Below are 57,530 nucleotides of genomic sequence, written 5' to 3'. Positions count from 1 at the left end.
GGCGTCCGGCAGCCGGTCGCCGAGATGCATGCGTACCGGCTCCTCGGGCGCACGGCCCGCTGCGGGCGCGCCGGCGGTCATCAGCGCATAGGCCTCGTCGATCAACGCCCTCACCTCCAGGCTTTCGGCATTGCGCGGCCGGGGCAGGCGAATCGGCAGTTCGGCCCGCACGCGGCCAGGGTCGGCAGCGAAGATCAGCACACGGTCGGCCATGAGCACGGCTTCCTCGATGTTGTGCGAGACGATGAGCATTGCCTTCGTCGGCATGGCGCCACCGCCCCACAGGTGGAGGATGTCGTCGCGCAGCCGCTCGCCGGTGAGCACGTCGAGCGCCGAGAAGGCTTCGTCCATCAGCAGCACTTCCGGCTCGACGACCAATGCGCGCGCGATGCCCACGCGCTGGCGCATGCCACCCGACAGCTCTCGCGGCAAGGCGCCTTCGAAGCCCGCGAGGCCGATGAGCTCGATGGCGGCGCTCGCACGGTGTGCCCGCTCGGCTGGCGCAACCCCGCGCGCCTCCAGGCCCAGCTCGACGTTCTGCTGCACCGTGAGCCAAGGGAAAAGCGCGAAGGACTGGAACACCATCGCGATGCCACGCGCCGGTCCGTAGAGCGGCTGGCCGCGATATCCGACGCTGCCGGCGTCGGCGCCGATCAGGCCCGCGAGAATGCGCAGCAGCGTGGACTTGCCCGAGCCCGATTGCCCGAGCAGCGCCACGATCTCGCCCTCGGCAAGGCGGAAGTCCACGCCTTCCAACACCGAACGCGCGGTGCCGTCGGCGGAGCGAAAGGACTTGCCCACGCCCTTGAGTTCAACGATGGCTTCGCCCATGGTCACTCCAAGCTGTTTCGTCATCTGCCTTCGGCCAGCGCGTAGAGTTTGCGCCAGACGAAGTGATTCATGCCCATCACGAAGACGCACATCACGCCGATGCCCAGCGCAATGCGCGGGAAGTCGCCGATGGCCGTCATGTGGGCGATGTAGCTGCCCAAGCCGGCAGCCTGCAGGGTGGTGTCGCCCCAGGTCACGTATTCGGCCACGATGCTTGCGTTCCACGAGCCGCCGCTGGCCGTGATCGCGCCGGTGACGAAACTCGGGAAGATGGCCGGCAGCAGATAACGCCGCCAGCGCAGCCAGCCGGTGAGCCCGAGGTTGTCCGCCGCATAGCGCAACTCGGTCGGCACGCCGGATGCCCCCGCGATCACGTTGAAGAGCAGGTACCACTGCGTGCCCAGCACCATCAACGGCGCCAGCCAGATGTTCGGGTTCAGTTGCCAACGCACGATGAAGAGCACCGCGACGGGGAACATCAGGTTCGCAGGGAAGGCCGCCATGAACTGCGCCACGCCCTGCAGCCGCCCCGCCCAGCGCGGATTCATGCCGATCCACACGCCGATCGGCACCCACACCAGCGCGGCCAGCGCGATCAGCACGACCACGCGCAGCATCGTGTAGAAGCCGAGGACGAACACGTGGCCGACCTCCCCCCAGCCAACTTCGGTGTGGATGAAGCGCACCAGCCACGCGGCAGCCAGGAGCACGGCCGCCGCCAGCGTGGCGTCCCACACGCGCTCCACCGCCGGATTGGGCGGACGCGGCCGCGCCTTGATGGACGTGCCGTCGTGATCGCGCCTGAAGAGCACCAGCGAGCGTTCGAGCAGCCGCGCCGCGCCGATCATGAATCCCTTGAGCCGATCGGTGCGGCGCAGCCAGGTGAGCAGCCACGAGCGCGGCGCATCCTCGCCGCTGCCCTCCTCGAAGCGGAACTTGTCGGCCCAGGCGATCAGCGGCCTGAAGAACAACTGGTCGTAGAGGGTGATTCCGATCAGCATCCCGCCGATGGCCCATCCGATCGCACCCAGGTCGCGCGCCTCGATCGCCAACGCGATGTACGAACCGACGCCCGGCAGCTTGATGTTCTGGTTCGACACCGAGATCGCCTCGGAGGCGACCACGAAGAACCAGCCGCCGGACATCGACATCATCATGTTCCACAGCAATCCGGGCATCGCAAAGGGCAGTTCGAGGCGCCAGAAGCGATGCCAGGCCGAGAGCTGGAACACCGACGATGCCTCGCGCAGCTCCGGCGGTACGGTGCGAAGCGACTGGTACAGGCTGAACGCCATGTTCCATGCCTGCGAGGTGAAGATCGCGAAGATCGCCGCGCATTCGACACCCAGCAGATTGCCGGGGAACAGGGCGATGAACCCGGTCACGGTGATCGACAGGAAGCCCAGGATCGGAATCGACTGCAGGATGTCGAGGGTCGGCAGCAGCACCTTTTCGGCGGCGCGGTAGCGGGTCGCCAGGACGGCGAAGACGCAGCTGAAGATCAGCGACGCGCCCAGCGCGAGAAACATCCGCAGCGTGGTGCGCAGCAGGTAGTACGGCAGCATCCACGGGTCGAGGCTGATCGGCAGTTGCTCACCCAGCTCGTAGGGTCGCGCCATCTGTGCGCCGCCGTAGGCGAGCGCGAACAGGGTAGCCAGCACGAGCGGAAGCAAGGCCCAATCCCAGCGATTGCCGCCTGAGGCGACGGCCAGGCGCGGAAAGAAGCGTTTGTCGAGCATGGGCGGATGCGAAGGGTCGGTTCACGGACCCGGTCCGCGGCGGGCGCCATTGTGCCTCCGCCGGCGGACGCGGGCCTGACCTGCCGCTCGACCCCGTCAGCCCGCTACAACGGAAACGCTTCGAGCCCGCGCTGGCCTTCGGCGCCCTGCACCGGCGTATGCGCCACGTTCATCACCCAGCAGACCATGGTGAAGTAGCCCACCAGGGCGCTGAGATCGACCACCACCCTGGCGCCGAAGCGTTCGACGGCGGCGGCATAAGTCGGCTCGCTCACGCCGTGGTGCTGGAGGAGTTCGCTCGCAAAGTCGAACGCGAGTTGTTCGTCGTCGGCCAATGGCGCGGCGCGGCGTCCGAGGCGCAAGGCCTCGATGGCTTCGGCACTGACACCGGCCTTGACTGCCGCCGCCGCATGCAGCACCCATTCGAACTGGTTGCCGACATGGCGCGCGACCGCGCAAGTCACGAGTTCGCGCACGCGCGCGTCGAGCGCGCTGTCGAAGCGGAGGTATTCGCCCAGGACGCCGATGCGCTCCATCAGCACCGGGCTCTGCAGCAGCGGAATGAACGGCCCGAACACGGCCTTGCGCGGTCCGTCGATGAGCGCCTGTGCTGCGGCTCGCTGCGCATCGGACATCGCGTCTGCGGCCGGCATCGGCAAGCGTTCGGACCAGGGGTCCGTATGGCCTTGTTGGAACAGCATGGAATTCCTCGTCGTTGAATCAGCTTCGGGACGGCGCACGGACCAGCCACGCGGCGCTGCCCAGCAGTGCCACGGCGCCGATGACCAGCGCGATGAAGAGCCCGCCGAAGCCTTGGGCACTGCCGCTCAAGGCCGAGGACAGGACGGGACCGGCCATCTGCCCGATGGCGAAGGCGGCGGTCATGCGGCCGAGCGCGCGCGTCGGATCTCCGACGGCGGTCGCCTTGGCTTCCTGCATGCCGGCCATGGTGGCGACCATGAAGGTTCCGCCGACCAGCAGTGCGGCCGCGAGCACGGTGATGGCGGACAGGTGCAATACCGGCAACAAGCAGCCAATGGCCATCAGCCCATGGCTTCCTGCCAGCACGTGCCGCCGGGAGACATGGCCGAGGACCGCGCCCGCGACCAGCGTCGACACCGCGGCCGCCGCGCCGAACACGGGCCATGCGGCGCCGAAGACGGATGGATCGTCGACCACGGCACGGGCGAGGACGGGGAGAAAGGTCGCAGGCAGGATGTAGCCGAAGCCGAGGACGCCGTAGCAGATGACCAGGCTCCATGGCGTGCCGGCAGACGAAGGCTGGCGGGTTGCAGAGGCATTCGAAGGAGCGGCGCCCGCCGCACCTGCCTCGCCCGGCATCAGCATGGCGACGACGATCAGCCCGACGAGCGCGAGCGCGCCGAGTTGAAGCCACAGGCTGTCGGGCGCCACGCCCGCCGCACCGGCCCGCCAGCAGTAGAGCCCGGCAAGAGCGATGCCGACGCCGACGCCCGCGTAGAGGATGCCGGCGCCGGCGGGCCGCTCGAAGCGCGCGAGCCAGGCCAGGCACCAGACGCTGGTGCTGACGAGCGCCCATGCACTCGCGACGCCGGCGACGAAGCGCAGGACGACCCAGATCGCGACCGATCCGGTCCAGCCCATCGCTGCGGTCGATACGACGATCGCCAGGAGCGAAACCAGTCCGATGCGCTGCGGCGTGAGCGGCAAGCGCGCCGTCGTGAGGGCACCCAGCAGATAGCCCGCATAGTTCGCCGCCGCGAGCCATCCACCCGCAGCCACGTCGGCGCTGCCTGCGCGAATCATCAGCGGCAGCATGGGCGTGAAGGCGAAGCGTCCGATGCCCATCGCGATGGCGAGGGCGACCAGTCCCGCGGCGCAAACGGCGAGGAAGGAGGGCCGTGCCACGGGGATGGAATGGTTCGACATGGGCGCTTATTAGACGCAAAATGCGAGTACGCCACAAATGAATTATTCAGAACAATCATTCTCCTTATGAGAACCATCGACCTGGATTCCCTCGAGATCTTCCGCACTGTCGTGGCCGAGGGCGGCGTGATTCGTGCGGCGGACAAGCTCAATCGCGTGCAGTCGAATGTGACGACGCGCATTCAGCAGTTGGAGGAGCGGCTGGGCCACAAGCTGTTCCATCGCCAAGGCCGTACGCTGGCGCTGGCACCGGCGGGGCACAAGCTGCTGCCCTATGCCGATCGGCTCCTAAGGCTTGCCGATGAAGCCGAGAGCGAGCTGCGCAGCGACCTGCCGCTCGGCACGTTCAAGCTCGGGTCGCTCGAGAGCACGGCGGGTAGCCGGTTGGCGCCGGTGCTGTCGCGATTTCACAGGCTGTATCCGGGCGTGGTCGTGGAGTTGGTGACCGGCACCACGGGCGCGCTGTTGAAGCGGGTGAAGGCGTTCGAGGTGGAGGCCGCGTTCGTGTCGGAGCCGTTTGCGCCGTCAGGGCTGGAGACGATGGCGGTGTTCGAGGAAGAACTGGTGCTGATCACTTCGCGCAGCGTAGCCTCGGTCACGAAACCCGGCGATCTGGCGAACGCGACGCTGATCGCGTTCGCGCAAGGGTGCTCGTATCGACGGCTGCTTGAGCAATGGCTTGGCAAGGGTGGCGTTGCGCCGTCGAGGTCGCTGGAGTTTTCGTCGTATCAGGCCATGATTGCCTGCGTGGCGGCAGGTACAGGGTTCGCGATCGTGCCGGTGTCGGTGCTCAAGGCATTGCGTGCTACGGCGGATGTTCGACAGCATCAGTTGCCGGAACGCATGAGGGCCAATCGGACGCACCTTGTGTGGCAAGGGACTGCTTCTGTGGCGCTTGCTCGGTTGATTGAGATGTTGGGGAAGGGGTAGGTTCTCTTGCTCCTTGTTGAGAGCGCCCGGTAGGCGGTGCGGGCCGGTCGACCCCGCTACGCCGGCCCTTCGGGCTCCCTTCCGGTGCTCGCTTCAGGCGGGGTCCGCGCAAACTCGCTTCGCTCAAACACGCGCGGCCCTTATCCGCCTGAAGCTGCGCTCCTCAGCGGCGCAGAGGGGTCGCCCAACCCGCACCACCTACCGGGCTCCGTGAGAGGGCAACGGTTGTGGGCGTCTCGAACGGCGCAAGCCTGCGCGCATTCACACGCGTGAGGCGGACAGTTCAACCATCCCGTCCCGGCGACGCCACCCCCTCTACTCCCAAACCGGCAAATGACTCCCTGGCGGCATCGAAGGCCGACCCCAGGCAGCAGGCGTACGAGAAAGCCGCGCACTGTGCCGCATCCCGCAAAGCTCCCCGAACCCGGAACTCGAAGTCTCCAGGCAAGCCGACATATCGGGCCGTTCAATCCGAAGCCCATCAGCCACCCGTCCCAGCCCGCGAAGCCACTGCCCAGTCTGTGCCAACGAAACCTGCACGTGCCAACTCCCACCCTCGCGTTGCTGTCGCCATAGCGCGGCCGAAGCACCCATGGCGATGAGGTAGCCCGTGGCTTCATCAAGGATCTGCATAGGCAGCGGCCGCGGCTTTCCGTCACCCGCCGCTTCGCCTTCCGCATGGTTGAAACCCATCGCTGTCTGAACCAACGAATCGAAGCCGCGGCGCTGCGCCCACGGGCCGAGCGTGCCGTAGGCCGTCAACGAGACGTAGACGATTCCCGGACGGATCTCTGCCGCCTGATCTGGCCCGAAACCGAGCCCCGCCAACCCGCCGGGCCGATAGCCCTGGATGAAGACATGCGCGTCCTGGAGCAGCCTCGTCAGGGCACCGCGGCCCGCTTCCGTTTGCAGATCGACATGCGCCGACAGCTTGCCGCGACTGGTGTCCGCGATCGCCTCGATGTTGGGCAGGTTCGGTGAGTTGATCAGCATCACGTCGGCGCCGTATGCCGCGAGCGCGCGGCCGCCCACAGGGCCGGCCAGGATGCGGGTCAGGTCCAGCACGCGCACACCAGACAATGGTCTCTCTTCCTCCGAAAGCGGCGGCAGGTCGAGCGGCGGTGCGTCGCCGATGCGTTCGATCGCGAACAAGGGCTGCGGCGCCAATGCCGCGCCCTGCGGCGTGACGTCCCACTCATCGAAACTCCGCAACGCCGTCGCGACCAGCCCCTTCGCCGCCGCCGCTGATTCGAATTCGATCGCCGTCCACAACTGCATCGCCGCTTCGGCGTCGGCACGCTGCGCGGTCTGCGGATTCAGGCCCAGCAGACGCAGCGCGCCGTCACGGTGATGCGCGAAGTTGGCATGGATGCGCACCCATCCGTCGGCCGTCCGATAGAGCCCGGAGAACGCATCCCACAACTCAGGGACCCTGCCGTCCAGGCTGAACCAAGCCGTGCACTCCAGCGCCGCATGCAGCATCTCGACGCTGACCTGCTGGCGGGATGCTCCGCGCGCATGCCCGAGTTCGCAGGCCGCAAGCGCCGCGGCGGCGATGGTGCTCTGCGCCGCGGTTCCGACGGCAAAGGACGATGGCAACACCGGGTCTGCGCCACTCAGGTTCGCATACCCCAATGCGTCACGTGGCAGACCTGCAAGCCGCCAGATCCGCTCCAGTTCCTCGGTGGCGTTCATGTCCTGCTCTCCAAAGAAAAAAGGCAGGGCGCGTTTACACGGCCCTGCCCTTTGCGCTATGCAATGCGACGCCCTACTGGATCAGCTTCGCGCCCGTCTTCGCCTGCAGCGTCTCGAAGCTCACGCCCGGCGCCATTTCGACGACCTTCAGGCCCTGCGGCACCACGTCCATCACGGCGAGGTCGGTGATGATGCGGTCGACCACGCCCACGCCCGTCAGCGGCAGCGTGCAGTGCTCCAGGATCTTGAGGTCCTCGGTGCCGTCCTTCTTCTTCGCGACGTGCTCCATCAGGATGATCACGCGCTTGACGCCGGCCACCAGGTCCATCGCGCCGCCCATGCCCTTGACCATCTTGCCGGGGATCATCCAGTTGGCGAGGTCGCCCTTGCTGCTCACCTGCATGGCGCCCAGGATCGACAGATTGATCTTGCCGCCGCGAATCATCGCGAAGCTGTCGTGGCTGCCGAAGATGGCGCTGCCGGGCAGCGTCGTCACGGTCTGCTTGCCGGCGTTGATCAGGTCGGCGTCGACCTGGTCCTCGGTCGGGAACGGGCCGATGCCGAGCATGCCGTTCTCGCTCTGCAGCCAGACTTCCTTGTCGCCGACGAAGTTGGCCACCAGAGTGGGGATGCCGATGCCTAGGTTGACGTAGAAGCCGTCTTCGAGTTCTTGCGCCGCACGTGCGGCCATCTGGTCTTGGGTCCAAGGCATCTCAGGCTCCTTTGGTGTTCTTGATAGGGGCCGGCACTTCGCTGCCGGCAGCGGCTTGCGCGATGGCGGCCTGGGCCTCGACCTTGGCGGCCACGGCGTCGACCGGCGCCGCGGCGCTGATGGTGCGCTTCTCGATCCGCTTCTCGGGGTTGCTGTTGAGCACGATGCGGTGCACGTAGATGCCCGGCAAGTGGATGTCGTCCGGCGCGAGTTCGCCGACCTCGACGATCTTCTCGACCTCGACGATGCAGATCTTCCCGGCCATCGCCGCGGCGGGGTTGAAGTTGCGCGCCGTCAGGCGGAAGCGCAGGTTGCCGGACTTGTCGGCCACGTCGGCCTTGACCAGGGCCACGTCGGGCACCAGCGAGCGCTCCATGACGTAGGTCTCGCCATCGAACTCGCGCAGTTCCTTGCCTTCGGCAACCTGGGTGCCGACACCGGTCTTGGTGAAGAAGGCCGGGATGCCGGCGCCGCCGGCGCGCAGCTTCTCGGCCAGCGTGCCCTGGGGCGTGAACTCCAGCTCCAGTTCGCCCGCGAGGTACTGGCGCTCGAACTCCTTGTTCTCGCCCACGTAGCTCGCAACCATCTTCTTGATCTGGCGCGTCTCGAGCAGCTTGCCGAGGCCGAAACCATCGACGCCCGCGTTGTTGGAGATGCAGGTCAGGTTCTTCACGCCCGAATCGTGCAGCGCGTCGATCAGCGCCTCGGGGATGCCGCACAGGCCGAAGCCGCCGACGGCGAGCGTCTGGCCGTCGGCCACGACACCCTTGAGCGCCGCGTCGGCGGAGGGATAGATCTTGTTCGCCATGATTCCTCGCTGGGAGAAGGTTGAGGGTTGAGGGTTGGTTCGCAGCCTGAGACGATACTACGTACAGGCATACGTAGTATTTCGTAATGGAGACACCCGAGACCGAACTGATGGCCATCGACTACCGGCTCGCTTTCGAGCAGTCGCCGGTGGGCATGGTGCTCTCCCGCCATCGCATCATCATGGATTGCAATGCGCGCTTGTGCGAGATGTTCGGCGCCACGCGCGATTCGCTGGTCGGCCAGTCGTTCCAGGTGCTGTACCCGAGCGTCGTCGAATTCGAGCGCATCGGCAAGCGCATGGAGCCGATCCTGAACGCGAGTGGCCGCTATGCGGACAACCGCATGATGAAACGGCTGGGGGACCTGCATGGCGCGTTCGCGGGCGAGACCTTCTGGTGCCACGTCAGCGGGCAAGCGCTCAATCGCGCCGCGCCGCACGAAGCGGGCATCTGGACTTTCGAGGACCTCGGGTCGCGCCGCTCCGTCAAGGCCGAACTCACCCCACGCGAGCGCGAGGTGGCGGCGCAAGTCATGCAGGGGCGCACCTCGAAGGAAATCGGCAAGGCCCTCGCCATCAGCCATCGCACGGTCGAAATACACCGTGCGCGGCTGATGCGCAAATATGCGGCGTCCACCACTGCGGAACTGGTTCAAAAACTGATCGCCGGATAGATTGTGCGAACGATGAACCCCTATCAAGACCCGAAGAAGCCGCACCACCGCGCCCGCGGCTTCCAGAACAACTACACGGAGTTCGAGCCGAAAAGCCTGTCGGACCTCCTGCGCTGGCGAAGGGACGCCATGCGCAACCGCCTGCCTCCGCCGCCCCTGGGGCCGACGCCGAGGGTGACGCCCGATCTCGCCTGGCTCCGCGCCAACGCGCAGGCCGGTGCGCAGATGGTGCCGGCCACGACATACATCGGTCACGCCACGGTCATGGCCCAGCTGGGTGGCATCACGATGCTGACGGATCCGATGTTCTCGCAGCGGGCCTCGCCCGTGCAACTGGTGGGGCCCCGACGGCATTCGCCGCCCGGCGTCGCGCTGGCCGATCTGCCGCACGTGAACCTGGTGCTGGTGTCGCACAACCACTACGACCATCTCGACGGCGCCTCGGTACTAGGGCTCAACCGGCAGGCGGGCGGCCCGCCCCTGTTCGTGGTGCCGCTGGGCCTCAAGCCGTGGCTCGCAGCCAAGGGCATCCAGAACGCCGTGGAGCTGGACTGGTGGGACAGCCACCGCCTGCCGACACCGCGGGGGGATATCGAAGTGACCCTGGTGCCGGCGCAGCACTGGTCCTCGCGCGGCCCCGGCGATGCCATGGCGACCCTGTGGGGCGGCTTCGCCGTCCTCGCGCCGGATTGCCACCTGCTCTTCACCGGCGACACCGGCTATTCGCGCGACTTCACCGACATCCGCCGGCACTTCCGGGATCGCCAGACGCCCGAGCGCGGCGGCGGATTCGACATTGCGCTGGTCCCCATCGGCGCCTACGCACCGCGCTGGTTCATGCGCATGCAGCACGTCGACGTCGAGGAAGCGCTGAAGATCCATGCCGACGTGGGCGCCAAGCGCTCGCTCGGGATCCACTGGGGCGTCTTCACGCTGACCGACGAGGCCCTGGACGAGCCGCCGAGAAAGCTCGCCGAGCTGCGCAGCGCAAAAGGAATGCCGGAAGACGAATTCTTCGTGACGGCCATCGGCGAGACGCGGAAGCTCGAGCGCCGCGTCGGCTGATTCCCCGATCCCTCACTTGGCTGCCGGCACGCCAAAGCTGTCGCTCTCCCGGGTCTTGCACCAGGCCCGGATGCAATTCAGCAATTCGGTGGCGTCCGCCGGTTTCACGAAGTGGTGGCTGAATCCCGCATCGAACGCAGCCTGCCTGTCCTCCTTCTGGCCATAGCCGGTCAGTGCGATCAGGAGCGACTGCTCGGTCTCCCGCATGGAACGCAGTCGCCGGGCCACCTGGTAGCCGTCGAGCACGGGCAATCCGATGTCCAGCAGCACGACGGTCGGACTGCGCGCCGCAGCGATCGTCAGCGCCTCCTCGCCGTCCGAAGCCGTCAGCACGGCGTGCCCGTCGATTTCCAGGATCGCGGCCATCGCATCCGCGGCGTCACGGTTGTCGTCCACGACCAGGACGCACTGCTGCGGGTGGTTCGAAACGACGGGGTGATCCTGATGCCCGGACTTGCTCTCCTGGCGCACCAGCGTGATGCAGGGCAATCGAACCTTGAACTCCGAGCCCTTGTCCTTGCCGAAGCTGGTCGCCTCGATGCGACCGCCGTGCATCTCGGTCAGCCGGCGCGCCAGGGTCAGGCCGACCCCCAGGCCACCCTGCGCGCGATCGAGGCCACGCTTGCCCTGCGCGAACAGGTCGAAGATGCGCGGAAGCAGTTCCTCGTCGATGCCGATGCCCTGGTCGCGCACGGTCACGACGACCTCCAGGTCCTCGATCTCCGCTGCCAGCGAGATGTGCGTCCCTTCGGGGCTGTATTTCGATGCGTTGTGCAGCAGGTTCGCAATGACCTGCGTGAGCCTCGCCGCATCGCCGTGCAGCCAGGCCGGCCGCTCGGGGATGGAGACGCTCAACACCTGGCGACGGCTCTTGACGGCCGGCTGGATGGTCTCCACGCTCTGCGCGATCACCTTGTTGAGGTCCATGGACTCTCGCTTGAGCGTGATCTTGCCCTGGCTGATGCGCGTGACGTCCAGCAACTCCTCGATCAGGCGGGTCATCTGCTGCAACTGCCGGCTGGCGACGTCCAACGCCCAGGACACCTTCGGGCTGGGGGGCGCGATCCGACGAATCACCTCGACCGCCGTGTGAATCGGCGCCAGGGGATTGCGCAATTCGTGCGACATCATGGCGAGGAATTCGTCCTTGCGCTGGTCGGCCTGCTGCAGTTCCTCCTGCGCGGCCTTGCGCTCGGCGATCTCGCGCTGCAGGACGCGGTAGAGCCGCGCGTTCTCGAAGGCCGCCGCGGCGCGCACGGCGACTTCCTCCAGCAGGCCCTGATCGGGGCCGCCCTGCTCCATGGCGTCCTCCCCGGACAGCAGCAGCATCGCGCCGAGCACGCGGCCACCGAAGATCAGTGGCAGCGCCCCGGCCCAGCGAAGCGGCGGCAGCGACACCGCACTGCCCGCGAGGCCCAGCGAGCCGGCGTTCAATGCGCTCAAGGCCACCGGCGCGAGGTCGGTAAAGCGGCGATCCCGGATGGCGCTGTCGAGCGTCGAGGCCAGGCGTTCGTCCAGATGCGCACCGCTGGTCGAGACGATGGGGCGTCCGCCGGCACGCGCCCGTGCGGCGACCACCGTCTTGCACGGGAAGAAATCGGGGTCCGACGGCAGCACGACCGAGGCCGCCGCGACCGTCGGCACCAGCAACTCCGCCAGCTCGCACGCGGCCACCTGCACTTCGAGCGAAACGCTGAGCGCCCGGCTGGCGTGCGCGAGGAAGGCGGAGCGCTTGTCCCGTTGCTCCGCCACCCGGCGCGCAGCCTCGGCGGCCATCATCGCGGCGCGGGCGTCCGCCTGCTGCTGCACCTCGCGCTGCATCAGGTAGAGCGACACGAAGACGCTGACCTTGCTGCGCAGGATCTCCGGCACCAGCGGCGACAGCATGTAGTCGACGGCGCCGAGCGAATAGCCGCGCGCGGTCTGCATCTCGTCGGCGTAGGAGGTGATGAAGATGATCGGCGTATGCGCGCTGCGACGATGCTGACGGATCAGCGCCGCGGTCTCGAAGCCGTCCATGCCGGGCATGTTGACGTCGAGCATGATGACCGCGAACTCCCGCTGGAGCAGTTCCCGGAGCGCCTCCTCGCCCGACCGGACCAGCACCAGGTTCTGCCCGAGATCCTCCAGCACTGTCTGGAACACCAGCAGCTTTTCGGGCAGGTCGTCCACGACCAGGATGTTGGCGCGCTCGGCCGGCCCGGCAACGGCCGGGTTCGCGGCGCCCGGGAGGTTCACTTGCACAGCCAGCCTCGCAACACCACGAGCAGGTAGGCGGTGTCCACCGGCTTGGACAGGTAGTCCCATGCACCGGCCTCGATGCACTTCTCGCGATCGCCCTTCATCGCCTTCGCGGTGACCGCCACCAGGGGCAACTGCTTGCCGCGCGGCAGGCGTCGGAGCTCCCGCATGGTCTCCATGCCGTCCATCTCCGGCATCATGATGTCCATGAGCACGATGTCGATCCCGGCATCCTCCTGCACCCGGCGAACCGCATCGCGGCCGTTCTCGGCCGAGACGATCACCATGCCCTGCTGGTCCAGCACCGTGGCCAGCGCGAAGATGTTCCGAATGTCGTCGTCGACGATCAGCACCTTCTTCCCGGCCAGGCTGCCGGCGACATCGTTCACCGCCTCCACGGCGCGACGCTCGGCTTCCGACATGCTGGCCGTCGAACGATGCAGGAAGAAGGTGCCCGCTTCGATGAGCTGGTCGAGTGTCTGCACGGTTCGCCACGCGCCTTCGCCTTGGCCTTGCCGCCAATCCAGGCCGTGGGTCCCGATGGCCCGCGATCGCTCCGCATCCTCGGGGTCGTAGACGACCACAGGCAGTTGCTGGACAGCCGAACGCTGCTCCAGCGGCTCGACGAGATCCAGCCGGCTGAGTCCCGGCACGCGGCCATCCGTGATCAGGCAGTCGACCTCGCCGCTCGCGAGTTCGCGCCTGACGTCGTCGGCGCCGTCCGCCCAGACGACATCGACGCTGCCGCCGTCGAAGGCCTTCAGGCAGGCTTCGCGCGCCGGCGAGTCACCGGACACCGCCACCAGGAGCCTGCGCACATCGGCGTGCACGTAGCGGTGCAGGCTCGCCATCGCGGCTTCGACCTCATCGATCGACTGAAGCGGCTTAGAGAGGAATCCCAGCGCGCCGGAGCTCAGCGCGCGGGCGCGCGAATCGTCCGTGGAGACCACGCAAACCGGAATGTGGCGCGTCGCCAGGTCGGACTTCAGTCGGTCCAGGATGCGCCACCCGTCCATGTCCGGCAGATGGATGTCGAGCGTAATCAGCCTCGGCCGATGGTCGCGCGCCAGCGCCAGCGCGGCGGCGCCGCTGAGGCTCACGAGCGCCTTGAAGCCGCTGCCGCGCGCGGCCTGCATGAGGACTTTGGCGAAAGCCAGGTCGTTCTCGACGATCAGGGCGACCTGGTCGCCCGGCACCGTCGCGTCGCGATCATCGCCGGCGACGTTCAGCGCCGACAACACATCCTCGGCATCACGGGCGTCTGCCGCTGCATCCGATGCCATGTCCGCCGCGCGCGCATCGACGAGCCGATCGCGCACCGACTTGTGGGCGGCGTCCGCTTCGATGACGTCGGCGCGAACGGGACGTGCGCTGCGCGAAGGGCTGTAGTTCTGGGGCAGGTAGAGCGTGAACGTGCTGCCCATGGCCGGGGTGCTGCTGAGCCGGATTTCGCCACCGAGCAGACGCGCCAGCTCGCGGCTGATGGCCAGGCCCAGCCCGGTGCCGCCGTACTTGCGCGATGTGGAGCCGTCGGCCTGCTGGAAAGCCTCGAAGACGATCTGCTGCTTGTCCGCGGAGATGCCGATGCCCGTGTCCGACACCGCGAAGGCCAGCACATGGCTCGCGCGGCCCAGCTCCTCGACATCGCTCGACCAGCCGGATTCGACCCGCGCGATCGACAGCGAGACCGAGCCTCGGTGCGTGAACTTGAAGGCGTTCGACAACAGGTTCTTGATGATCTGCTGGAGGCGCTTGACGTCGGTCACGATCGTCCCGGACAGCGACTCGGCGACGCTGATGTCGAAGTCCACGTGCTTGGCCTCGGCGACGTGACGGAAGCTGCGCTCCACGGAGCGGCGCAGCTCCTCCAGCCGCACCTCGCTGACTTCGACGGCGACCGTGCCCGATTCGATCTTGGACAGGTCGAGGATGTCGTTGATCAGCATCAGCAGGTCGTTGCCCGACAGGTGGATCGTCTTCGCGAACTCGACCTGGCGAGGCGTCAGGTTGCCGTCGCCGTTCTTGCAGAGCTGGTCGGAAAGGATGAGCAGGCTGTTGAGCGGCGTGCGCAGCTCGTGCGACATGTTGGCGAGGAATTCCGACTTGTACTTGGAAGTCAGCGCCAGTTGCTCAGCCTTCTCCTCCAGCGCCTGCCGGGCCTGCTCGACCTCCTGGTTCTTGCGCTCGACTTCCTGGTTCTGGTGTACGAGCAGTCGCGCCTTCTCCTGCAGCGCCTCGTTGGTCTGCTGCAGTTCCTGCTGCCGGCTCTGGAGCTCCTCCGCGAGCGATTGCGACTGCGTCAGCAGATCCTCGGTCCGCATGTTGGCGGAGATGGTGTTGATGACGATGCCGATCGATTCGGTGAGCTGGTCGAGGAAGGCCTGGTGCGCCGGGTTGAACCGTTCGAGCGAGGCCAGTTCGAGCACGCCGCGCACTTCGCCCTCGAACACGACCGGCAGCACGATGACGTCCATCGCCGCGCCTTCGCTGAGACCTGTCGCGACCTTGAATGCCGTGCTCGGCACGTTCGTGAGCAGGATCTTCGACTTCTCGATCGCGCACTGGCCGACCAGACCCTGCCCGATGTCGATCTCCTTGCCGTGAGAACTCTGGCCGCCCGAAGCGTAGCTGGCGAACAGCTTCAATTTGGCGGTGCCACCGGCGTTCGTGAGCACGTAGAACTCGGCCTGCTGCGCGCCGACCACGGGCGCCAGCTCCGAAAGGATCAGTTGCCCGACGGTCAGCAAGTCCTTCTGGCCCTGGAGCATCCGGCTGAACTTGGCGAGGTTGGTCTTCAGCCAGTCCTGCTCGGTGTTCTTCTGGGTGGTGTCCTTCAGGTTGCGGATCATCTCGTTGATCGTGTCCTTCAGGGCGGCGACTTCACCCTGCGCCTCCACCGTGATCGAACGGGTCAGGTCGCCCTGCGTCACCGCCGTGGCGACTTCGGCGATCGCGCGCACCTGCGTCGTCAGATTGGCCGCGAGTTGGTTGACGTTCTCGGTCAATCCTTTCCAGGTGCCCGACGCGCCGGGCACCTTCGCCTGCCCGCCGAGCTTGCCCTCGACCCCGACCTCGCGCGCCACGGTGGTGACCTGGTCGGCAAAGGTCGCGAGCGTGTCGGTCATGCTGTTGATCGTCTCGGCCAGCGCGGCGATCTCGCCCTTGGCCTCGACGGTCAGCTTCTGCTGGAGGTCGCCGTCGGCCACGGCGGTCACCACCTTGGCGATGCCGCGCACCTGGCCCGTCAGGTTGCCCGCCATGAAGTTGACGTTGTCGGTGAGGTCCTTCCAGGTGCCGGACACGTCGCGCACCTGCGCCTGCCCGCCCAGCCGGCCCTCGGTGCCCACTTCGCGCGCCACGCGCGTCACCTCGGCCGCGAAGGACGAGAGCTGGTCCACCATGGTGTTGATGGTGGCCTTGAGCTCCAGGATCTCGCCTTTCACGTCGACCGTGATCTTCTTCGAGAGGTCTCCCGCCGCGACGGCCTTCGTCACGTCGGCGATGTTGCGCACCTGCGAGGTCAGGTTGGAGGCCATCAGGTTGACCGAGTCCGTGAGGTCCTTCCAGGTCCCTGCGACACCCTGCACGTCGGCCTGGCCGCCCAGGATGCCCTCGGTGCCCACCTCCAGCGCCACACGGGTCACTTCCGCGGCGAAGGAGCGCAACTGGTCCACCATCGTGTTGACCGTGTTCTTGAGCTCGGAGATCTCGCCCTTCACGTCCACCGTGATCTTCTTCGAGAGGTCGCCCGCGGCCACTGCGGTGGTCACCTCCGCGATGTTGCGCACCTGGCTCGTGAGATTGCCGGCCATGAAGTTGACCGACTCCGTCAGGTCCTTCCAGGTGCCGGCCACACCCTGCACGTCAGCCTGGCCGCCCAGGATTCCTTCCGTGCCCACCTCGCGCGCCACGCGCGTCACTTCCGCGGCGAACGAACGCAACTGGTCGACCATGGTGTTCACGGTGTTCTTCAGTTCGAGGATTTCGCCCTTCACGTCGACCGTGATCTTCTTGGAGAGGTCACCCGCCGCGACGGCCTTGGTGACGTCCGCGATGTTGCGCACCTGCGATGTCAGGTTGGACGCCATCGAGTTGACCGACTCAGTGAGGTCCTTCCACGTGCCGGCCACGCCCTGCACATCGGCCTGCCCGCCCAGCTTGCCTTCGGTGCCCACCTCGCGCGCCACCCGCGTCACTTCCGCGGCAAAGGAGGAGAGCTGGTCCACCATGGTGTTGATGGTGTTCGTCAGCTCCAGGATCTCGCCCTTGGTGTCGACCGAGATCTTCTTGGACAGGTCGCCCGCAGCCACGGCCTTCGTCACGTCCGCGATGTTGCGCACCTGACTCGTGAGATTGCCGGCCATGAAGTTGACGGATTCGGTGAGATCCTTCCACGTGCCGGCCACGCCCTGCACGTCGGCCTGGCCGCCGAGCTTGCCTTCGGTGCCCACCTCGCGCGCCACGCGCGTGACCTCGGCGGCGAAGGACCGCAGCTGGTCCACCATCGTGTTGATGGTCGCCTTGAGCTCCAGGATCTCGCCTTTGACGTCGACGGTGATCTTCTTCGAAAGGTCGCCCGCGGCCACGGCCTTGGTCACATCCGCGATGTTGCGCACCTGGCTGGTGAGGTTGCCGGCCATCGAGTTGACCGAGTCGGTGAGGTCCTTCCACGTGCCGGCGACGCCCTGCACGTCGGCCTGCCCGCCGAGCTTGCCTTCGGTGCCCACTTCGCGCGCCACCCGCGTGACCTCTGCCGCGAAGGAGCGAAGCTGGTCCACCAGCGTGTTCACCGTGTTCTTCAGCTCCAGGATTTCGCCCTTGCCGTCCACCGTGATCTTCTTGGACAGGTCGCCCGCAGCCACGGCCTTGGTTACGTCGGCGATGTTGCGCACCTGGCTGGTGAGGTTGCCGGCCATCGAGTTGACGGAGTCGGTCAGGTCCTTCCAGGTGCCGGACACGCCCTCGACCCGCGCCTGCCCGCCGAGCGAGCCTTCGGTGCCCACCTCGCGCGCCACGCGCGTGACCTCGGAGGCGAAGGAGCGCAACTGGTCGACCATCGTGTTGATGGTGTTCTTCAGCGTGAGGAATTCGCCTTTCACGTCGACGTCGATCTTCTTCGACAGGTCGCCCTTGGCGACCGCCGTGGTGACGTCGGCGATGTTGCGGACCTGGTCGGTGAGGTTGCCCGCCATCGAGTTGACGGAATCGGTCAGGTCCTTCCAGGTACCGGCCACGCCCTTCACCTTCGCCTGGCCACCGAGCTTGCCCTCGGTGCCCACTTCGCGCGCCACCCGGGTCACCTCGGCGGAGAAGTTGCCGAGCTGCTCGACCATCTTGTTGATCGTCCTGGCCGTGCGCAGGAACTCGCCTTCGAGTTCCCGGCCCTCGACCTCCAGCGCCATGCTCTTGGACAGGTCACCCTGTGCGACCGCGCCGATGACCCGCGCGACCTCGCTGGTCGGGTGCACCAGGTCGTCGATGAGCGAGTTCACGCAGGCGATCGATTCGCCCCAGAAGCCTCGCGCCTCCTGCATGACCGCGCGCTGCTTGAGCTTGCCCTCCTTTCCGACGACTTGCCGCAGTCGCATCAGTTCGTACGCCAGCATTGCGTTCTGGTCGACGAGGCCGTTGAAGGCATCCGCAACCTTGCCGGAGAGGCCGTCCCAGTACACGGGCAGCCGGGCCTTCGGATCGCCCTTGCGCAGGCGGGTCAGCGCATCGAGCAGGACCACCATGTGCTGCGTGGTGTCCGAAATGGCGACGGGATCGATTGCGTTCATGAAGGCCTCGAGAAAATGTGCGGGGTCGGAGCGCAAGGCTTTTTCGGTTGCGCGCACCCTCAACAGCAGCCCGAGCCCCTGCGGCGAAAGATCGTATTCCGGCGTAGGAAAAACCACCGGGCGTGAGGTGTCGGAGCCCGACACATTGCGATGTAGGCGCGGGACTACAGAGCCGGCTCAGCCCGCCTTGCGAAAGGTGAGGTTGATCCGGCACTCGCCCATGAACGGATGCGTGCCGTCCTTCAAGGGCAGTACACCGTGGTGATGCAGGCGCGCCGGCCCGCCCCAGACGACGACATCGCCATGGCCGAGTGGCACGCGCCGTGCCTTGTCCGTCCGCTTCGGCCCGCCGAAGAGGAAGACCGCGGGGATGCCGAGCGAGACGGAAACAATCGGCTGGCTGAAGTCGCGTTCGTCGCGGTCCTGGTGCAGTGACAGGCGCGTGCCGGCTTCGTAGCGGTTGACGAGGCACGCGTCCGGTGTGAATCCCTCGAAACCGGCGTGGGCAGCCGCTTCGGTGGCGAGCTTGGTGAACTCGGCCGGCATGCGCGGCCAGGATCGGCCCGTCTCAGGGTCGACGGGGTCGTAGCGGTAGCCCGACCGATCCGTGACCCAGCCCAGTTCACCGCAATTCGTCATCGCGACCGACATTCGAAAGCCACCCGGCGTGACCATGTGGCGAAGCGGTGACTGGGCGATCACCTGCCGCACTGCGTCCAGCAACCCCGCCTCGCGCGACCGGGCGAACTGGCGCAGTACCACCGCGCCCGGTTCGAGTGCTTCCACCCAGGGCACGACAGGTTCCGAAATCGAGTCGAAAAGATCCAGCGTCATGGAAAGTCAGGGAGCCGCCGCGGAACCGGCTTCGCCGGGCCGCTGGCGGCGCCCCCTGCAAGGGGGTGGAGAGCGACACGCAGTGCGCGAGCCTGGGGGTTCATCCAATTATTCAGCGTCGTGAAAGATGATGCCGGCGGTGTAACGATGCCCTGAAAGCACCCGGCTCACGCCGTGACGAAGGTTCACGCGATACGTGCCACGAGTCCCCTGGACCGGCCGGTGGTGCACCGCGATCACCGCGGCATCGCCCTGGTGCAGCGGCAGCACCATCGGGCGTGACTGCATGCGCGGTCGCTGCTCCGTCATCACGAACTCGCCGCCCGTGAAATCGCGGCCGGGTTCGGACAACAGGATCACGAGCTGCAGCGGAAAGACGTGCTCGCCGTACAGGTCCTGGTGCAGGCAGTTGTAGTCGTCGGCCCGGTACTGCAACAGCAATGGCGTCGGCTTGGTCTGCCCTGCCGCGTGGCAGCGCGCGATGAAGTCGGCATGCCCCGGCGGATAGCGCACATCGATGCCCATGACCTCATTCCAGCGATTCGCGATCGGTGCGAGATGCGGATAGACCGCTTCACGCAGGCCGGCGACGAGCGCGGGCAGCGGATAGGCGAAGTACTTGTACTCGCCACGCCCGAAGCCGTGCCGCTCCATCACCACGCGGCTGCGGAAGGGCTTGTCCGACGCATACAGCGAAACCAGCAATTCGCACTCGGCCGCTGTGAGCAGGCCGGGGATCACGGCGCCGCCCTGCTCGTCGAGATCGTTGCCCGCCTGCGCCCAGTCGACAAGGCCGACTCGAGCGACGGGCGCTGTCATGTCCCTCGCGTTCATGCCCGCTTCGCCTCCCGCTGCAGCAATGCGCTCTTGCGCTCGACGCCCCATCGATAGCCCGACAGGCCGCCGTCGCTGCGCACCACGCGATGGCAGGGAATCGCCACCGCCAGCGTGTTGGCGCCGCAGGCCTGGGCCACTGCGCGTACAGACTTCGGCGCGCCGATGCGCTGTGCGATGTCGCTGTAGCTTGCGGTGGTGCCTGCCGGGATCTCGCGGAGTGCCTGCCACACGCGTTGCTGGAAGGCGGTGCCGCGCACGTCGAGCGGAAGGTCCAGGCCCACGCCCGGCGCCTCGACAAAGCCGACGACCTTCGCGACCAGTTCCTCGAAACCGGGATCGCCACCGATCAACCGCGCCCGCGGAAACTGGTCCTGCAGGTCGCGCGCCAGCGCATCGGCGTCATCGCCCAGTGCAATCGCGCAGACGCCGCGCTCGCTTTGCGCCACCAGGATGGCGCCCAGCGCGCACTCGCCGATCGCGAAGCGGATCTCGGTATCGGCACCACCGGCGCGCCACGCGGTGGGCGTCATGCCCAGCATCTCGTTGGACTGCGCGTAGAAGCGGCCGTTCGAGTTGTAGCCGGCGTCGTAGATCGCGTCTGTCACGGTGTCGCTGCGTGACAGTTCCTGACGCACGCGGCTGGCGCGGTGCGCCGCCGCATAGGCCTTGGGCGTGACGCCGGTGGTCTCCTTGAAAAGCCGATGGAGATGCGAACTGCTCAGCCCCGCACGCTCGGCGAGTTCGTCCAGCGTCGGCGCCTGTTCGGAGCGCTCGATGAAGCGGCAGAGGTCCGCGACGATGGCCGCATGGTGTTCGGCACGTGCGGGCTGGTCCGGCTTGCAGCGCATGCAGGGGCGGAAGCCGGCGCGCTCGGCGTCCTCGGCCGTCGCGTGGAATTCCACGTTCTCGGGTCGCGCCGACCGTGCGCCGCAGGACGGGCGGCAGTACACGCCCGTGGTCCTGACCGAGTAGAAGAAGCGGCCGTCCGCCGCGGCGTCACGTGCGAGCACCGAAGCCCAGCGCGGATCGCTCACGGTAGCCAGGGCCCGCATTTCGGTGGGATTGGTCATGTTCATATGCATCCTTCAATGGGTGATTGATCGATGCGTTCACTGTAGGGATCGGAGGTCCGAGGCGCACTCCGTGTCTTGCTTTCGAATTCGATCGTAGGACAACGCCGCCATGGCCGCTTTTTCTTCAGGCCTTGGCCTACGGGTCAGCCTGCCGGGCCTCGTTAACATTCGGCCCACATGATCGATCGCCGCTCACTCCTTACCGCCGGCGGCGCCTCATTGGCGCTCGCTGCCCTCGGACTTCCCGCCGACGCCTTCGCGGCCGGCGGACTCACCCTCAGCCAGCCCAGGCCCTTCTCCTTCGAACGTCTTGTTGCACTGGCGAAATCGCTGGGCGCCAAGCCCTATGTCGCCGACACCTCGCTGCCGGCCAGCGTGCTGGAACGCATCGACTACGACGCGCACGGCAAGATCAAGTTCAACACCGACAACGCGTTGTTCAAGGACGGACCCGGCCAGTATCCGGTGACCTTCTTCCACCTCGGGCGCTACTTTCAGGTGCCGGTGCACATGTTCGTGCTCGAAAGCGCGGGCGACGACGGTTTCGCACGCGAGATCGTCTACGACGCCGCGTACTTCACGATGCCCGACGACAGCCCCGCGAAGCAACTCAAGGACGGCGCCGGTTTCGCCGGCTTCCGCCTGCAGGAAAGCCGCCTCGGCGACCAGAAGAAGCTCCCCTGGCAGACGAACGACTGGGCCGCGTTTCTTGGCGCTTCGTACTTCCGCGCCATCGGCGAGCTGTTCCAGTACGGCCTGTCCGCGCGCGGCATCGCACTGGACGCGGCAATGCCCGATCGTGCGGAGGAGTTCCCCACCTTCACGCGCTTCTACTTCGAGCCGCCGGCATCCGACACCGCCAACACGATGACGATCTACGCCCTGCTCGAAGGGCCGAGCATCACCGGCGCCTACAAGTTCGTCCTGCGGCGCGACAAGTCCGTCCTGATGGACATCGACGCGCGCCTTTTCCTGCGCCGCGATGTCGGCCGCTTCGGACTGACGCCGCTGACCTCGATGTACTGGTATTCCGAATCGGTGAAGCCCACCGGCATCGACTGGCGGCCGGAGGTGCACGACTCCGACGGCCTGGCGATGTGGAACGGCGCCGGCGAACGCATCTGGCGCCCATTGAACAATCCCACGCAGACCCGCGCGTCGGCCTTCAACGACACGAACCCGCGCGGCTTCGGACTGCTGCAGCGCGACCGCGCCTTCGATCACTTCCAGGACGGCGTGTACTACGACAAACGGCCCAGCCTGTGGGTTGAACCACTGGGCAACTGGGGCGAGGGCTCGGTGCAGCTCATCGAGATTCCGACGGACGACGAGATCCACGACAACATCCTTGCCTGCTGGGTGCCCAAGGCACCGGCCACTGCCGGGTCGAGCTACAGCCTGAAGTACCGGCTTCACTGGACCGCGGAAGAGCCCTTCCCGTCGCCGCTGGCGCGCACCATCGCCACGCGCATCGGGCGCGGCGGCCAGCCCGGGCAGCCGCGCCCGCCGGGCGTGCGCAAGTTCATGGTCGAGTTCATCGGCAAGCCGCTCGAATCGCTGCCCTTCGGCGTCAAGCCCGAGCTGGTGCTGTCGGCTTCGCGCGGCAAGTTCTCGTACATCTTTGCCGAAGCCGTGCCCAACGGCGTGCCGGGACATTGGCGTGCGCAGTTCGACTTCACGGCCGAAGGCAATGATCCCGTCGACATGCGGCTCTACCTGAAGAACGGCGACCAGACCCTGTCGGAAACCTGGCTCTACCAATTCCAGCCGTTCTAGCTGCTCGCCCAGAAATACCGCGGAACCGGCTCGGCCGGGCCACCGGTATTGCCCCCGGCAGGGGGTGGAGAGCGACACGAAGTGCGCGAGCCTGGGGGCGAGCTACTTCTTCACAGAGATCAGTTCGATCTCGAAGTTGAGCGTCGCATTGGGCGGAATCACGCCGCCGGCACCGCGCGTGCCGTAGGCAATGGCGGGCGGACAGGTCAGCTTTGCCTTGCCGCCCGCCTTCATCATCTGTACGCCCTCGGTCCAGCACGGAATCACGCCGTTGAGCGGGAAATCGATGGGGTTGCCGCGCTTGTAGGAGCTGTCGAATTCCTTGCCGTCCGGGAAGGTGCCGCGGTAGTGCACCGTGACCACATCGGTCGCCGCGGGCGACGGGCCGCTGCCCTCCGTGATCGACTGGAAGACCAGGCCGCTCGGCTTGGTCACGGGCGCGGACTGCGCGAAGGCGGTCGGCAGGACGAACATCGAAACGAGGGCGGCGCAAAGAACTGATCGCACGGGGATACCTTGGTTGAATGGATGGACGGCGCATTATTGCCGGCGATCGCGCCCATCTGGCACCGCTCTTGCAAGCCGTTGCAGGTACAGTGCTCGCTGGCCATGCGACTTCCGCGAGACGCATTCCACCACCGTCTGAAGACTGCTTGCACGATGCGCTATCGCACCACGATCGAATCGCAGGTCTTTGATTTCGACGACCTGAAGCAGGTCATGGCCTTCGCGAGCCCGGCCCGTTCGGGCGACTACCTCGCGGGGATCGGCGCAGCGACCGCCCAGCAGCGTCTTGCGGCGCGCCATGTGCTGGCGGAAACCCCGCTGAAGCAATTCCTCACCGAGGCGCTGATTCCGTACGAAAACGACAACATCACGCGGCTGATCATCGACGGCCACGATGCACAGGCTTTCGCGCCGGTGTCGCACCTGACCGTCGGCGATTTCCGCAACTGGCTTCTTTCCGAAGGAACGGACACCGCCGCCCTCACCGCACTGGCGCCAGGGCTGACGCCGGAGATGGTCGCGGCGACCTCGAAGCTGATGCGCAACCAGGACCTGATCGCGGTCGCGCGCAAGTGCAACATCGTCACGCGCTTTCGCGACACGATCGGCTTGCCGGGACACCTGTCGGTCCGGCTACAGCCCAACCACCCGACCGACGACCTTCGCGGCGTGGCGGCTTCGACGCTCGACGGCCTGCTGATGGGCGCGGGCGATGCGGTGATCGGCATCAACCCTGTCTCCGACAGCCTGCCCGTGCTGGGGGACCTGCTGCACATGCTCGACGAAGTGATCCAGCGCTTCGAGATTCCGACGCAAAGCTGCCTGCTGACCCACGTCACGAACACATTGAAGTTGGTCGAGTCCGGTGCGCCGATCGATCTCGTCTTCCAGTCGATCGGCGGCACCGAGCAAACCAATCGATCCTTCGGCGTGACACCCGAACTGCTCGACGAGGCCCACGCGGCAGCGCTCTCGCTGCATCGCGGCACCGTTGGCGAGAACCTGATGTACTTCGAGACGGGACAGGGCAGCGCGTTGTCGGCCAACGCGAATTTCGGCGTCGACCAGCAGACCTGCGAGGCGCGCGCCTATGCGCTCGCGCGACGCTACGAACCGCTGCTCATCAACACGGTGGTCGGCTTCATCGGACCCGAATACCTGTACGACGGCAAGCAGATCATCCGCGCAGGCCTGGAGGACCACTTCTGCGGCAAGCTCCTGGGACTGCCGCTGGGTTGCGACGTCTGCTACACCAACCATGCCGAAGCCGACCAGGACGACATGGACACGCTGCTGGTGCTGCTCGGCACGGCCGGCATCAACTTCATCATGGGCGTGCCGGGCGCGGACGACGTGATGCTCAACTACCAGAGCACCTCGTTCCACGACGCTCTCTTCCTGCGCGAGACGATGGGCCTCCGTCGCGCGCCCGAATTCGAAGCCTGGTTGCAGCGCATGCAGATCACCGACAGTGCGGGCCATCTGCGACCGCCCTCCTCCAACCTGCTTCTCGCCGGCATGAACGACCTGAGGGCGCTCGCCGCATGAAGGACGACCCGGTCACCCAGAGCCCGTGGGCCGAGTGGCGCCGCGCGACGCCTGCCCGACTGGCGCTCGGCCGCGCCGGCGCAGGCATGCCGACCGATGAAGTGCTGCGCTTCGGCTGGGCGCATGCGATGGCGCGTGATGCAATCCATGCCGCGCTCGATGTGGACACGCTCGAGGCCTCCCTGCTTGCGGACGGCTGGGAGGTCGCGAGAGTTCACAGCCGCGCGCCCGACCGGACGGCCTATCTGCGCAGGCCCGACCTGGGACGGCAACTGGATGCCGACGATGCGTCGCGATTGCAGGCAATGGCCGGCCAGCCCAGGGACATCTGCATCGTGATCGGCGATGGCCTTTCATCGGTGGCAGTGAGCCGACATGCCGTGCCGTTGCTCGCGGCACTGCGACAGCACCTTCCGCCCGAGTTGTCGCTGACGCCGATCGTGATCGCGTCGCAGGCGCGGGTCGCGGTCGCGGACGAGATCGGGGAGGTGTTGGGTGCGCGCCTCTCGATCATGCTGATCGGCGAACGCCCCGGCCTGAGTTCGCCCGACAGCCTGGGGATCTACATCACGCACACCCCGCGCCGGGGCCGGCATGATGCAGAGCGCAACTGCATCTCGAATGTGCGCCCCCAAGGGCTCAGCTACCCGCTCGCAGCCTTCAAGCTCGCGTGGCTGGTGCGCGAAGCCTTGCGTCGGGGCCTCACCGGCATTGACCTGAAGGACGAGAGCGATCACGCGGTGATTGCATCGGCCGGCGAGAAGGCGCCCCGGTTGCTCGCGTAGCCGCCCTGCAACAGGCGTTCCCATGATGGATGATGGGCCTCGTGCCCGCATTTCCAGGAGACATTCCATGACAGAGCGCTACCCCTTGGCCGATCTCAAGAACCTGCCCGACGACATCCGCGCCGCGGTGCTCGAAGTGCAGGAGAAGGCCGGCTTCGTGCCCAACGTGTTCCTCGCGCTCGCGCGCCGGCCCGCCGAGTGGCGCGCGTTCTTCGCGTACCACGATGCGTTGATGCTCAAGGAGGAAGGTTCGCTCACCAAGGGCGACCGCGAGATGATCGTCACCGCCACCAGTGCGGCCAACCAGTGCCTCTATTGCGTGGTGGCGCACGGCGCGCTGCTGCGCATCTACGAGAAGAAGCCGCTGGTGGCCGACCAGGTGGCCGTCAACTGGCGAAAGGCCGACATCACGCCACGCCAGCGCGCGATGCTCGAGTTCGCGATGAAGGTCTGCGAGCGTTCGCACGAGATCGACGAGAGCGATTTCCCGCCGCTGCATGCGCAGGGCTTCAGCGACGAGGACATCTGGGACATTGCCGCCATCACGGCGTTCTTCGGGCTTTCGAACCGCATGGCCAGCTTCAGCGGCATGCAGCCGAACCCGGAGTTCTTCCTGATGGGCCGGCTGCCGCGCGAGAAGAAGTAGGCTGCCGCGCCTCGGTCTCAGCTGCTCGCGAGCCCGTTCGCGTTCGCGCCGCGGCAGGATGTCAGGGCGTCGAGCGAGGGCTTGTAGGTCGGCGTGGTCACGTCCATCAGGCCGAGCACGGTGTGATAGAGGTTGTCATGGCTGAGCGGCGCATCGACATCCGCTTCCATGCACGCCCTCGACAACTGGCGTCGCGACTTCATGCCGTCGCTGAACCACATCACCAACGGCACGTGCTTCTGCACCTCCGGCGCGAAGCCGTAGGGCACGCCGTGCAGGAACAATCCGTATTCGCCCAGCGACTCGCCATGGTCGCTCAGGTAGAGCAGCGCCGTGTCGAAACGCCGGCCCTGCCCCTTGAGCCAGTCGATCGTCTTGCCGAGGAAACGGTCCGTGTAGGCAATCGAGTTGTCGTAGCCATTGAGCAGCTCGGCATGGCTGCATTCGGACAGCGCATTCGTCGTGCACTCGGGCAGGTAGCGCTTCACGTCGGGCGAGGAACGCTTGAAGTACGACGGGCCGTGGCTGCCCATCTGGTGCATCACCAGCACCACGCCCTTGTTTCGCCGCTCGGCAGGCAATGCGGCGAGGCGCTCGTCCAGGCCCCTGAGCATCACGTCGTCGAGACATTCGTCGCCATCGCAGAGCGCGCTCTGCACGCTGGAATCGAGATTCTGGAAGGCCGATGCGTGGGGCACGCGGTCACAGACGCCCTTGCAGCCGCCGGCCTGGTTGTCGAGCCAGAACACCGCAAGGCCGGAAGCCTGCAGCACGTCCATCAGGTTTTCGTAGTCGTTCGTGCGCGACTCGAAGCCCCGCTTGCCCAGCGGAGAGAACATGCAGGGCACGGAAGCCAGCGTGTTGGTGCCGCAGGAGTGCACGTCGCGATAGCTCAGCACGTGCCGTGCAGCGAGTTCGGGCGTGGTGTTGCGTACGTAGCCGTTGAGGCCGAAGTGATCGGCACGCGCCGTTTCGCCGACGACCAGCACGAACAGCGGCGGCTTCGCCTGGCCCGCGTAGCTGGCGCCCAGCGTGGCGCCACCGGCGACGGGCACGAGCTCGCGGGTGTGCTTGAACATCGGCTTGAAAGCCACCGCCGCGGCCGAGTAAATGCTCGCCATCGGATTCATCATGTAGCGCAGATGGACGTTGTTGCGCATCAGCGGTGCAAGCTGGCGATTCATCGCAAGGCCGCCTCCCGCGGCAATCACGGCCGCAGCCAGCAGCAAGACCGCATTGCGCCATGCCTGCGCCGGCAAGGGCTGCGTCTGGATGCGCACGCGCCACAGCGCCCACGCCGGCAAAGCGCTGACGAGCAGGACATTGAGCGCCATGCGCCGGCTCAGCAGGTCGCGCACTTCGGCGGGGTCGGTCTGTACCGCGTTCGCCAGCATGCTGGGGTCCATCACCACGCGATAGCTCAGCATGTAGTGCTGCACCACGGCGGCAAGTACCACGACGATGAACCAGAGCGGCTTCATCCAGCGCGACCAGGCGGTGAGCGACAGGATGGCCACGGTGCCACACACAGTGAGCAAGGCCATGAGCGCGATCGTCGGCAGGTACACGCTGGGCGCGCCGCCGATGCGGGCGAGTTCGTTCCACAGCGGCCAGTTGGCGGCGAGGGCGAGATAGAGGCTCAGCCAGATGACGACCGTGCGGGGCGAACGCGGGCGCGCAAACCAGTTGTCGATGGGCTGCATGAACCCGGCGGCCGGGGCCGTCGAGGGAATGCGGACTGAGGCGCCTGAGGCGTCCGGGGAGATCCGATCTTGGAGAAAGGACGTGGACCGCCCCTGGGAACCTGACATATCACGAGAGTAGACGGCAGGACTGAAAAGTCGCTGAACGCGTCAGTCAGGTTTCATTCATCTGCGGAAAGGATACGTAAGCGCTGGCGTCGGCCCGCCCCCTCTCCGTTTCCGCGCCGGCCGGTCGAAGTCAGCTGGGCGCCCGCACCGACTCCTGCCCGGAGCGGCGCCTCGAAGCCTGCACGAGCGCATCGATGGCAAAGGCCGTCGCCCAGCAGACCCAGGCTGTCCACAGCGTGTGGCTCATGAAGTGGGCACCGCGAAGCTGTTGCGAGAGTCCGAGCGCGAGCCCTGCGACCAATGCGCATGCGAGCCACACGCGCGCAATGCCGGGCGACCGTCGACGAAACACGAAGTAGCCGCAAACGTAGGCGAATCCGGCGGATGCATGGCCCGCCGGAAAGCAGTGGCCGCCGCCTCCATCGCGCACACCCCAGGCCCAGTGGGAGACATGTTGCGCCGCACCCCCGAATGTCTGAAGGTCCCAGGGGCAACTCGTCGAACTCGTGAACTTGATGAGGGACACGACCAGCACGGAAGCCAGCGTCGTCACGGCAAGCTGCGCGCGTTCGCCTGCGGTCAACCGTCGAAGGATCCAGACCGGCCAGCGAATCGAGACGAACAGCCCGATGACCAGGGCCCAGCTCAGGGACCTCATGCCCTCGTGCATCACCTTGACCAGGAACCAGTGCTCGCGCCACGGGAACCCCGTCGGAGTGCCCGCCCAGGATGCGAGCGCAAGGTCGAGGCCGGCTGCGTCCCAGACGAGCAGCAAGGCCAGCGAGATCAGGGTGCGGACGAGGAGACCGGAGCGCGGGACGGCAGAACGCATCATGAAGCTGCAGCTTAGTTTTTCCGCCTGAACCCAGCCTGAAGCCGCACTAGACTCCTCTTTTTGAAAGGACGGCGCTGTGCGCATATTGCTGGTCGAAGATGACACCGCGCTGGCGAGCGCCGTCTGCAGCTACCTGGAGGCGAAGGCCTTCGTCGTCGATGTGGCGCCCTGTCTCGCCGAAGCGCGCGCCGCACTCTCCGCCGTGCAGTACGCGGCAGTGCTGCTCGACCTGCACCTCGGCGACGGTGACGGTCTCTCCTTGCTGCCCACCGTCCGTGCGTTGCGCGAGCGCCCGATCGTGATCGTCCTGACCGCCCGGGACCAGGTGACAGACCGCATCCGTGGGCTCGACGCCGGTGCCGACGACTACCTCATCAAGCCCTACGACCCCGCCGAGTTGCTGGCCCGGCTGCGGGCGGTCGAGCGCCGGCGCAGTGCCAGCAGTTCGCCCGTGCTGCACCTCGGCACGCTCGAAATCGATCTCGGGCGCGACATGGTCCGCAAGGACGGAATGCCCGTCACCCTGACGCAGAAGGAATGGGCGCTGCTGCGCGTGATGGCCACGCGGCCGGACCGCATCCACACGCGCGAAATCCTCGCGGATGCGCTGTACGGTTTCGGCGACGAGGCGGACAGCAACACGCTCGAAGTCTTCATCAGCCGCCTGCGGCGCAAGCTCGGCCGCAACCATATCCAGACCTTGCGCGGGCTGGGGTATCGACTGTCATTCGCCGCGGACGACGACGACGAATGAACCTCAAGCTCTTGCGGCAGGCCAGCCTCGAACCGCTGGGCAGACGCGACTCGCTGGCAGGCCAGCTGACGCGCACACTCATCGTCTGGGTGGGGGGCGTCTGGCTCTTGTGCGTTCTTGGCGTGGTCTGGTATGTGGACCGGGAGATCAACCACAACTTCGACAACGAACTGGTGGAAGTCTCGCACCGCATGTTCGACATGGCCGTGCAGGAACTCGGCAAGCTGCGGCTCCAGAACCCCGATGCGCCCTCCCCGCTGATCGCGCCGCCGCAGCTCTTTTCGACCGACGCGGTGATGTACCAGGTGGTCGACACGCACGAGCGCGTTCTGCTGCGTTCGGCGGAGGCGCCCGTCGATGCCTTCGATGTCCCGCTCGCGCCCGGCTTCTCCAACACCGAGCGCTGGCGGATCTACACCGTGCGGCATCCCTCGCTCAACCTGTTCTTCCAGGTCGCCGATCCGCTGGACGAGCGCCGCACAGCGCTCAACCGCACGCTGCTGGGCCTCATCATTCCGCTGGGTGCCGTGTTGCCCGTCCTGGCGCTCGTGCTGCGCAACGTGGCACGCACCGAGCTCCGCGTGCTGCAGCAACTGGCCGGCGAGATCGAGCAGCGCAGCGGAACCGACCTGCGTCCGATCCGGCTCCCCGGGCTGCCCAAGGAACTGCGCTCGGTCGGCGACCATGTCAACCAGCTTCTCGAACGACTCTCGCAATCGCTCGACGTCGAGCGGGCGCTGGCGGCCAATGCGGCGCATGAACTGCGCACGCCGCTCGCGGCCGCGCGAGTGCGCCTGCAAACGGCGCTGGAACACGATCTCAAGCGCGACGAGGTTCTGGCTGCGCTCGAGGCGCTCCAGATGCTCGGGCATCGCACCGAGAAGCTGCTGCAGTTGTCCAGGGCCGAATCCGGGGCCTCGTTGACGCGCGCGCGGATCGATCTGGTCCAGCTTGCGGGCACAGTCGCCCAGGAGTTCTGGCAGGACCCGCGCGTGAACGAACGCCTGGCGCTGAAGGTGCCGGACTACGAACCGCCGATCGCGCTCGGCGATGTGGACGCCCTGGCGATCGCCCTGCGCAACCTTGTCGAGAATGCGCTGCGCTATGGCCGCGGCCGCGTGGTGATAGAGGTGACGGAACCCTGCACGCTGTCGGTGCGCGATTTCGGCCCCGGCGTCAGCGCGGATCAATTGCGCACGCTGCAGCAGCGCCACGTGCGGCACGGATCGGATCGCGCGGGCTATGGGCTGGGGCTGTCCATCGTCGGCACGATCGTCGAGAAGCTGGGCGCGCGGCTCGATCTCACATCGCCGCCCAGCGGCGCCGCGACCGGCTTCGAGGCGCGGATCGTGCTGCGTCCGGCCTAGGTCAGCTCTCAGTCAATCGCTGAAGGGTGTGCCGCTTCAAAGTGCGAAACCGTCGTCCGCCGCGATCACCGCACCGTTGACGAAATGGCTCTGCCCGCTCGCGAGCAGCACGATCAGCCCGTCGAGGTCCTCGGGCTTGCCGATCCGCTTGCGCGGCAGCATGCCGACCAGCTTCTGGCCGCCGTCGGTCACCCAGTGCTCCTCGTTGAGCTCGGTCACGATGTAGCCCGGGCACAGGGCGTTGACGTTGATGCCGAAGCGGCCCCACTCCAATGCCATGGCCTTGGTCATCTGCACCACCGCCGCCTTGCTCATGCAGTAGACGCCGATCTGCGGCAGCACCTTGAGCGCCGCCACCGAGGCGATGTTGATGATGCGCCCGCCGATGTAGGTGCCCGGCGCCGCGCCCTTGGCACGCGCGAGCATGCGCTTGCCCACTGCCTGCGCGACGAAGAAGCTGCCCTTGACGTTGGTGTCGAAGATAAAGTCGTAGTCGTCGCCCGACACCTCCTGCAGGCGCTGCGTGGTGCTCACGCCCGAGTTGTTGACCAGGATGTCGATGGGGCCGACCTCGGTCTCGGCACGTGCCACGGCGGCATTGATGCTGTCGATGTCGGTGACGTCGAGCTCGACGACGTGGGCATCGCCGCCCTCGCCCTCGATGCGTGCACGCAGCTCCTTCAGCTTGTCGGTGCTGCGGCTGGCCAGCACCACTGCGGCGCCGGCACGGGCCAGGGTCTTGGCGAACTGGGCGCCGAGGCCGCTCGATGCGCCGGTGACGAAAGCCACCCGGCCGGAAAGATCGATGCTGTAAGCCATGGGGAAGGTCCTGTTGGAGTCGCCAAAGCGACGGCCCGGAACCCATGCAACCGACGCATAAAATGGCCCGGCCCACCGCGGTGCCTCGCACCCTCAAATCATTATCGACGAGACCCACATGACGCACGACGAAATACTCGCCCAGTTCGGACCCCGCGAAGCCATGGAATACGACGTGGTCGTGGTCGGCGCCGGACCGGCCGGCCTCTCGACCGCAATCCGGCTGAAGCAGCTGGCCGCAACGCACGGCAAGGAGATCTCGGTCGTCGTGCTCGAAAAAGGCTCCGAGCCCGGCGCGCACATCCTCTCCGGCGCGATCATGGACCCGCGCGCCCTGTACGAACTGCTGCCCGACTGGGAAGAGATGGGAGCGCCGCTCAACCAGCCCGTCACGCAGGACACCTTCCTGATGATGACCGAGACCGGCGCCACGCGCGTGCCGAACTTCATGTTGCCGCCGAACTTCCACAACGAAGGCAACTACATCGTGAGCCTGGGCAACGTCGTGCGCTGGCTGGCGACGCAGGCCGAGAGCCTGGGCGTCGAGATCTTCCCCGGATTCCCCGCGGCCGAAGTGCTCTACACCGAGGACGGCAAGGTGCGCGGTGTCGCCACCGGCAACCTCGGCATCGGCAAGGACGGCGAACCCACCGAGAACTTCCAGCTCGGCATGGAACTGCTCGGCAAGTACACGGTGTTCGCCGAAGGCGCGCGCGGCCACCTGGGCCGCCAGCTCATCGCCAAGTACAAGCTCGACGCCGGCAAGGACCCGCAAAGCTACGGCATCGGCATCAAGGAACTGTGGGAGATCGACCCCGCACGCCACGAGCCCGGCCTGGCAGTGCACACCGCAGGCTGGCCGCTGCCGTCGGACACCTACGGGGGCTCGTTCCTGTACCACGCCGAGAACAACCAGGTCATCGTCGGCTACGTGGTCGGCCTCGACTACCAGAACCCGTACCTGAGCCCGTTCGAGGAGTTCCAGCGCTTCAAGACGCACCCGAACATCCGCTGGTACTTCGAAGGCCAGGACAAGGGCCTGAAGGAACCCAAGCGGCTGAGCTACGGCGCGCGTGCGATCACCGCGGGCGGCCTGCTCTCGCTGCCGAAGACGGTGTTCCCGGGCGGCGTGCTGGTGGGCTGCGAAGCGGGCTACCTGAACGCGAGCCGCATCAAGGGCAGCCATGCCGCGATCAAGACCGGCATGCTCGCGGCCGAGGCCGCCTTCGATGCCGTGACGCAGGGTCGCCAGCACGACGAGCTCACCGCCTATCCGGCCGCCTTCGAGCGGAGCTGGCTGCACACCGAGCTCAAGAAGGCGCGCAACTTCAAGCAGTGGTTCAAGAAGGGCCTGGCGGTCGGCACGATCATGACCGGCATCGAGCAGTTCGTGCTGCGCGGCCGCGTGCCATGGACCATTCACCGCAACCAGCCCGACAACGAGCGGCTCAAGCGGGCGTCGGCATCGAAGAAGATTGCCTACCCCAAGCCCGACGGCAAGCTGACCTTCGACCGACTGTCTTCGGTGTTCATCAGCAACACCAACCACGAAGAGAACCAGCCGGCGCACCTGACGCTGAAGAACGCGGCCGTGCCGACCGAGATCAACCTGCCCGAGTACGCCGGACCCGAAGGTCGCTACTGCCCGGCCGGCGTGTACGAGTTCGTGCCGGACACCACGACGGGCAAGGAACGGCTGCAGATCAACGCGCAGAACTGCGTGCACTGCAAGACCTGCGACATCAAGGACCCGACACAGAACATCGTGTGGGTCACGCCCGAAGGCGGCGGCGGCCCCAACTACGTGGGGATGTGACCGGGAGTTATTTCCCGATCAACTGGGTGAGCCGGTCGGCCTCGAACGACTCATCCTTCGCCGCGTCGCACGGCACGCAGTCCTTCTTGCCGGGTTGCGTCGACAAGGTCTCGATCGCCTGCCAGAGCAGCGCGATCTGATGTTCCTGGCCTGCGGCGCTGTCGATCAGGCCCTTCATCGCCTGGCTGAGCGGGTCGTCCTCCAGCGTGACGCCATAGGCTGAGAACTTGGCGGTCGGCTGCGTCACGTCGGCGCTCTCTCCAGCCTTGGAGGGAATGATGCGCGCCGGGATGCCCACGGCGGTCGCCCCGGCAGGCACCGGCTTGATCACCACCGCGTTGCTGCCGATCTTGGCGCCGTCGCCAACCACAAAGCCGCCCAGCACCTTGGCCCCGGCACTCACCACCACGTTGCGGCCCAGCGTCGGATGGCGCTTGGTCCCCTTGTAAAGCGAGGTGCCGCCAAGCGTCACGCCCTGGTAGATCGTGCAGCCGTCGCCGATCTCGGCGGTTTCGCCCACCACCACGCCCATCGCGTGATCGAAGAACACGCGCTCGCCCACGACGGCGCCCGGATGAATCTCGATGCCGGTCAGCCAGCGCGAGCCTTGCGAGATGAAGCGGCCGAACCACTTGAGCTTGTGGGTCCAGCACCAGTGCGCCACACGGTGCAGCACGACGGCATGGAAGCCGGGATACAGGGTCAGTACTTCCCAGCGCGTCCGCGCCGCCGGATCGCGATCGAGGATGCACTGGATGTCGGAACGCAGCCGCGAGAACATGCTTGGTTGTTGTTATATCGATATGGGGCGGGCAGTCTATAACCCCGGGTCTTCGCGTACAGGGGATGGGGTTTTCGCACCGCCCCGCGCCGCATCGGTCATGGCCTTGGCAATGCCGCGCAGGATGTGGATCTCCTCCGGCGTCGGCTGGGCGCGGTTGAACAGTTGCTGCAATCGCGGCATCAGCTTCTTGGGCGCTTCGGGGTCCAGAAAGCCAATGTCCACGAGCGAGCGCTCCCAGTGGTCGAGCATGCCCGCTACGGCCTTGGCGTCGGCGGCGCGCACCGGCGCCGTCGCATCGCGAACTTCATAGGCGCCGAGGGCCAGGCGCCATTCGTAGGCGATCACCTGGATCGCGGCACCGAGATTGAGTGACCCGAATTTCGGGTCGGTGGGGATGCTGAGCGCCACGTTGCAGCGGTAGACGTGCTCGTTGCGCATGCCGAAGCGCTCCGATCCGAACAGGAAGGCGACGTGCTGCGCCTCGTCCCTGGCCAGCGGCTCCAGGTGCTCGCGCGGCGTGCGCGTCGGCGGGCCGAAGTCGCGCGGCACCATGGCGGTCGCGCACAGGTGGGTGACGCCGTCCAGCGCCTCGTCCAGGGTCTCGACGATGCGGGCATTCGCCAGCACATCCAGCGCCCCGCTCGCGCGCTGGATGGTTTCCTCGCGCCTCAAGACGTTGGCCCAGCGCGGCGCGACCAGCACCAGGTCGCCGAAGCCCATGGTCTTCATGGCGCGGGCGGCGGCGCCGACATTGCCGGCATGGCTGGTCTGGATCAGGATGAATCGGGTACGCATGGAAGCTCGGAAAATGGAATCAGGAGAACCGCCGGCGCGGAGCCGGTAAAATCCCCCGATTCTCGCTGCCCGCATCGCCGGGCCGCTTTCCAGGGGGCCGCATCCACACACCGCTCGCCCTTTATCGTTCTTCACACAATTCAATGTCGTCCCCCAACCTGCACCCCATGCTCAACGTGGCCGTCAAGGCCGCACGCGCCGCCGGCGCCATCATCAATCGTGCCGCCCTCGACGTCGAGGCCGTGCGCATTTCGCAGAAGCAGGTCAACGACTTCGTGACCGAAGTCGATCATGCGAGCGAGCACGCGATCATCGAGACGCTGCTCACCGCCTACCCGGGGCACGGCATCCTGGCCGAGGAATCCGGCAGCCAGCACGGCGCCAAGGACTCGGACTATGTGTGGATCATCGATCCGCTCGACGGCACCACCAATTTCATCCACGGCTTCCCGGTCTACTGCGTGTCGATCGCGCTCTCGGTGCGCGGCAAGATCGAGCAGGCCGTCATCTACGACCCGAGCCGCAACGATCTCTTCACGGCGACCAAGGGTCGTGGCGCCTACATGAACGACCGCCGGCTTCGCGTCAGCAAGCGCACCCGCCTGCATGAGTGCCTGATCTCGACGGGCTTCCCCTTCCGCACGGGCGACAACTTCAAGCAATACCTGGCCATCATGGCCGACCTGATGCCCCGCGCGGCAGGGTTGCGCCGCCCCGGCGCGGCCGCGCTCGACCTCGCCTACGTGGCGGCCGGCTTCACCGATGCCTTCTTCGAAACCGGCCTCAACGTCTGGGACATCGCGGCCGGCTCGCTGATCGTGACCGAGGCGGGTGGGCTGATCGGCAATTTCACCGGCGAACCCGATTTCCTCGAACAGCGCGAGTGCCTGGCAGGCGCCCCGCGCATCTATGGCCAGTTGGTGCCGTTGCTGGCCAAGTACTCGAAGTTCGCGAGTCTGGACGACAAGCTGCGCGCCAGCGACCGCGTGCGCGCGGTCGATCCCACGGCTTCGGCCGGCGACACCTACGCGCGCAGCACCGTCGACCTGGCGACCGCGTCGCAGGACGCTGAAGAGACGGCGAGCAGCGCCGCGGACAAGGCGCCCACGCAGCGCAAGCTCACCCGCATCCGCCGCGAGGCACCCGCCGCGCCCGCCGAGGGCGACGCTCCGGCCAAGTGATGCAGGCGCACCGCGCGGCCGCCGAGCGAAGCCGCGCCGCGATGCGCGTGGCATTCAGCCACTACATCGCCAACGGGGTCTCGGTCGCATTCGGCCTGTTGCTGATCTCAGGCGGCGTGCACCTGTGGCTGGGCACGCTCGCAGCATCGGCAGCCTCCGTGGGCGTCATCGTGACCGCCCCGCCCGATCTCACCGCCCCGCGGCGCGGCAAGTTCTTCCAGATGCTGCCGGCACCGCTGATCGGGCTGCCCCTGTTCTTCTGCGTCCAGTTGCTGCATGCCGCGCCCTGGCGCCTTGGCCTGCTGCTCGTGCCGGCAACCTTCTTTGCCTTCCTGGCGATGGCGTGGGGCAAGCGGGGCATCCCGATCGCCATCGCGGTCATGTTCTCCATGATCTTCTCGATGGCGACGCCCACGCCCACCGACATGCACGAGGCCGTGCTGCGCACCCTGCACTTCGGACTCGGCGCTGCGCTCTACGTCATCTACGCGACGCTCGCCAACCTTCTTCTGAACGCCCGCTACCGCGCACAGACGATGGCCGACCTGCTGCTGTCGCTGGCCGCGCTGATGCGCACCGAGGCCTGCCAGTTCACGCCGCTGGACGAATCCGACGACGTGCGCGAAGTGCCCGCATCCATGCTCGGGCGGCTGTTGCGCGAACAGGCAGCGCTCGCCGACCAGTTGCAGGCCACGCGCGACATCGTGCTGGAGTCGCCACGCACGCCGCGCCGTCAACGACTCGCCGGCATGCTGATGACGGTGCTTGAACTGCGCGACCTGCTGCTCGCGAGCGAGCTCGATCTCGACGCCCTCAAGGCGCATCCCGGCCATGCGGCAGCGCTGGTCGAGATGCGGCGCATTCTCGAAGAACTGGCCGATGACTTGGCGGCGCTGGCCGATGCGCTGCTGCTCGGACGCCATCCTCCGGCCATGATCGACCGCCGCCCCGAACTCGCGGCAATTCATCTCGACGAGGATGCTGCGCCGAGAGGCGGCTACACCGGTCCCACGCCGGCGGTGCTGGCCCGCGGCCTGGCGAGCCGCATCGGCCACATCAACGACGAAGTGCTGAACCTGTCGGGCTTGGCTCGCGGCGACATCGAGCCGGACCTGGCCGTGGTACGGGCCAGCTGGCGGATGTTCGTGAGCCCCACCGAGTGGTCGTTGCGCCCGTTTCTCGCGCTCTGGCGTTGGGATGCGCCGCCCCTGCGTCACGCCATCCGCGCCGCGCTCGCCATCGCGGTGGGTTACGGCATTGCGCTCGCGATGCCCTGGGGCTCGCATGACTACTGGATCCTGCTGACGATCGTGGTGGTGCTGCGGGGCAGCCTCTCGCAGACGCTGGAGCGACGCAACAGTCGCGTGGCGGGCACCTTGCTGGGCTGCGTATTCGCAGTCGGACTGCTCGCTGCACATCCGACGGCGCTGGCCCTGCTGATTGCGATGACGCTGGCGCAAGCGATTGCACACGGCTTTGCCGTGCGGCGTTACCTGATCACCGCAGTCGCGGCCACTGTGCTGGGCCTCGTCCAGGCGCACATGCTGAACACCGGCATGAGCACCACCTTCGCGTTGTTCGAGCGCGTCGCGGACACGCTCATCGGCGCCGCGGTGGCGTGGGCCTTCTGCTATGTGCTGCCGTCATGGGAACGGGGCCAGATCCCGGCGCTCGTCGCACGCGTGCTCACCGCGCAGGCGCGTCACGCGCGGCTCGCACTCGGCCTCGGCCAGTTGCGTTCGGTGGACGCCAGTCCCGAACTCGAATGGCGGCTCGCGCGCCGCGAAGCCTACGACAGCCTCTCGGCCCTGGTGCAGGCCACGCAGCGCTCGCTGTCAGAGCCGCGCGCAGTGCAGCCGCCACTCGAGCCGCTCGAGCACTTGCAGGCCCACAGCTACCAGTTGCTGGCGCAGTTGAGCGCCGTCAAGTCGATGCTGGTGCTGCGGCGCGACCGACTGACACCGACCGAGGTCGAAGGGCCCTTGGCACGCACGTCGCAGCGCATCGAGGCCATGATCGGCACCGCGCCGACCAGCGGCCCCGCGATGCCCGAAAGCACCCCCGCAACCACCATCGCCGGCCCGATCCCGCTGCCTGACCCTTTCGACAACAACATCACCCCGTGGCTGTTGCGCCGGCTGGACCTCGCAACGGGCATCGCGGCGCAGTTGCGCGACGACGCGGCACGCATCCTGCAATCCCTCGCCGAGGAGTCTCGAGAAGCCGCCGCATGATCAAGGAACTGCTCGCCCACCCGTGGTTCGGCCCTTTCGTCGCCGCGCTGATCGCGGTGCCGCTGGCCCTGCTGATCCACCGCGTCGGCGGGATAGTGCTCGAGCGCGTCACACGTTCCGTGCCGGTGCTGTACACGATGCTGCTCGGCATCAAGCTGGCTGCCAGGATCGTCCTGCCGCTGGTTGCGCTCCAGCTCATATGGCAGGCGGCGCCCGACGACCTGCGCTTCATCGGCAACGTGCGGCACTTGAACGGACTGCTCCTGATCGCGGCCGCCACCTGGCTCGCAATCAGCGCGGTCAGCGGATTCGCAGAAGGGATGGTCAAGCAGCATCCGTCCGACATCAGGGACAACCTGGAGGCCCGCCGCGTCCTGACGCAGGCACGCGTGCTCGCCCGCACCGCGAACTCGGTGCTGCTGGTCGCGGGCGGCGCGCTGATGCTCATGACCTTTCCGGGCGCGCGCCAGGTCGGCGCCAGCCTGCTGGCTTCGGCGGGCGTGATCGGCATCGTCGCCGGTCTCGCGGCGAAGCCGGTTTTCAGCAACCTCATCGCGGGACTTCAGATTGCCCTGGCGCAGCCGATCCGCCTCGACGATGTGCTGGTGGTCGAAGGCGAATGGGGACGTGTCGAGGAAATCAACGGCACTTTCGTCGTGCTGCGGATCTGGGACGACCGGCGGCTCATCCTGCCGCTCACCTACTTCATCGAACGCCCGTTCCAGAACTGGACGCGGCACGATTCGCAGTTGCTCGGCTCGGTCTTCGTGTACGCGGACTACGGCATGCCGCTTGCGCCGCTGCGAACCGAAGTGGAGCGCATCGTGAAGGCGGCGCCCGAATGGGACGGCCGCTTCTTCAACCTGCGCGTGACGGACGCGACCGAACGGACGATGCAGATCCGGGTGCTCTGCACCGCCGCGTCCTCCGCGCTCGCGTTCGACCTGCGGTGCACGGTGCGCGAAGGGCTCATCGAATTCATGCAGCGTGAATATCCGCAATTCCTGCCGAAGTTTCGCATCGAGAGTGAAGCGGGGTCGCCGGCTCCCGCATGAGGCGAGGGGAGTGAACCAGGACTCAAGCCATGCAGAAACCCAACATCATCTTCATCGTGGCCGACGATCTCGGCTATGCCGACCTCGGCTGTTACGGCGGCCGGGACGCCGCCTTCGGACCCGTGGCTCCGGTGCTCGACAGGTTGGCCGCCAAGGGCATCAAGTTCACACAGGGCTACGCGAACTCGCCCGTATGCTCGCCCACGCGCTTCGCGATGATCACCGCGCGCTACCAATATCGCCTGCGCGGAGCGGCCGAGGAGCCCATCAACAGCAAGAGCCGCGGCAGCGCATCGCTCGGACTGCCGCCGGAGCATCCCACCCTGCCCTCGCTGTTGCGCGGTGCAGGCTACCGTACGGCCCTCGTCGGCAAGTGGCACCTGGGATTCCCGCCGGCCTTCGGTCCGCTGCGCTCGGGCTACGAGGAATTCTTCGGCCCGATGTCGGGCGGGGTCGACTATTTCACGCACTGCGATTCCAGCGGCAGGCATGACCTCTGGAGCGGCGACGAAGACTGCCAGCAGGAGGGCTACCTCACGGACCTGCTATCGCGACGCGCCGTCGACTACGTGGAGCGCATGGCGAAGCAGGACGCCCCCTTCTTCCTGAGCCTGCACTACACCGCGCCGCACTGGCCGTGGGAAACGCGCGAAGACGCGGCGAAGGCGCCGGCCGTGAAGAACAACTTGTTCGACCTCGCAGGCGGCAACATCCACACTTATCGCCGCATGATCCATCACATGGACGAAGGCATCGGCTGGATCATGGCGGCGCTGGAGAAACACGGCATGGCGGACAACACGCTCGTCGTCTTTACGAGCGACAACGGCGGCGAGCGCTTCTCCGACAACTGGCCGCTCGTCGGCGGCAAGATGGACCTGACGGAGGGCGGGATCCGCGTGCCGTGGATCGCGCACTGGCCGAAAGTCATCGGCGCGGGCGGCGAGTGTGCCCAGCATTGCATGACGATGGACTGGTCGGCGACCATGCTGGAGGCGGCGGGCGTGGCGGCGGATCCGCGTTACCCGCTCGACGGTGTTTCGCTGATGCCGGTGCTGCGCGATGCGGCGCATGCCTTTTCGCGGCCCCTGCATTGGCGCATGAACCACCGGGGCCAGCGCGCGTTGCGCGACGGCGACTGGAAATACCTCCAGGTCGACGGCAACGAATACCTCTTCAACATCCCGGCCGACGAACGCGAGCGTGCCAACCAGGCTCACAAGGAACCCGAGCGTCTCTCCGCGATGCGTGAAGCCTGGTTGGCCTGGAACGCGACCATGCCGCCGATCCCGGAGGACGCGACTGTGAGCCTGGGCTATTCCGTCAAGGACATGCCGGGCCGATGAATCGGTGAGTCGACTCCAAAAAAATAGCCCCTCGTCGAGGGGCTCTTTCGTTGGCGCGTTGCCGCTCAACTGGCCTTGATGCCGATGACTGGCTGCTGGGCCGAAGCGCGGAGGAAACGGACGGCACGGGCCACGGCGCGAAGGCCGTTGGCAAGGGCCTTCGTCAAGGAACCCGAGGGTTCGTCGCGGCCGATGTGCTGGGCGTCGTTGTTCGCCAAGTCACGCTCGAAGGCGTCGGTGAACTTGGGGTTGCGGGCGAAATACCAGGTCGAAGAGGTCATAGCCCTTATTTTAGGGGTTAACCCTAGGTTTTCAATGTTGCGCTGGCAATGGGCTTCGCCGACACAGGACTTGACCGCGGCGCCTACAACGCCCTCACCGGCATGCACAGTTCGCAGGTGAAGGCGCCCGTCTTCTCGTCGATGGCGAAATCCTTGCCGTAGACCTCGACCGGCGGTGCGTCATCTGCTTGATAGCCGCTGTCGGGCAGCCAGTCGCACAGCCTGACCCATGCCGCGTGGATTTCGGATGCCGTGCCCGCGAATGCGACGCAGGCAAAGCGCCCCCCGCGCAGCGTCTGCACGCCGATTTCGCCCTCGGGCCGGAAATCGGCGTCGACTTCGATGCAAGCGTCATAGCGACACCTTTCGGGCGGTGTCACGTCCGCGTTGTCGTGGCTGATGCCGTACATCACGCGACGCGGCTGCATCCATCCCTTCTGCGCGCACCAGGCCGCGAAGCGCTGCCAGGTCCGCGTGATCTCGGAGCTGCCGTACGGTCCCACCTGCCGCATGTAGGCCACGCGGGCCGGTGCGATTGACTTGATCTCGACTTTCATCTGTCCGTTTCCTGAATCCGGAGTTTGAGGAACCTGGCCCACAGGCCAGGAACGTTCATCGTGCAGGAAGGCCTCGGCGACCGCTTGATGGCGGTTGCGGTCGGCTTGATGAATCTTGCCAAGTTGCATGCGGCGGGCCTCCGCCCACGCCCGGAACGCGCCACGACGCCAGGCGGTGGGTGTCACGCCGAAATGCCCGCTGAACGAGCGCGTGAACACCGCAGCCGATCCGAAACCGACATCGAGCGCGATCGACAGCACCGGCTCTGGCGGCACCAGCAACAACCGCGCAGCCGCCACTTCCAGCCGACGCCGTCGCACGCGATCGGCCAGCGTTTCGCCCGTCATCGACTGGAAGACGCGATGGAAATGCCAGGACGAAAAGTGCGCGACCGCCGCCAGACGCGCGAGATCCAGCGGCTCGGCGAGGTGAGTGTCGATGTGGTCGATCACGCGGTTGATGCGCGCGACGTAGGCGTGGCGCGGGCTGTTCACGCACTGCTCCGCGCGCGACGACACCCAACGCCTCGCTTGACTTCGACACTATTTAGATATATCTTTAACAAATCAGATAACGTCATCAAAGGACATTTCATGCGAGATTTCAAGCACTTTCTACACGGCAAACTGGGCGGTGAACACGGCGACGGGATGGGCGGTGGTGGCGAACATCGTGGCAGACCGCACGGCGGACGCGGAAGCGGCGGACGGGTGTTCGGCCATGGCGGCCTGCGCTTCGTGTTGCTGCAACTCATTGCCGACAAGCCGAGCCATGGCTACGAACTCATCAAGGCCATCGAGGAACGCCTCGGCGGCCGCTACAGCCCCAGCCCGGGCATCGTCTACCCCACGCTCACCTTGCTCGAAGAGCTCAACTACGTCAGCGTCGACACCGCCGATGGCGGCGGACGCAAGCGCTACACGGTCACCGACGGCGGCAGGGATTTCCTCGCCGCCAACCGCGAAACGACCGACGAAATGATGGCCCGCATGGACGGCGGCGTCGACGGTGCCGGCCCACGCGCCGGCCGGCCGCCGCAGGTGATCCGCGCCATCGAGAACCTCAAGCTCGCGATGCGCATGCGCCTTGCGCGCGAACCCCTCACCGAACAACAAGCCCACGAATTCGCCGCGGTGCTCGACAGCGCCGCCCAACAACTGGAACGCATCTAGATCCATGACCGAACCCTCGACCCTTTCCACATCCACCCCTGACCGCCTGCCGCGCCGCGTGCGGCACGAGTTGCGCTTTCGCAAGCTGCAAGTTCAAGAGGTACAGCGCATCACCCCCCACCTGATCCGTGTCACGCTCTCGGGCGACGAACTCGCAGGCTTCACGAGCCCGGGATTCGACGACCACGCCAAGATATTCTTCCCCGACGCGAAGACCGACGCCCTGATCGTGCCGAGCGTCAGTCCCGACGGCCCCGTCTGGCCCGGCGGCCAGAAGCCGGCCATGCGCGACTACACACCGCGCCGCTACGACGCCGAAGCCGGCACGCTCGAAATCGACTTCGCGCTGCACGACGCCGGCCCGGCCACCCAATGGGCCGAGGCGGCCAAGCCGGGCGACATGCTCGGCGTCGGCGGGCCACGCGGATCCTTCATCATTCCGACCGCGTTCGACTGGCACCTGCTGATCGGCGACGACACCGCGCTCCCCGCGATTTCTCGTCGACTGGCCGAGTTGCCGCCTGACGCGCGGGTTGTGGTGCTCGCCGAGATCGACAACGCGGCCGACGAAATCGCGTTCGAATCGCCCGCCGACCTCGATCTGCGATGGGTGCACCGCGGCGGTGCCGAGCCGGGCGCCGGCACGCCGTTGCTTGACGCCTTGCGCCAACTGAAATTGCCAGATGGTGACTTCCACGCCTGGGTCGCCTGCGAATCGACGGCGGCCAAGGCGCTCCGGGCGCACCTTGTCGGCGAGCGCGGTGCAAATCCCAAGTGGGTCAAGGCAGCAGGCTACTGGCGCCTCGGCGCGTCCGCCACGCACGATACCCACGACGACTGAGGAATCTTCCCCATCCCCCAAAGGCGCTATGACGAGTGCCAGTTTGACTATCCGGAAGTGAGAGTCAAAAATGTGCGCTTGAATACTTAGGCATTAGGCATCCAAGGGGACCGACAGATGAGCATCGGGCTGGCGCAGTGGCAGTTTTTCATCGCGTTGTTAACGGGTGTCCTGCTGCTGTGCGGCGTGACCTGGGCCTGGCGCCGGGCGGCGATGCGTCGCGAGGCGGAACGGCGCATCGAAGCGGCCAGGGTGCGATCGGGCCATGTGCCGCTCGAGATCCCCACTGTGCGCGGCAGCCCCACGCCCTCGGATGACTCGGTGCCGGACACCCTGCCCGAATGGTTCATCCAGGGCAAGGGCGAGCACGCGATCGTCGACGAGACCCCGCGCATCCGGGTTCGCTACATCGACGCGCACGACAAGAAGATCGAGTGCACGATGCAGGTCGACCACCTCGATCTGCAGAAGAAGATCATCGTCGGGCATGGCGAACTGCCCGGCGACATCCGGCGCTTGCCGCTGCACCGCATCGCATCCGCGCGCATCGCGGAATCGGGTCAGCGCTTCAATGTGGATACGTGGGTCGATGCCGTTCGTGTCGCGCGCAGGCGCCGCGGGCAGGTCTGACCGGCCGCTCTCGACGCGCCCTCAATCCAGCGGCGGCAGGTCGAGCCTGACATTGCCCTGGAAGTGCTCGCCACAATCAACGGCACCGTAGTCGATCAGGGCCTGGCAACTGGTGGGCAGGCCCTCGATCTGCGATGCGGCGAGCCGACGCCTGAAAGCCAGCGCGTCGTTGCGCGACAGTTGCCCAACGTGCAGGCCATAGATGAGGACCTTCACGGCAGACGCATCATCGCGATCCACGTCGTCAGGGACGAGCAGTGCGACGCAAAGCACCTGCGCATCGCCGCCATCGGTGTTCTGTTCGATGAATTGCAGCGCGTCGTGATGGCACGGTCCGCTCACTACATCCAGTTTGAAGGCTCCAGGGTCGCCAGGCGCCCAGAAGTGCACAGATTCCGTGCAGATGCGCTCCTGCATGCCTATGAGAAATTCCATCAGCGCCGCTCCCCGCTCAGACCTTTCGGGGCAGGTTAGCAGCGGCTTTCGGAAGCCGAACGGTCGCGCAGGTCTCAATTTCCAGAAGAAATTTCCTCGTTCGTGCCAGTGCTCGCGCTGATCTATCGGTGCGTCCAGGACTTGGTCTAGGCGTCCGCCCCCGATCGAAGGGTCAGGACGACCCTCCACCATAATGTGCCGAGGGGCGCGGAAGTGCTTCCACGTCGAGAGAACCCCACCCTGCGCTTGGGACACAAGCACAGCAAGTTTTGTCAGGTACCGATAAGTTGAACTCTGTAGCCGTCGATCTGGAAAATCCAAGTGGAACGAGCAGGACTGGCGCAAGAACCACCGTTGTGAATCAAGCACCTGCGAAGCCCGACCTTTCCGGGCACACGCCCATGATGTCCCAGTACCTGGGTCTCAAGGCCGACCATCCGGACACCCTGCTGTTCTACCGGATGGGCGACTTCTACGAACTCTTCTACGGCGATGCCGAGAAGGCGGCGCGCCTGCTCGACATCACCCTCACCCAGCGTGGCCAGTCGGCCGGCCAGCCGGTCGTGATGTGCGGTGTTCCGTTCCACGCGGTCGACACCTACCTCGCCCGCCTGATCAAGCTGGGTGAATCGGTCGCGATCTGCGAACAGGTCGGCGAGGTCGGCGCGAGCAAGGGGCCGGTGGAACGCAAGGTCGTGCGCGTGGTCACCCCCGGCACCCTGACCGACTCAGAGTTGCTCAACGACAAGAGCGAATCGCTGCTGCTCGCCGTGCATGCGGGCACGCGCAATTTCTGCGGGCTCGCATGGCTCAGCGTCACCGGTGCCGAACTGCGGCTCGCGGAATGCCCTGCCGATGCGCTCGAAGCCTGGATCGCCCGCATCGCGCCCAGCGAAGTCCTCTACAGCGCCGAAGTGACGCCCGCCTTCGAGCAGCGCCTGAAGGCCACGCGCAGCGCCACGCCGTTCACGCTCTCGCTGCGTCCGGCATGGCAGTTCGACGGCGGACTCGGCGAGCGCAAGCTGTGCGAGCAGATGGGCAGCAACAACCTCGCCGCCTGGAACGCCGAATCGCTGGGCAACGCGCATGCCGCCGCCGCCGCGCTGTTGGGCTATGCCGAACACACGCAGGGCCGCGCGCTGTCGCACGTGCAGCGGCTGTCGGTCGAACGCGACGGCGACCTGATCGAGCTGCCACCCACCACGCGGCGCAACCTCGAACTCGTGCAGACGCTGCGCGGCGAGGAATCGCCCACACTCTTCTCCCTGCTCGACACCTGCATGACAGGGATGGGCAGCCGGCTGCTCAAGCGCTGGCTGCTGGCGCCCCGGCGCGACCGCGGTGACGCGCAAGCAAGGCTCGAAGCCATCGACACACTCCAGGCCACGGCACCGGGCGGCACCTCCGCGCCCTGGCGCACCCTGCGGGAGCAGCTCAAGAACACCAGCGACGTCGAACGTATCGCCGCCCGCATTGCGCTGCGGCAAGTGCGCCCCCGCGAACTGGTCGCGCTTCGCATGGCGATAGCCAAGGCGGAACAACTGGCGCCCGGCCTGCCGGCGTCCGCGTCGCTCCTGTCGCAGGTCACCACCCATCTCGCCCCGCCCCCCGGCTGCGTCGAACTGCTGCTGGCCGCGATCAGCCCCGAGCCAGCCGCGCTGGTGCGCGACGGCGGCGTCATCGCCACCGGCCACGACGCCGAACTCGACGAACTGCGCGCCATCAGCGAGAACTGCGACGACTTCCTCTTGCAACTCGAAGCCAGCGAACGCGAGCGCACCGGCATCACGAACCTGCGCGTGCAGTTCAATCGCGTGCACGGCTTCTACATCGAGGTCACGCAGAGCGCGCTCACGAAGGTGCCGGACAACTACCGCCGCCGCCAGACGCTCAAGAACGCCGAGCGCTTCATCACGCCCGAGCTCAAGGCCTTCGAGGACAAGGCGCTGTCGGCGCAGGACCGCGCGCTCGCTCGCGAAAAATGGCTCTACGAGCAGTTGCTCGACAACCTCCAGCCTTTCGTCGCCTCGCTGACCCGCCTTGCCGGCGCGCTGGCGACGCTCGACGCCCTGAGCGCGCTGGCCGAACGCTCGCACACCCTGCACTGGCGAGCGCCGAGCTTCGTCACGCATCCTTGCATCGAGATCGACAAGGGCCGCCATCCGGTGGTCGAAGCGCGACTGGCCGAAAAATCATCGGGCGCCTTCATTGCGAACGACACCCGACTCGGCCCGCAACAGCGCATGCAGGTGATCACCGGCCCGAACATGGGCGGCAAGTCGACCTACATGCGCCAGGTCGCGATCATCGTCCTCCTGGCTTCCATCGGCTCGCACGTGCCTGCGGACGCCTGCCGGCTCGGGCCCATCGACGCCATCCACACGCGCATCGGCGCGGCGGACGATCTGGCCAATGCGCAATCGACCTTCATGCTGGAGATGACCGAGGCCGCGCAGATCCTGCACGGTGCCACCGCTCATTCGCTGGTGCTGATGGACGAGATCGGCCGCGGGACCAGCACCTTCGACGGCCTCGCGCTGGCCGCCGGCATCGCGGCGCAGTTGCACGACCGCACCCGTGCCTTCACGCTCTTCGCGACGCACTACTTCGAGCTCACCGAGTTCCCGGCCACGCACCACGGCGCAGTCAACATGCACGTGAGCGCCACCGAGGCGGGCCGCGACATCGTGTTCCTGCACGAAATGCAGCCCGGCCCGGCAAGCAAGAGCTACGGCATCCAGGTCGCACGGCTCGCCGGCATGCCGGCCGCCGTGGTCAACCATGCGCGCCAGGCCCTCGAGGCGCTGGAGGCCCAGCAGACGCAGACCCGCGCCCAGGTCGATCTCTTCGCGCCGCCGCCCGCCGCCGAAGCGCCCATGGCGAGCGCCGTAGAATCCGCGCTGATCGCGATCGACCCCGATGCGATGAGCCCACGCGAGGCGCTGGAAGCGCTCTACGCATTGAAAAAACTCCAGATGCGCGAACAGGGCTGATGGTCCGATTCGTGCAAGAAGACCTCATGACTTACTGCGTAGGCATCAAACTCAACGCCGGACTGGTGTTTCTCTCCGATTCACGCACCAATGCGGGCGTGGATCACATCAGCACCTTCCGCAAGATGATCGTCTACGAGCAGCCGGGCGACCGCGTCATGGTGCTGCTGTCGGCAGGCAACCTGAGCATTTCGCAGTCGGTGCGCGAAATCCTCCAGATCGAGGAACTGCGAGAAGTGCGGGAAGACGGCGAGGACGGCCCGCCGATCACCATCTGGAACGCCAAGAGCATGTTCGACGCCGCCCGCGTGCTCGGCTCTGCAGTGCGCCACGTGTACGACCGCGATGCCGAGGCGCTCAAGCACGCCGGGCTGGATTTCAACGTGTCCTTCGTCTTCGGCGGACAGGTCAAGGGCGAAGGCATGCGCCTCTTCCTTGTCTACGCCGCGGGCAATTTCATCGAGGCGACGAGCGAGACGCCGTACTTCCAGGTCGGCGAATCCAAGTACGGCAAGCCGGTGCTCGACCGGGTGCTCACGCCCGACACGCCGCTGGACGAAGCCGCCAAGTGCGCGTTGGTCTCGATGGATTCGACGATGAAGTCGAATCTCTCGGTCGGCCTGCCGCTCGATCTCGTGGTCTACGAAGCCAACCGCCTGGAGACCGACAAGGTCGTCTGCATCGACGCCGACAACCCCTACTACCGGATGATGCACAACAGCTGGGGCCAGAAGCTGCGGGAGGTGTTCGACAGCATCGAGGACCCGGTCTGGGACGACGGCTACACCGAGCATCCGCTCAAGATGCCTGCCACGCGCCACAGCGCGCTACGCAAGATCTCGACGCCCGACGAAAAACTAATCTGAACAAGGCTCGCCCCCAGCCTCGCCCACTGCGTGTGGCTCGGACACCCCCTTCCGGGGGCAGCCCGGGCGGCCCGGCCGAGCCGGTTCCGCGGGGTTCTGGGCTCACCCCCAGGCTCGCGCACTTCGTGTCGCTCTCCACCCCCTCTCCGGGGGCAACCCCAGCGGGCCGGCGAAGCCGGTTCCGCGGGGTTTCGCGAACCGGCATCGCTCGCTGGCTGGATTGTTCTCTGTGTTCGGCGACTTGAAAGCGCCTCCATCCAATGCTTCCTCCTGTCATTTTTTCCCACGGGAACAGTTTTCCCGCGAGCACCTATCGCGTGATGCTCGACAGCCTGCGCAATCGCGGCTTCGACATCGATGCCATCGAGAAATTCGGCCACGATCCGAAGTACCCCGTCACCGACAACTGGCCGCACCTGGTGCAGCAGCTCGCGGATTTCGCGAGTGAGCGCGTCAAGGCAGCAGGCGGACCCGTGTTCCTCGTCGGACACTCGCTCGGCGGTTTCCTGAGCCTGATGTGCGCTGCGCGTCATCCCACCCTCGCGAAGGGCGTGGTGCTGATCGACTCGCCGATCATCGGCGGCTGGCGAGCCGGCACCATCAATCTCATGAAGCGCACCCCGCTGATGAAGAGCGTCTCGCCCGGCATGATCAGCCGCAAGCGCAAGAACCTCTGGGAGCACCGCGAAGCCGTCTTCGAGCACTTCCGCAGCAAGAAGGCCTTCGCGAAGTGGGACGAGCGCGTGCTGCGCGACTACATCGAGCACGGCACCTTCGACGTCGACGACGCGCGCGCCCTGAGCTTCGATCGCGACGTGGAGACGGCCATCTACGACACGCTTCCCCACAACCTGAGCGCCCTGCTGCGCGCCCACCCCCTCAAGTGCCCCGCCGCCTTCATCGGCGGCCGCCAGTCTGTCGAGATGCGCCGTGTCGGCATGACCATGACCCAGCAGGTCACCAAGGGCCGAATCATGATGCTAGACGGCACCCACCTCTTCCCGATGGAAAAGCCCATCGCCACAGCCGCCGCCGTAGAGGCATCGCTGCGCAACCTGTTCGCCTAGCTCCAGGAGAGACGCCCATCCCTTCCAGAAATACCGTGGAACCGGCTCCGCCGGGCCAGAGGTATTGCCCCCGGCAGGGGGTAGGCGGCTACACGAAGTGAGCGAGCCTGGGGGCGAGCCCATGAACTCCGTGGAACCGGCTCCGCCGGGCCACAGGTATTGCCCCCGGCAGGGGTAGGCGTCTACACGAAGTGAGTAAGCCTGGGGCGAGCAACTCAGTCCTTCCAGACCACCATCCCGCTCCAGGCCGTCGCCAGCACCACGATGCCGAACGCGATGCGATACCAGGCAAACGGAACGAAGTCGTGCGTGCTGATGTAGCGCAGCAACCAGCGCACGCACAACCACGCGCTGACGAACGAGAACACCAGCCCGACCACGAACAGCGGAATATCCGCCGTCGACAGCAGCGCCCGCTCCTTGTAGAGGCTGTAGACCCCCGCGCCGATCAGCGTCGGGATCGCGAGGAAGAACGAAAAGTCGGTCGCCGCCTTGCGTGACAGTCCCAGCAGCATGCCGCCGATGATGGTCGCGCCGCTGCGGCTGGTGCCCGGGATCATGGCGAGGCACTGCACCAGTCCGACCTTGAGTGCGTCCCAAGGCGTCATGTCGTCGACATGCTCGACGCGCACGGAGCCTGGCGGCCGCTTCTCGGCCCAGAGGATGATGAAGCCACCGATGATGAAGGTGCTGGCCACCACCAGCGGGGTGAACAGGTGCTCCTTGATCATCTTGCCGAACAGCAGGCCCAGCACGACCGCCGGCAGGAAGCCGATCAGCACATTGAGTGCGAAGCGCCGCGCCTTCGGCTGCCTCGGCAGTGCCACGATGGTCGAATGGATCTTCTCCCAGTAGACCAAGATGACCGCGAAGATCGCCCCGGTCTGGATCGCGATGTCGAACACCTTGGCCTTGTCGTCATCGAAGCCGAGCAGCGAACCTGCAAGGATGAGATGGCCTGTCGACGAGATGGGAAGGAACTCGGTCAGCCCCTCGACGATGCCCATGATGGCGGCCTTGACCAGCAAAACGATATCCACGCGCACTCCTTGAAAGAGCGTCGATTATCGCGATGGCAGCGGTCAGGATCTGTTCAGCCGACGGGCGAGATCACGCGAACCACCGTCTCGCAGTGGTCGCGGAAGCCCATGCGGGCGTACAGTCGATGGGCACTCTCGTTGTCGTGCATGACATGCAGGAATGGCGTTTCGCCCCGCTGCAGCTGTCGGCGGATCAGCTTCTCGGCCAGGCGACGCGCAAGTCCCTTCCCCTGGAAGTCCGGATGCGTGCACACCCCGCTGATTTCGCGCAGCGTGCCGGCGTGCATGCGTTCCCCGGCCATGGCCACGAGGCGGTCTCCTTCGAAGCAGCCGAAGTACTCGCCGAGCTCGGGCGTCCTCGGGCCGAAGGGGCCAGGCTTCGTCAGCGCCGCCAATTCGACCGCCTGTGCGGCGTGCTCCGGCCGCAGCGGGACGGCATCGAAGGTCTCGTCGGCTTCGGGCATCGCGCCGTCCCACACCATCCTGAACATGGTCGAATCCAGCTCGACCGGCCAGGCCGCGGGCGCGGCACCCGACCAGTCCATGGCGTAGAAGCGATCGCCGGGTTCGCAACAGCGGGCCAGCGCGTCGAAATCCGGGTTCTCGATGTTCGCGAATCCGACGATGGGAGAGAAGCCCGGCGCATAGCGGCGCGCGAGGCCATCGCCGATGGCGTATTTCGCATGCGGGCCGGCGAGCGTGTGCCAGGCGATGTTGTCGAGGAGATCCTTCATCGGAGCGCGGGTGCCGTGGACGGACGCCCATGCTACAGGCCCGTTGCCGCGGCGATTCGAGCGCCGCGGGTATCGGGTGTCAGACACGCGCGCGCAGGGCGCGCACGGCGCTGTCGACCGTGGTCAGTACCGGCAGTCCCGTCGCAGCCTCGCAGGCCTTCCGTGCCCGCGCCATGCTGAACTGCGCCAACGCGATCCGCGTGCAACCAAGTTCGCGCAACCGTCTGGCTCGCGCGACGATCAGTTCGTCATGCCGCTTTGCGTCGCCTGCGTTCAAGGCGTCGAGCGCCCCTTCGGCGAGGGCAAGTTCGAGTTCCACGCCCGGCGGGAACTCCGGCGGCATCGATTCGAGCGTCGGCCCGAAGGTCGCGAGGAGCCCCAGCTTGCCGGTGCCGGCCGCAGCCTCCGCCACCATGGCCTCGTTGGGCTTCAGCACCGGGATGCCCGCGTGCCGGCGCGCCACCGCCTCGATGCACGGGCCAAAGGCCGAGCAAGTGAAGAGAATGCCTTGCGCGCCCGTGTCGACGGCGTACTGCGCCAGGCGCTGGAAGCGCTCGTGCATCGCCTCGTCGAGCCCGCGCCCGCTGCGCGCGAGGTCCGCGCTCAGGCTGTCGTCGATGAGGTTCATGCGCGTCGCCGCGGGCCAGTCGCGCTCGAGCGCCTCGATGATGGGTGCGACCGAATGGGTCAGGGCGTGGATCAGGGCAATGCGGGTCATGGGCGAGGCTGGTTGATGGTGCTGTTCTTCGGCAGAACCGGTGACATGAACCACCGGTTGTACAGCTTTTCCCGACTCAGGAGCCGGCGCTTGCCACCGGCTGCTGCGCCGGCTCCACCATCCATTCGGCCTCCCAGCCGCCGCCGAGCGATTGGATCAGCGCGACTGCCGCGTTCTGCCGGTTGACCTGCAATTGAAGGAGATTGCGCCGCGCGTTGAGCGCCGAGACCTGCGCCACCACGACACTCGTGTAGTCGATGGTGCCCGCCCGGTAGCGATTGAGGAACTGCTGCTCGGTGCGGTCCGCCGCGGAAGACGCCTCGCGACGCAGCCCTTCCTGCTGGGCGAGGCTCGCACCCGCGGTGAGCTGGTCTTCGACGCTCTGGAATGCGGTCAGCACCGTCTGGCGGTAGCGCGCCACGGACGCCTCGTGCCCCGCCTTGGCCGCATCCACGCTGGCGCCGATCGCGCCCGCATCGAACACGATCTGCGCGACGGACAGCCCCAGCGCCCAGAGCGTGTTCGACGCATTGAGGAGGTCACTCACGCGACTCGTGGAACTGCTGATGCCACCGTTCAGCGTGAAGTTGGGGTAGTAGGCCGCGCGTGCAATGCCGATCTGCGCATTGGCCGCAGCCACTTCGCGCTCCGCGGCGGCGATGTCGGGCCGGCGCTGCAGCAAGGTCGTGGGCACGCCGGCCGGAATGCCGGGCACGAGCGGAGTCCACTCCGCCGCCGCCAGGGAGAAGTCCGCAGGCGCCGCGCCGACGAGCACGGCGATCGCATGTTCCAGCGTATCGCGGGTCCGCTGGATCTCGAGGGCATCGGCCTGCGTGTTGACGTACAGGGTTTCCGCCTGCAGCACATCGCTCTGCGCCGCGATGCTCGCGGCGTAGCGGTTGCGAGTGATCTTCAAGCTGCGCTCGTAGCCTTCGAGCGTTTCCTTCAGGATGCGCAGCTCCGCATCCGCCTCGCGCAGCGAGAAGTAGCTGGTGGCGAGCGTGCCGATGGTTGACAGCCGCGCCAGCGCGAGATCCGCTTCGCTGGCTTGTGCACCGGCCTGCGCGCTATCGACCGCCTTGCGCAGCCGGCCCCACACGTCCGGCGTCCAGTCGGCGTCGAGCGAAGCGGCCACGGCGTTGGCGGTCGACGTGTCGCTACCACCTGTCCGGCGCGCGCTGCCACCGGCCGAGACGGTGGGGAAGAGCGCTGCGCGCTGCCCACGCACGAGCGCCTGCGCCTGCGCATAGTTGGCGACCGCGGCCGCGATGTTCTGGTTGGACACCTGCACGCGTGCCGCGAGGTCGTCGAGGACTGGGTCGCCGAAGAGCTTCCACCAGTCGCCGCGCTCGAACGCGTCGGCAGGCGCGGCGGGAAGCCAGCCTTCGGCGGCCGGTGCGGATTTCCATGCGACCGGTGGCGTTGTCTCGGGTCGCACATACGAAGGGCCGATGGCGCAGCCTGCCAGCGCCGCCGCCAGGGCGAGCACCAGGGCCGCGCGTTCGAAGCGGCCTGCGCGGCGGGAAGCTCGGCGGGAACCACGGCGGGAATGGGGTCGGGTCGATGCAATCATGATGTCGGGTGCTCTGTCGCGGCCTTCATGCGGAAGCGTCCGCCGCGCGGCTCAGGAATTTCTCGTTGGCAGGACGTCTGCGCAGCTTGTCGAGCAGCACATAGACGACCGGCGTGGTCAGCAGCGTCAGCAACTGGCTCGCGATCAGCCCGCCGATGATCGCGACGCCCAACGGCTGCCTCAATTCCGCGCCAAGGCCGAATCCGATCGCGAGCGGCAGCGCACCGAGCGCAGCGGCCAGCGTGGTCATCAGGATCGGCCGGAAGCGCAGCAGACACGCCTCGCGCACGGCCTCGACGGCAGTGAGCCCGCGCGCGCGCTCGGCTTCCAGCGCGAAGTCGATGATCAGGATCGCGTTCTTCTTCACGATGCCAATCAGCAGGAACACCGCGATCAGCGCAATGATCGAGAACTCCATGCGGAACATCAGCAACGCCAGCACGGCACCCACGCCGGCCGAAGGCAACGTGGTCAGCACCGTGATCGGATGGATGAGGCTCTCGTACAGCACGCCCAGCACGATGTAGATCACCACCAGCGCCGCGACGATCAGGAACCACTGTTGCCCCTGCGACTGCTGCGCCGCAAGCGCAGTACCCTGGAAACTGCCACGCACGTTGACCGGCATGGCGATGTCGGCCTCGGCCTGCGCGACGATGCGCTTGGCATCCGACAGGCTCACGCCATCGGCCAGGCTGAACGAGACGGTACTGGCGAGTTCGGTGTCCTGGTGGTCGATGGACGTCGGCACCGCGCGCTCGCTGAACTTCGCGAAGCCCGACAGCGGCACCATGAGCGTGGTGTCCGTCGCGATCTGCTGGCCGACGGAAGCCGTGCGCAAGGCCGGGTTGGCCGAGATGGTGGTCGAAGTGCCCGTGGTGGCGTCCTTGTTCTCTTCGAGCGACGTCGTGATCGAGTCGCCGCTCGCAGTGGTGGCCGTGGTCAGCGTGGAAGGAACGTACAGGTCCCGCAGGGCATTCGGCGAACGCTGGAAGCGCGGCGACCACTCCATGATCACCGAGTACTGGTTGAGCTCGTCGTAGATGGTCGCCACCGAGCGCTGGCCGTACGCGTTGTAGAGCGCGTTGTCCACCGCACTCGACGTCACGCCGAGCCGCGCCGCGGCATTGCGATCGACATCGACGAAAGTCTCGACGCCGTTGTCGGCATCGTCGCTGTCCACGTCGGTCAGCGAAGTCTCCTGGCGCAGGCGATCGGCGAGCTTGGTCGACCAGGCGCGCAGGTCGGCGAGGTTGTCGCTCTTGAGCGTGTACTGGTAGGTCGAGTTGCTGGAGCGCCCGCCCATGCGCAGGTCCTGCACCGGGCTCAGGAACACGCGCAGTCCCGTGAGCTGGTTGAGTTGAGGACGCAACCGGTCGATGACGGCCTGCGTCTTCACGTCACGTTCGGACACCGGCTTGAGGTTGACGAACATGAAGCCGCCGCCCGCACGCCCGCCGCCCGAGAAACCCACCACCGTGTCGACCGCCGGATCCTTGCGGATGATGTCCACCGCCTGCCGCAGCTTCTCGGCGACCGCCGCCGACGAGATGCTCTGGTCCGCCCGCAGGCCGGCGTTGAGCTGCCCGTTGTCCTGCTGCGGGAAATAGCCCTTGGGAATGGCGTTGAAAAGATAGACGTTGAGCCCGATCACCGCCAGCAGCACGGCAATCACCACGCCCTTGCTCGCGAGCGCCCAGTCGAGGCTGTGGGCGTAGGTGCGCAGCGTGGCGTTCCAGGCCCGCTCCGACTGCCGGATGAACCAGCCGCGCACGCGTCCGGGCTTCTTGCCGCCCTCTTCCGCCTCGCTGCGCAGCAGCATGGCGCACAGCATCGGCGTTGTCGTCAACGAGATCACCAGCGAGATCAGCACCGAGGCCGACAGCGTGACCGCGAACTCGCGGAACAACCGCCCCACCTGCCCGCCCATGAAGAGCAGCGGAATGAACACCGCCACCAGCGACAGGCTGATCGACAGCACCGTGAACCCGACCTCGCGCGCGCCACGCAATGCGGCCTCGACCCGGTTCATGCCGGCCTCGACGTGACGCGTGGTGTTCTCCAGCACCACGATCGCGTCGTCCACCACGAAGCCCGTCGCGACCGTGAGCGCCATCAGACTCAGGTTGTTGAGGCTGTACCCCAGCAGATGCATCACCCCGAAGGTGCCGAGCAGCGACACCACCGTCGCCACCGCCGGCACGATGGTGGCGCGGGCCTTGCGCAGGAACAACCCCACCACCAGCACAACGAGCACCACAGAGATCATCAGCGTGACCTCGATCTCGTGCAGCGAGGCGCGGATGGAATTCGTCCGGTCGGAGGCCACCTGGATCTCGATGTCCTGCGGGAGCTGCTCGCGCAACTCCGGCAGCAGCTTGCGCACGCCGTCCACGGTCTCGATGATGTTCGCGCCCGGCGATTGAGTGACGAGCACGATGACCGAAGGTTCACCATTGAACAGGCCCAGCGTGCGCGTGTTCTCCACGCCATCGACCACCCGCGCCACATCGCCCAGGCGCACGGCCGCGTTGTTGCGCCATGCGATCACCAGATCGCGATAGTCGGCAGCCCGCCGCCCCGGTGCCGGCGTGTAGATCTGCAGCTTGCGATCCGCAGTCTCGATCGCACCCTTCGGCCGATTGGCATTGTTGGCCTGGATGGCCGCACGAACATCCTCGGTGCTGATCCCCAGCTTGTTCAGCGCGAAGGGCTCCAGCTCGACCCGCACCGCCGGCAGCGACCCGCCGCCGATCTCCACCTCGCCCACGCCCTCGACCTGCGACAGCCGCTGGCTCACGATGTTCGACACCGCTTCGTAGATCTGACCCGGCGTGCGCGTCTTGGAGGTCAACGCCAGGATGATCACCGGCGCCGCCGTTGGATTGCGTTTGCGGTAGGTCGGATTGCTCCGCAGCGTCGCAGGCAAATCCACACGCGCGGCATTGATCGCAGCCTGCACCTCACGCGCGGCGCTGTCGATGTTGCGGCTCAGGTCGAACTGAAGCGTGACCCGCGCCGAGCCATTGGAACTCGTCGAAGTGAGCTCGTTGACACCGGGAATGATCCCCAGCCTCCGTTCCAGAGGCGTCGCAACGCTCGACGCCATCGTGCTCGGACTGGCGCCCGCAAGGCTGGCCTGCACCGAGATCGTCGGAAAGTCGACCTGCGGAAGAGGCGACACGGGCAGCACGAAGAACGCCACGATCCCCGCCAAAGCAATCCCAATGGTCAGCAATACCGTGGCAATCGGCCTCTCGACAAATGGCTTGGAGAGATTCACAGCCCCCCCTCCACCCACAGAGCCCGGCAGGCGGTGCGGCCTGGGTGACCCCTCTGCGCCGCCGAAGCGCGCAGCCTCAGGCGGAAAAAGGGCCGCGCGTGTTTGAGCGAAGCGAGTTTGCGCGGACCCCGCCTGAGGCGAGCACTGCAGGGC

General features: G+C 66.7%; 46 protein-coding genes (1 of these 46 running past the window's edge). 20 read left to right on the top strand and 26 right to left on the bottom strand.

Translation table 11 applies throughout. The features are described from left to right. The 4 genes from AC1D3B_RS24905 to AC1D3B_RS24890 all read right to left on the bottom strand — a co-directional run. On the bottom strand, positions 1–831 hold the 5' portion of the coding sequence (locus AC1D3B_RS24905) for an ABC transporter ATP-binding protein (protein WP_478193354.1). Its footprint begins 495 nt before the window's first position; the window shows 831 of its 1,326 coding nt (coding positions 1–831); its start codon is at positions 829–831; its stop codon lies off the left edge, out of view. Between the two features lie 20 nt (positions 832–851). Then, positions 852–2,570, bottom strand: a complete 1,719-nt coding sequence (locus tag AC1D3B_RS24900; protein WP_478193353.1) for an ABC transporter permease — start codon at positions 2,568–2,570, stop codon at positions 852–854. Positions 2,571–2,674: 104 nt separating this feature from the next. Next, the gene (locus AC1D3B_RS24895; protein ID WP_478193352.1) at positions 2,675–3,271 is read right to left on the bottom strand and encodes a carboxymuconolactone decarboxylase family protein; all 597 of its coding nucleotides are present in this window, start codon (positions 3,269–3,271) and stop codon (positions 2,675–2,677) included. 19 nt (positions 3,272–3,290) lie between these two features. Next, the gene (locus AC1D3B_RS24890; RefSeq protein ID WP_478193351.1) at positions 3,291–4,478 is read right to left on the bottom strand and encodes a YbfB/YjiJ family MFS transporter; all 1,188 of its coding nucleotides are present in this window, start codon (positions 4,476–4,478) and stop codon (positions 3,291–3,293) included. Between the two features lie 66 nt (positions 4,479–4,544). Here AC1D3B_RS24890 and AC1D3B_RS24885 point away from each other — a divergent pair, with 66 nt between their 5' ends. Next, entirely contained in the window at positions 4,545–5,408 is an 864-nt protein-coding gene (locus tag AC1D3B_RS24885) for a LysR family transcriptional regulator (protein WP_478193350.1), read from the top strand. Positions 5,409–5,723: 315 nt separating this feature from the next. Here AC1D3B_RS24885 and AC1D3B_RS24880 read toward each other — a convergent pair whose 3' ends face one another. The 3 genes from AC1D3B_RS24880 to AC1D3B_RS24870 all read right to left on the bottom strand — a co-directional run bounded on the left by AC1D3B_RS24880 (position 5,724) and on the right by AC1D3B_RS24870 (position 8,623). Then, positions 5,724–7,103 carry a CoA transferase gene (locus AC1D3B_RS24880; protein ID WP_478193349.1) on the bottom strand — a complete coding sequence of 460 codons (1,380 nt, stop codon included), beginning with the start codon at positions 7,101–7,103 and terminating at the stop codon, positions 5,724–5,726. A gap of 73 nt (positions 7,104–7,176) precedes the next feature. Further along, positions 7,177–7,815: a 3-oxoacid CoA-transferase subunit B gene (locus AC1D3B_RS24875; RefSeq protein WP_478193348.1), complete on the bottom strand. Its 639-nt coding sequence runs from the start codon at positions 7,813–7,815 to the stop codon at positions 7,177–7,179. A 1-nt stretch (position 7,816) separates the two neighbouring features. Continuing rightward, entirely contained in the window at positions 7,817–8,623 is an 807-nt protein-coding gene (locus AC1D3B_RS24870) for a CoA transferase subunit A (protein ID WP_478193347.1), read from the bottom strand. A 110-nt stretch (positions 8,624–8,733) separates the two neighbouring features. Here AC1D3B_RS24870 and AC1D3B_RS24865 point away from each other — a divergent pair, with 110 nt between their 5' ends. Together AC1D3B_RS24865 and AC1D3B_RS24860 are read left to right on the top strand one after the other, a co-directional pair. After that, positions 8,734–9,297 (top strand): LuxR C-terminal-related transcriptional regulator, encoded by a 564-nt coding sequence (locus AC1D3B_RS24865; protein ID WP_478193410.1) that lies wholly within the window; start codon positions 8,734–8,736, stop codon positions 9,295–9,297. Positions 9,298–9,309: 12 nt separating this feature from the next. After that, positions 9,310–10,362, top strand: coding sequence for an MBL fold metallo-hydrolase (locus AC1D3B_RS24860; protein ID WP_478193346.1), 1,053 nt, complete (start codon positions 9,310–9,312; stop codon positions 10,360–10,362). Positions 10,363–10,374: 12 nt separating this feature from the next. On the opposite strand, the gene AC1D3B_RS24855 is transcribed toward AC1D3B_RS24860, so the two are convergent. The 5 genes from AC1D3B_RS24855 to ada all read right to left on the bottom strand — a co-directional run bounded on the left by AC1D3B_RS24855 (position 10,375) and on the right by ada (position 21,130). After that, positions 10,375–12,600 carry a response regulator gene (locus AC1D3B_RS24855; protein WP_478193345.1) on the bottom strand — a complete coding sequence of 742 codons (2,226 nt, stop codon included), beginning with the start codon at positions 12,598–12,600 and terminating at the stop codon, positions 10,375–10,377. Then, positions 12,597–18,383, bottom strand: coding sequence for a hybrid sensor histidine kinase/response regulator (locus AC1D3B_RS24850; protein WP_478193344.1), 5,787 nt, complete (start codon positions 18,381–18,383; stop codon positions 12,597–12,599). Before AC1D3B_RS24850 ends, AC1D3B_RS24855 begins: the two co-directional genes overlap by 4 nt. A gap of 177 nt (positions 18,384–18,560) precedes the next feature. Beyond that, positions 18,561–19,217: a DNA oxidative demethylase AlkB gene (gene alkB / locus AC1D3B_RS24845; protein WP_478193343.1), complete on the bottom strand. Its 657-nt coding sequence runs from the start codon at positions 19,215–19,217 to the stop codon at positions 18,561–18,563. A gap of 108 nt (positions 19,218–19,325) precedes the next feature. Further along, entirely contained in the window at positions 19,326–20,051 is a 726-nt protein-coding gene (locus AC1D3B_RS24840; protein ID WP_478193342.1) for a 2OG-Fe(II) oxygenase, read from the bottom strand. Beyond that, positions 20,048–21,130, bottom strand: a complete 1,083-nt coding sequence (gene ada, locus AC1D3B_RS24835; protein ID WP_478193341.1) for a bifunctional DNA-binding transcriptional regulator/O6-methylguanine-DNA methyltransferase Ada — start codon at positions 21,128–21,130, stop codon at positions 20,048–20,050. The genes AC1D3B_RS24840 and ada overlap by 4 nt, the downstream gene beginning before the upstream one ends. A gap of 174 nt (positions 21,131–21,304) precedes the next feature. Between ada and AC1D3B_RS24830 the strand changes: the two genes are divergently transcribed. Further along, positions 21,305–22,903 (top strand): OpgD/OpgG family glucan biosynthesis protein, encoded by a 1,599-nt coding sequence (locus AC1D3B_RS24830; protein WP_478193340.1) that lies wholly within the window; start codon positions 21,305–21,307, stop codon positions 22,901–22,903. A gap of 102 nt (positions 22,904–23,005) precedes the next feature. Here AC1D3B_RS24830 and AC1D3B_RS24825 read toward each other — a convergent pair whose 3' ends face one another. Then, entirely contained in the window at positions 23,006–23,377 is a 372-nt protein-coding gene (locus tag AC1D3B_RS24825; RefSeq protein WP_478193409.1) for an FKBP-type peptidyl-prolyl cis-trans isomerase, read from the bottom strand. A 186-nt stretch (positions 23,378–23,563) separates the two neighbouring features. Here AC1D3B_RS24825 and AC1D3B_RS24820 point away from each other — a divergent pair, with 186 nt between their 5' ends. The 3 genes from AC1D3B_RS24820 (at position 23,564) to AC1D3B_RS24810 (ending at position 26,389) form a co-directional block, all read left to right on the top strand. Continuing rightward, positions 23,564–24,958 carry an ethanolamine ammonia-lyase subunit EutB gene (locus AC1D3B_RS24820; protein ID WP_478193339.1) on the top strand — a complete coding sequence of 465 codons (1,395 nt, stop codon included), beginning with the start codon at positions 23,564–23,566 and terminating at the stop codon, positions 24,956–24,958. Then, a complete protein-coding gene (gene eutC / locus AC1D3B_RS24815; protein ID WP_478193338.1) occupies positions 24,955–25,743 on the top strand; it encodes an ethanolamine ammonia-lyase subunit EutC in 789 nt (262 codons plus the stop codon). The genes AC1D3B_RS24820 and eutC overlap by 4 nt, the downstream gene beginning before the upstream one ends. Positions 25,744–25,810: 67 nt before the next feature. Further along, on the top strand, positions 25,811–26,389 hold the full coding sequence (locus tag AC1D3B_RS24810; protein ID WP_478193337.1) for a peroxidase-related enzyme: 579 nt from the start codon (positions 25,811–25,813) through the stop codon (positions 26,387–26,389). Positions 26,390–26,406: 17 nt separating this feature from the next. Here AC1D3B_RS24810 and AC1D3B_RS24805 read toward each other — a convergent pair whose 3' ends face one another. Beyond that, the gene (locus AC1D3B_RS24805; RefSeq protein ID WP_478193336.1) at positions 26,407–28,092 is read right to left on the bottom strand and encodes a phosphoethanolamine transferase; all 1,686 of its coding nucleotides are present in this window, start codon (positions 28,090–28,092) and stop codon (positions 26,407–26,409) included. 238 nt (positions 28,093–28,330) lie between these two features. Beyond that, positions 28,331–29,035, bottom strand: coding sequence for a phosphatase PAP2 family protein (locus AC1D3B_RS24800; protein ID WP_478193335.1), 705 nt, complete (start codon positions 29,033–29,035; stop codon positions 28,331–28,333). A 76-nt stretch (positions 29,036–29,111) separates the two neighbouring features. On the opposite strand from AC1D3B_RS24800, the gene AC1D3B_RS24795 reads away from it, so the two are divergent. After that, positions 29,112–29,789 carry a response regulator gene (locus AC1D3B_RS24795; RefSeq protein ID WP_478193334.1) on the top strand — a complete coding sequence of 226 codons (678 nt, stop codon included), beginning with the start codon at positions 29,112–29,114 and terminating at the stop codon, positions 29,787–29,789. Then, a complete protein-coding gene (locus AC1D3B_RS24790) occupies positions 29,786–31,156 on the top strand; it encodes a sensor histidine kinase (RefSeq protein ID WP_478193333.1) in 1,371 nt (456 codons plus the stop codon). Before AC1D3B_RS24795 ends, AC1D3B_RS24790 begins: the two co-directional genes overlap by 4 nt. 36 nt (positions 31,157–31,192) lie before the next feature. Here AC1D3B_RS24790 and AC1D3B_RS24785 read toward each other — a convergent pair whose 3' ends face one another. Further along, entirely contained in the window at positions 31,193–31,975 is a 783-nt protein-coding gene (locus AC1D3B_RS24785) for an SDR family oxidoreductase (RefSeq protein ID WP_478193332.1), read from the bottom strand. 118 nt (positions 31,976–32,093) lie between these two features. On the opposite strand from AC1D3B_RS24785, the gene AC1D3B_RS24780 reads away from it, so the two are divergent. Then, positions 32,094–33,791, top strand: a complete 1,698-nt coding sequence (locus AC1D3B_RS24780; RefSeq protein WP_478193331.1) for an electron transfer flavoprotein-ubiquinone oxidoreductase — start codon at positions 32,094–32,096, stop codon at positions 33,789–33,791. A 7-nt stretch (positions 33,792–33,798) separates the two neighbouring features. On the opposite strand, the gene cysE is transcribed toward AC1D3B_RS24780, so the two are convergent. Both cysE and AC1D3B_RS24770 read right to left on the bottom strand, forming a co-directional pair. Next, positions 33,799–34,572, bottom strand: a complete 774-nt coding sequence (cysE, locus tag AC1D3B_RS24775) for a serine O-acetyltransferase (RefSeq protein ID WP_478193330.1) — start codon at positions 34,570–34,572, stop codon at positions 33,799–33,801. A gap of 36 nt (positions 34,573–34,608) precedes the next feature. Next, on the bottom strand, positions 34,609–35,370 hold the full coding sequence (locus tag AC1D3B_RS24770; protein WP_478193329.1) for an RNA methyltransferase: 762 nt from the start codon (positions 35,368–35,370) through the stop codon (positions 34,609–34,611). A gap of 143 nt (positions 35,371–35,513) precedes the next feature. Here AC1D3B_RS24770 and AC1D3B_RS24765 point away from each other — a divergent pair, with 143 nt between their 5' ends. The 4 genes from AC1D3B_RS24765 to AC1D3B_RS24750 are packed head-to-tail and all read left to right on the top strand — an operon-like array spanning position 35,514 to position 41,186. Beyond that, on the top strand, positions 35,514–36,551 hold the full coding sequence (locus AC1D3B_RS24765; protein WP_478193328.1) for an inositol monophosphatase family protein: 1,038 nt from the start codon (positions 35,514–35,516) through the stop codon (positions 36,549–36,551). Then, a complete protein-coding gene (locus tag AC1D3B_RS24760) occupies positions 36,551–38,785 on the top strand; it encodes an FUSC family protein (protein ID WP_478193327.1) in 2,235 nt (744 codons plus the stop codon). Before AC1D3B_RS24765 ends, AC1D3B_RS24760 begins: the two co-directional genes overlap by 1 nt. Further along, the gene (locus AC1D3B_RS24755; protein WP_478193326.1) at positions 38,782–39,840 is read left to right on the top strand and encodes a mechanosensitive ion channel family protein; all 1,059 of its coding nucleotides are present in this window, start codon (positions 38,782–38,784) and stop codon (positions 39,838–39,840) included. Before AC1D3B_RS24760 ends, AC1D3B_RS24755 begins: the two co-directional genes overlap by 4 nt. Before the next feature lie 29 nt (positions 39,841–39,869). Continuing rightward, entirely contained in the window at positions 39,870–41,186 is a 1,317-nt protein-coding gene (locus tag AC1D3B_RS24750) for a sulfatase family protein (RefSeq protein WP_478193325.1), read from the top strand. Positions 41,187–41,251: 65 nt separating this feature from the next. Here AC1D3B_RS24750 and AC1D3B_RS24745 read toward each other — a convergent pair whose 3' ends face one another. After that, positions 41,252–41,467 (bottom strand): hypothetical protein, encoded by a 216-nt coding sequence (locus tag AC1D3B_RS24745; protein WP_478193324.1) that lies wholly within the window; start codon positions 41,465–41,467, stop codon positions 41,252–41,254. A gap of 83 nt (positions 41,468–41,550) precedes the next feature. Beyond that, the gene (locus tag AC1D3B_RS24740) at positions 41,551–42,519 is read right to left on the bottom strand and encodes an AraC family transcriptional regulator (protein ID WP_478193323.1); all 969 of its coding nucleotides are present in this window, start codon (positions 42,517–42,519) and stop codon (positions 41,551–41,553) included. A 99-nt stretch (positions 42,520–42,618) separates the two neighbouring features. Between AC1D3B_RS24740 and AC1D3B_RS24735 the strand changes: the two genes are divergently transcribed. The 3 genes from AC1D3B_RS24735 (at position 42,619) to AC1D3B_RS24725 (ending at position 44,668) form a co-directional block, all read left to right on the top strand. Beyond that, positions 42,619–43,197 (top strand): PadR family transcriptional regulator, encoded by a 579-nt coding sequence (locus AC1D3B_RS24735; RefSeq protein ID WP_478193322.1) that lies wholly within the window; start codon positions 42,619–42,621, stop codon positions 43,195–43,197. A 4-nt stretch (positions 43,198–43,201) separates the two neighbouring features. Further along, positions 43,202–44,038, top strand: coding sequence for a siderophore-interacting protein (locus tag AC1D3B_RS24730; RefSeq protein WP_478193321.1), 837 nt, complete (start codon positions 43,202–43,204; stop codon positions 44,036–44,038). A gap of 117 nt (positions 44,039–44,155) precedes the next feature. Next, positions 44,156–44,668, top strand: coding sequence for a hypothetical protein (locus tag AC1D3B_RS24725; protein ID WP_478193320.1), 513 nt, complete (start codon positions 44,156–44,158; stop codon positions 44,666–44,668). A gap of 21 nt (positions 44,669–44,689) precedes the next feature. On the opposite strand, the gene AC1D3B_RS24720 is transcribed toward AC1D3B_RS24725, so the two are convergent. Then, positions 44,690–45,085 (bottom strand): hypothetical protein, encoded by a 396-nt coding sequence (locus AC1D3B_RS24720; RefSeq protein ID WP_478193319.1) that lies wholly within the window; start codon positions 45,083–45,085, stop codon positions 44,690–44,692. 419 nt (positions 45,086–45,504) lie between these two features. Between AC1D3B_RS24720 and mutS the strand changes: the two genes are divergently transcribed. The 3 genes from mutS (at position 45,505) to AC1D3B_RS24705 (ending at position 50,029) form a co-directional block, all read left to right on the top strand. Beyond that, the gene (gene mutS, locus AC1D3B_RS24715; RefSeq protein WP_478193408.1) at positions 45,505–48,096 is read left to right on the top strand and encodes a DNA mismatch repair protein MutS; all 2,592 of its coding nucleotides are present in this window, start codon (positions 45,505–45,507) and stop codon (positions 48,094–48,096) included. Positions 48,097–48,122: 26 nt separating this feature from the next. After that, complete coding sequence (locus AC1D3B_RS24710) at positions 48,123–48,962, top strand: proteasome-type protease (RefSeq protein ID WP_478193318.1); 840 nt, start codon at positions 48,123–48,125, stop codon at positions 48,960–48,962. 260 nt (positions 48,963–49,222) lie between these two features. After that, complete coding sequence (locus tag AC1D3B_RS24705; RefSeq protein ID WP_478193317.1) at positions 49,223–50,029, top strand: alpha/beta fold hydrolase; 807 nt, start codon at positions 49,223–49,225, stop codon at positions 50,027–50,029. Between the two features lie 215 nt (positions 50,030–50,244). Here AC1D3B_RS24705 and AC1D3B_RS24700 read toward each other — a convergent pair whose 3' ends face one another. From AC1D3B_RS24700 to AC1D3B_RS24680, 5 genes are all read right to left on the bottom strand, one after another. After that, entirely contained in the window at positions 50,245–51,069 is an 825-nt protein-coding gene (locus tag AC1D3B_RS24700) for an undecaprenyl-diphosphate phosphatase (RefSeq protein ID WP_478193316.1), read from the bottom strand. Positions 51,070–51,122: 53 nt separating this feature from the next. Continuing rightward, the gene (locus AC1D3B_RS24695) at positions 51,123–51,803 is read right to left on the bottom strand and encodes a GNAT family N-acetyltransferase (protein ID WP_478193315.1); all 681 of its coding nucleotides are present in this window, start codon (positions 51,801–51,803) and stop codon (positions 51,123–51,125) included. A gap of 79 nt (positions 51,804–51,882) precedes the next feature. Continuing rightward, entirely contained in the window at positions 51,883–52,521 is a 639-nt protein-coding gene (locus tag AC1D3B_RS24690) for an aspartate/glutamate racemase family protein (RefSeq protein ID WP_478193314.1), read from the bottom strand. Between the two features lie 76 nt (positions 52,522–52,597). Beyond that, positions 52,598–54,094, bottom strand: coding sequence for an efflux transporter outer membrane subunit (locus AC1D3B_RS24685; protein WP_478193313.1), 1,497 nt, complete (start codon positions 54,092–54,094; stop codon positions 52,598–52,600). 25 nt (positions 54,095–54,119) lie between these two features. Next, the gene (locus AC1D3B_RS24680) at positions 54,120–57,377 is read right to left on the bottom strand and encodes an efflux RND transporter permease subunit (protein WP_478193312.1); all 3,258 of its coding nucleotides are present in this window, start codon (positions 57,375–57,377) and stop codon (positions 54,120–54,122) included. Between the last annotated feature and the right edge of the window lie 153 nt (positions 57,378–57,530).

The sequence above is a fragment of the Variovorax sp. P5_A3 genome, from assembly GCF_056400665.1.
The sequence above is the reverse complement of the archived record's forward strand: the minus strand, read 5'-3'. Positions and strand labels throughout refer to the sequence as shown.

Excerpts from the sequence above, each read along its gene's own strand:
- AC1D3B_RS24900 (WP_478193353.1), bottom strand. The coding sequence starts at position 2,570 with ATGCTCGACAAACGCTTCTTTCCGCGCCTGGCCGTCGCCTCAGGCGGC.
- AC1D3B_RS24895 (WP_478193352.1), bottom strand. The coding sequence starts at position 3,271 with ATGCTGTTCCAACAAGGCCATACGGACCCCTGGTCCGAACGCTTGCCG.
- AC1D3B_RS24890 (WP_478193351.1), bottom strand. The coding sequence starts at position 4,478 with ATGTCGAACCATTCCATCCCCGTGGCACGGCCCTCCTTCCTCGCCGTT.
- AC1D3B_RS24885 (WP_478193350.1), top strand. The coding sequence starts at position 4,545 with ATGAGAACCATCGACCTGGATTCCCTCGAGATCTTCCGCACTGTCGTG.
- AC1D3B_RS24880 (WP_478193349.1), bottom strand. The coding sequence starts at position 7,103 with ATGAACGCCACCGAGGAACTGGAGCGGATCTGGCGGCTTGCAGGTCTG.
- AC1D3B_RS24875 (WP_478193348.1), bottom strand. The coding sequence starts at position 7,815 with ATGCCTTGGACCCAAGACCAGATGGCCGCACGTGCGGCGCAAGAACTC.
- AC1D3B_RS24870 (WP_478193347.1), bottom strand. The coding sequence starts at position 8,623 with ATGGCGAACAAGATCTATCCCTCCGCCGACGCGGCGCTCAAGGGTGTC.
- AC1D3B_RS24865 (WP_478193410.1), top strand. The coding sequence starts at position 8,734 with ATGGCCATCGACTACCGGCTCGCTTTCGAGCAGTCGCCGGTGGGCATG.
- AC1D3B_RS24860 (WP_478193346.1), top strand. The coding sequence starts at position 9,310 with ATGAACCCCTATCAAGACCCGAAGAAGCCGCACCACCGCGCCCGCGGC.
- AC1D3B_RS24850 (WP_478193344.1), bottom strand. The coding sequence starts at position 18,383 with ATGAACGCAATCGATCCCGTCGCCATTTCGGACACCACGCAGCACATG.
- alkB (WP_478193343.1), bottom strand. The coding sequence starts at position 19,217 with ATGACGCTGGATCTTTTCGACTCGATTTCGGAACCTGTCGTGCCCTGG.
- AC1D3B_RS24840 (WP_478193342.1), bottom strand. The coding sequence starts at position 20,051 with ATGAACGCGAGGGACATGACAGCGCCCGTCGCTCGAGTCGGCCTTGTC.
- ada (WP_478193341.1), bottom strand. The coding sequence starts at position 21,130 with ATGAACATGACCAATCCCACCGAAATGCGGGCCCTGGCTACCGTGAGC.
- AC1D3B_RS24830 (WP_478193340.1), top strand. The coding sequence starts at position 21,305 with ATGATCGATCGCCGCTCACTCCTTACCGCCGGCGGCGCCTCATTGGCG.
- AC1D3B_RS24825 (WP_478193409.1), bottom strand. The coding sequence starts at position 23,377 with ATGTTCGTCCTGCCGACCGCCTTCGCGCAGTCCGCGCCCGTGACCAAG.
- AC1D3B_RS24820 (WP_478193339.1), top strand. The coding sequence starts at position 23,564 with ATGCGCTATCGCACCACGATCGAATCGCAGGTCTTTGATTTCGACGAC.
- eutC (WP_478193338.1), top strand. The coding sequence starts at position 24,955 with ATGAAGGACGACCCGGTCACCCAGAGCCCGTGGGCCGAGTGGCGCCGC.
- AC1D3B_RS24810 (WP_478193337.1), top strand. The coding sequence starts at position 25,811 with ATGACAGAGCGCTACCCCTTGGCCGATCTCAAGAACCTGCCCGACGAC.
- AC1D3B_RS24805 (WP_478193336.1), bottom strand. The coding sequence starts at position 28,092 with ATGCAGCCCATCGACAACTGGTTTGCGCGCCCGCGTTCGCCCCGCACG.
- AC1D3B_RS24800 (WP_478193335.1), bottom strand. The coding sequence starts at position 29,035 with ATGATGCGTTCTGCCGTCCCGCGCTCCGGTCTCCTCGTCCGCACCCTG.
- AC1D3B_RS24790 (WP_478193333.1), top strand. The coding sequence starts at position 29,786 with ATGAACCTCAAGCTCTTGCGGCAGGCCAGCCTCGAACCGCTGGGCAGA.
- AC1D3B_RS24785 (WP_478193332.1), bottom strand. The coding sequence starts at position 31,975 with ATGGCTTACAGCATCGATCTTTCCGGCCGGGTGGCTTTCGTCACCGGC.
- AC1D3B_RS24780 (WP_478193331.1), top strand. The coding sequence starts at position 32,094 with ATGACGCACGACGAAATACTCGCCCAGTTCGGACCCCGCGAAGCCATG.
- cysE (WP_478193330.1), bottom strand. The coding sequence starts at position 34,572 with ATGTTCTCGCGGCTGCGTTCCGACATCCAGTGCATCCTCGATCGCGAT.
- AC1D3B_RS24770 (WP_478193329.1), bottom strand. The coding sequence starts at position 35,370 with ATGCGTACCCGATTCATCCTGATCCAGACCAGCCATGCCGGCAATGTC.
- AC1D3B_RS24765 (WP_478193328.1), top strand. The coding sequence starts at position 35,514 with ATGTCGTCCCCCAACCTGCACCCCATGCTCAACGTGGCCGTCAAGGCC.
- AC1D3B_RS24760 (WP_478193327.1), top strand. The coding sequence starts at position 36,551 with ATGCAGGCGCACCGCGCGGCCGCCGAGCGAAGCCGCGCCGCGATGCGC.
- AC1D3B_RS24755 (WP_478193326.1), top strand. The coding sequence starts at position 38,782 with ATGATCAAGGAACTGCTCGCCCACCCGTGGTTCGGCCCTTTCGTCGCC.
- AC1D3B_RS24750 (WP_478193325.1), top strand. The coding sequence starts at position 39,870 with ATGCAGAAACCCAACATCATCTTCATCGTGGCCGACGATCTCGGCTAT.
- AC1D3B_RS24745 (WP_478193324.1), bottom strand. The coding sequence starts at position 41,467 with ATGACCTCTTCGACCTGGTATTTCGCCCGCAACCCCAAGTTCACCGAC.
- AC1D3B_RS24735 (WP_478193322.1), top strand. The coding sequence starts at position 42,619 with ATGCGAGATTTCAAGCACTTTCTACACGGCAAACTGGGCGGTGAACAC.
- AC1D3B_RS24730 (WP_478193321.1), top strand. The coding sequence starts at position 43,202 with ATGACCGAACCCTCGACCCTTTCCACATCCACCCCTGACCGCCTGCCG.
- AC1D3B_RS24725 (WP_478193320.1), top strand. The coding sequence starts at position 44,156 with ATGAGCATCGGGCTGGCGCAGTGGCAGTTTTTCATCGCGTTGTTAACG.
- AC1D3B_RS24720 (WP_478193319.1), bottom strand. The coding sequence starts at position 45,085 with ATGCAGGAGCGCATCTGCACGGAATCTGTGCACTTCTGGGCGCCTGGC.
- mutS (WP_478193408.1), top strand. The coding sequence starts at position 45,505 with ATGATGTCCCAGTACCTGGGTCTCAAGGCCGACCATCCGGACACCCTG.
- AC1D3B_RS24710 (WP_478193318.1), top strand. The coding sequence starts at position 48,123 with ATGACTTACTGCGTAGGCATCAAACTCAACGCCGGACTGGTGTTTCTC.
- AC1D3B_RS24705 (WP_478193317.1), top strand. The coding sequence starts at position 49,223 with ATGCTTCCTCCTGTCATTTTTTCCCACGGGAACAGTTTTCCCGCGAGC.
- AC1D3B_RS24695 (WP_478193315.1), bottom strand. The coding sequence starts at position 51,803 with ATGAAGGATCTCCTCGACAACATCGCCTGGCACACGCTCGCCGGCCCG.
- AC1D3B_RS24690 (WP_478193314.1), bottom strand. The coding sequence starts at position 52,521 with ATGACCCGCATTGCCCTGATCCACGCCCTGACCCATTCGGTCGCACCC.
- AC1D3B_RS24685 (WP_478193313.1), bottom strand. The coding sequence starts at position 54,094 with ATGATTGCATCGACCCGACCCCATTCCCGCCGTGGTTCCCGCCGAGCT.